Genomic DNA, 57,671 nt, shown 5'->3' on the forward strand with positions numbered 1-57,671 from the left:
GCAGGGTGAGGAAGGAGAGCACGTTGTCGTCGGCCGGGTCGAGCAGATAGCCCTTGCGGCGGCTGACCTCGCGGACCGCGACCGCCCGCTGCACCCACTCCTGGCCCGCCGGGCCGGCCGCGGCCACCACCCAGTCCTCGCCGTGGACGGGCTCGTAGACGGGACGCAGCACGGCGGCGACGACCGCGCGCAGCCGCTGCTCGACGAGGTTCAGCCAGATGTAGGCCCGGCCGGCCCGCTGGGCCCGGGTGCGGACCTCGCGCCAGGCGTCGGCGCCCCAGTCCAGCTCCGGGCCGATCGAGCCCGCCGCGTCCATCGGCCGGGCCAGGGACACGGCACCGGGCGGGACGTCTGCGGAGCTCCCCTCGTGACCCGCGTCACCAGGGGGCAGCTCCAGCCCTCCCGAGCCCACCCGCGCACCGCCTTCCGCTCCCCCGAGCTCTGCCGAGGGGCCCGGCGTCGCACGTCCCGGAGCCCCACCCAACGATCAAGGAAGGGTACTCCGGGAGCGGTCGGCGGTGCAGCCGGATGGGCGGCATCTTTCTCAACTGCGCGGCTGCCAGTGCCCGTTCTGCCAGTCGAGCTCGGCCGGGGTGAGCGGGTTCATCGCGGTGACGTCGCGCGGGGCGATGGAGAATCCCTGCCAGTGCACCGGCATGGGCTGCTGGTCCTCGTCCCGGGCTATGTGGTGGAAACCGATGTTCGTCCAGACCACCGGGTGGGTGAGGGTCTGCCCGTCGACCCACTTGTCGACGGACTTTCCGGCGCCGGCACCGCAGTTGCCGGGGTTGTGGCTGGCGAACAGTTCGCACTTGTTGTACTGGGTGACGTACACGTCGTGCTTGGTGTAGGCGCGGCCCGGGTATCTGGTGGACGGCCCCGGGACGATCTCGTAGGAGCGCGCGTGTCCGTCCTTGTTCTTGCCGGCCGCGCTGACCACGCGCCACCACCGGTAGTTCTTGCTGTCTCCGGCGAGTTCCTTGGTGACCTTGGTGCGGGTGGTCTTCGTGGTGGGGGCGCGCTGTCCCCGGGTGGGCGCGGTGACCGTGGAGTCGTACTGCTCGACGGTGTTCTTCGTGGAGCCGTCGAGGGCGAAGTCCAGCCGCCAGAACGCGTTGTGGCTGTGGCTGGTGGCCTTGGCCCTCGCGCCCTTGCCGATGGGCCAGCCGCGGCCGTCGCCGGCGTCGTAGTCGTCGTAGGACAGGCTGCCGGTGGCGCCGACGTTCATGGTGATCGTGCCGTCGTCCTGGAAGCGCCACTCGGACATGTACTCGTACCAGCCGACCTGGTTCACCGTGTAGACGAGGAGGTCCTTGCCCGCGGTCTGGAAGACCTTGTTCGCCGTGTCGCCCTGCATGCGGTAGGCGTGGCCGCGGGAGCGGGTGGTGGTGCACAGGCCCTTGACGTTCGGGTCCTCGTTCCAGGAGTCGGGGACCTTGACCGTCTTGATCGTGCCGCCCGGGCACTCGCCGGGGGCCAGGTTCATCAGCCCCTGGGCGAAGTCGAAGCCGGTCAGGTCGTCGTACTCGACCTTGCCGTCGTCGTAGGGGACGTGGATCTGGCCGAGCCGGGCGCTGTTCAGGACTTTGATCGGTTTGGCCTCCCCCTTGGGCTGGTACGTGATGTTCTCCAGGACGAGGCCGGCCTTGCCGTCGTAGCGCCAGCACATCCGCCAGGTGGTGCCGGTGGAGAGCTTCTGCTCGATGCGGTAGGCCGCGCTGCAGTCGGCGGCCGGTGCGGGGGCGGCCTGCGGGCGGGCGGCGGCCGGTCCGGCGCCGGTGGTGACACCGGCCGCCAGGGCGGCCACGGTCAGGCCCGCGGCCACGCGGGTACGGGCCGTGCTGGTGCTGTTCACACGCATGACGAGATGACTCCCTGCCAGGGAAGCGAGGTGGACGGGTGAGCGGAGGGAGCGGCTCAGTGGTCGAGCCGGGCGACCTTGCGGGCGCTCAGGTCGATCACGAGCGACCGGGCGTCGACCCACGGCCCGTTCTTGATCTTCGGGAACAGCCGGACGCAGCGGTGCTCGCCGCAGCGGTCCAGCGCGGCCGGCTGGGCGCCCGGCGCGGCCCGGTAGACGGCGCCGCTGAGCCGGAGCTGGTCGGCCGAGGTCAGCGGCCGTCCGGTGGCGTCCTTGTAGTCGGCCTTGAGATCCGCCCCGAGCGGGTCGGCGATGAGGAGGGCGGCGGCCTCGGCCTTCTCGGCGAGGCTGAGCGGCGGCTGCACTCCGTGCTGGGTGCCGGTCCGCACCACCTTGCCGGTGCCCAGTTCGACGGTCCGGGTGACGAGGGTGTCGTCCCGGTAGTCGTAGAACGTCACGTCGGCGCGCCGCGGCGCCGCCGGGTCGCCCACCTCGTCCGCCTCGGGCTCGGCGAGGTCGACGCCGAGCAGCTGCGGTCCCCGTTCGCCGTCCACGCCCTCACCGCTGCGGAACAGCTGCCGGCTGAGGGCGATCTTCGCGACCCGTTGCGTCTCGTCGTCGGTCAGCGGGTCCCGGCCCGTGCCCTTCTCCCCTTCGGCCGGCGCCTGCTCGACGACCCCCGGCGCCACCGCCCGGCCCGCCCCGTCCGCGCCGGATTCCTGTGGGACGGACCGCCCCGCCCCGGGCCGCGTCTCGTCCGCCCCCGCCGTGCCCGGGAGCGTGATCCCGATCATCACGGCGGTGCCGGCCACCGCGACGGCCGTCCCGGCCACCACCTTGCCCAGATGGCGGTGCACTCTGCTGCGCACGTATGTCCCCCTACTCCCCCAACCGCTCCGGGAGTATGTGATTGCCCCAACGTTTCGGCATACCGCGTATGCACTGGTCACACGGTAAGAGGGAGATAAGTCACAGGAGGTTCCCTCACTTTCGGGGAGACTCGGGACCTAGGCGTCCCCACCGGCGCCGCACACCTGAAAGAGTCGTAAGCATGCAGGTCTGGCCTGGAGAGGCGTATCCACTCGGTGCCACGTACGACGGCGCCGGTACCAATTTCGCGGTCTTCACCGAAGCCGCGGACCGAGTAGAGCTGTGTCTGCTGCACGACGACGGCTCGGAGACGGCGATCGAGCTCCGCGAGAGCGACGCGTTCGTCCGGCACGCGTACGTGCCCGGGATCATGCCGGGACAGCGGTACGGGTTCCGTGTGCACGGACCGTACGCGCCGGAGCACGGACTGCGCTGCAACTCCGCGAAGCTGCTGCTCGACCCGTACGCGCGCGCGATCAGCGGTTCCATCGACTGGGGCGAGGAGGTCTACGGCTACCACTTCGACGATCCCGACCGGCGCAACGATCTGGACTCGGCGCCGCACACCATGACGTCGGTCGTGGTCAACCCCTACTTCGACTGGGGCGACGACCGGCGCCCGCGCACCGAGTACCACCACACGGTGCTCTACGAGGCCCACGTCAAGGGCCTCACCATGCGCCACCCCGGCCTCCCGGAGGAGCTGCGCGGCACCTACGCGGCCCTGGCGCACCCGGCGATCATCGAGCACCTCACCGAGCTCGGGGTCACCGCCCTGGAGCTGATGCCCGTCCACCAGTTCGTGAACGACCACCGCCTGGTCGACATGGGCCTGAACAACTACTGGGGCTACAACACCATCGGCTTCTTCGCCCCGCACAACGCCTACGCGTCCTGGGGCGACCGGGGCCAGCAGGTGCTGGAGTTCAAGTCGGCCGTGAAGGCCCTGCACGAGGCCGGCATCGAGGTGATCCTCGACGTGGTCTACAACCACACCGCCGAGGGCAACCACCTGGGCCCGACCCTGTCCTTCAAGGGCCTGGACAACCCGCGCTACTACCGGCTGACCGACGACCCCCGCTATTACATGGACACCACGGGCACGGGGAACTCCCTGCTCATGCGGTCCCCGCACGTCCTCCAGCTGATCATGGACTCGCTGCGGTACTGGGTCACGGACATGCACGTCGACGGGTTCCGCTTCGACCTGGCGGCGACGCTCGCCCGGCAGTTCCACGAGGTGGACCGGCTGTCGTCGTTCTTCGACCTGGTGCAGCAGGACCCGGTGGTCTCCCAGGTGAAGCTGATCGCCGAGCCGTGGGACGTCGGCGAGGGCGGCTACCAGGTGGGGAACTTCCCGCCGCTGTGGACCGAGTGGAACGGCAAGTACCGGGACACCGTGCGCGACCTGTGGCGGGGCGAGCAGCGCACCCTCGCGGAGTTCGCCTCGCGGCTGACCGGCTCCTCGGACCTGTACCAGGACGACGGCCGCCGTCCGCTGGCCTCGATCAACTTCGTGACCTGCCACGACGGCTTCACCCTGCACGACCTGGTCGCCTACAACGACAAGCACAACGAGGCCAACGGCGAGGACAACCGGGACGGCGAGAGCCACAACCGGTCCTGGAACTGCGGCGCCGAGGGCGAGACCGACGATCCGGACGTGCTGGCGCTGCGGGCGCGGCAGATGCGCAACTTCATCGCGACGCTGATGCTGTCCCAGGGCGTGCCCATGATCAGCCACGGCGACGAGTTCGCCCGCACCCAGGGGGGCAACAACAACGCCTACTGCCAGGACAACGAGCTGTCCTGGGTGCAGTGGCCGGAGGAGGGCGAGGAGGGCGCCGGGGACGGCCGGAGCACCGAGATGCTGGCCTTCACGCGCGCGATGGTGTGGCTGCGCCGCAACCACCCCGTCTTCCGCAGGCGGCGCTTCTTCCACGGGCGGCCCGTGGAGGGCACCCACGACGACCTGTCCGACATCGCCTGGTTCACGCCCGAGGGTGGGGAGATGACGCAGGAGGACTGGGACTCGGCCCAGGTGTCGGCGCTGACCGTGTTCCTCAACGGCAACGCCATCTCGGAACCGGACGCGCGCGGTGAGCGCATCAGCGACGACTCGTTCCTGCTGATGTTCAACGCCTCGCCCGAGCCGCTGGAGTTCGAGATCCCGGTCAATCACGGGCGGCAGTGGGAGGTCGTGATCGACACGGCCCGCCCGCGGGGCGCGCCCGCCGACACCGGCTTGAAGGTGCAGGCCGGGGACCGGCTGACCCTGACCGACCGGAGCATGACGGTGCTGCGCCGGCCCGTCTAGCCCCGCCGCGGCCCACGGGCCGCTCCGCCGCCGCGTCGTCCGGACGAAGCCACTCGTCCGGGCGACGCGCGGCGCACCCGGCGGCGCGGGAGGCACGAACCCCGGCGGTGCGGGTACGTAGGTCTGCATGACACCTGAGCGACCTGACCCGGTGGTGCCCACGGCCACCTACCGGCTGCAGTTGCAGCCCGATTTCCCGTTCGGAGCAGCCGAGGCCGCCGTGCCGTACCTGGCCTCGCTCGGCGTCTCGCACCTGCACCTGTCCCCCGTCCTGGAGGCGGTGCCGGGCTCGACGCACGGCTATGACGTGGTCGACCACGCGCGCGTGCGCGAGGAGCTGGGCGGCGAGGACGGGCTGCGGGCGCTGGCGCGCACCGCCAGGAGCCACGGGCTCGGCCTGGTGGTGGACATCGTCCCCAACCACATGGCCATGTCCCCGCGCCACAACCGCGCCCTGTGGGAGGTGCTGCGCGAGGGCCCGAAGTCCCCCTACGCGCGCTGGTTCGACATCGACTGGGAGGCCCAGGGCGGGCAGCTGCTGGTGCCGGTGCTCGGCGGGCCGCTGGGCGAGGTGCTCGACGAGCTGCGTGTCGACGGGGACGTCCTGCGCTACCACGACCACGTCTTCCCGCTGCGCGAGGGCACCGAGGACCTGGCGCTGCCGCATCTGCTGGACGCGCAGTGGTACCGCCCGGTGTGGTGGCGGCTGGCCCGGACCGAGCTCAACTACCGGCGGTTCTTCAGCATCTCCGAGCTGATCGGCGTCCGGGTGGAGGACCCGGAGGTCTTCGAGGCCACCCACGACAAGATCCTCGAGCTGCTGCACGAGGGCGTGTTCGACGGGCTGCGCATCGACCACCCCGACGGGCTGGCCGACCCCGACGGCTACCTCACCCGGCTGCACGAGGCGACGGGCGGCCGCTGGACGGTCGTGGAGAAGATCCTCGCCGACGGCGAGCGGCTGCCGCCCTCCTGGCCCGTCGCGGGCACCACCGGCTACGACGCCCTGCGGCACATGGACGCGGTGTTCGCCGACCCGGCCGGCTGCGGGGACCTGCTCGGGCAGTACCGGCGCTTCGCGGCCCCGCAGACCGACCGGGGCGGCCAGTGGGAGGCGACCGTGCGGCGGGCCGCGTACAAGGTCCTCACGCACGAGCTCGCGACCGAGACGGACCGGCTGACGCGGACGGCGACCCGGCTGTGCGCCGCGTCGCCGGAACCGGCGCTGCGCGACCGCGCGCCCTGGGCGCTGCGCACCGCGCTGCAGGAGCTGCTGGTGCGCATGGAGGTCTACCGGCCCTACGAGTCCACCGGCGCCGCGTCCGTGGTCACCGAGGAGGCGGCCGCCGAGGCCCGGCACGCCTTCGCCGTGCCCGAGGAGGCCGGGGCGGTGGACGTCGTGCGCGACCTGCTGCTGGGGCGGTACGGCGACGGGCCCGCGCACGTGGAGTTCCGCACCCGGTTCGCGCAGACCTCCTCGGCGCTGCGGGCCAAGTCCGTGGAGGACACGGCGTTCTACCGGTACGTGCCGCTGCTGTCGGCGACCGAGGTGGGCGGCCACCCCGGCCGCCCCGCCCTGACGCCGGAGGAGTTCCACGCGTACTGCGCGCGCGTGCAGCGCGACTGGCCGCTGACCGGGACGGTGACCTCCACGCACGACACCAAGCGCAGCGCCGACGTCCGGGCGGCGCTGAACGTGCTCACCGAGTGCCCCGAGCGCTGGGCCGACGTCCTCACGGAGGTCACCCGCGACGGTGCGGGCGTGCCGGACGCGCAGCTGGCCTGGGCGGCCTGGCAGACGGTGTTCGGCCTGGGGCCCGCGGAGCCGGAGCGGGTGCAGGGCGCGCTGCTGAAGCACGTGCGCGAGGCGGGCCTGTTCACCAGCTGGACCGAGCAGGAGCCGCCGTACGAGGAGGCCGTGGAGCGGTTCGTCGCGGCCGGGCCGTGCGGGGTGCCGGGCGAGCGGGTCGCCGCGTTCCGCGCGTCCCTGGAGGAGCACATCCGGGCCAACGTGCTGGGCACGGCCCTGGTCCACCTGACGATGCCGGGTGTTCCGGACGTCTACCAGGGCACGGAGGCCGAGTCCCGGGCCCTGGTCGACCCCGACAACCGGCGGGCGGTGGACTATCCGCCCCGTGAGCAGGGCGGCACGTCCGCGGACAAGGCGGCGCTCACCCGCGCCGCGCTGGCGGTGCGGGCCCGCCGCCCGGAGGCCTTCGGCGACACGGCGACCTACCAGCCGCTGCCGGCCCAGGGCCCGGCGGCCGGGCACTGCCTGGCGTTCGCACGCTCGGGGCAGGTGGTGACGGCCGTGACCCGGCTGTCGCTGCGGCTGGCGGAGGCGGGCGGCTGGCGGGACACGGCGCTGACGCTGCCCCCGGGCCGCTGGTCGGACGCCCTGCGGCCGGGACGGGAGTTCACCGGTCACGTGCCTGCGGCGGAGCTGTTCACCGACCTGCCCGTGGCCCTGCTGGAGCGGGCGGGCGACTGAGGCCGGGCGGCGTGCCGGGTCACCGTCCGGGTGGCCCGGCACGCCGTCCCCCGGCAGGGTCGGCCGGTGCCTCCGGGCGCCCCCGGGAGCCTCCCCCGACGCGCCCTTGACTTCGCACCATGGCCGTGGGGTACTGCGAAGGCGAACTCGGGCGGATGTGACGGGGGTGAGTGTCCTGCCGGAGCTGCGCTACCCGACGGTGACCGAACTGGTGTCGGCCGCCCGGGCGTTGACCGCCCAGCGCCCGGGCGTGTGCACCCTGCGGCAGGTGGGTGCCTCGCGCGCGGGGCGGCCCCTGCACCTGCTGTCCGTGGGCCGTGCGCCCCGCGCCGTCCTGGTGGTGGCCGGCGCCCACGCCAACGAGCCGACCGGCTCCTGCACCCTCCTCGCGGTCGCCCGCCGGGTGCTGGAGCAGCGGGAGCTGCGCGACGGCATCTCCTGGCACTTCCTGCTGTGCGCGGACCCCGACGGGGCCAGCCTGCACGTCACGCCCGCGCCGCGCAGCCTGCACGACTACCACCTCGGCTTCTTCCGGCCCGCGGGACCCGAGCAGCCGGAGTGGGCCCCGTCCCTGCTGCCGCCGGACCGGCTGCCGCCCGAGACCCGGGCCCTGACCGGCGTCATCGACGAGCTGCGCCCCTACCTCCAGGTGACGCTGCACGGCACGGACCTGGGGGGCAGCTGGGTGCAGCTGACGCGGGACGTGCCGGGGCTGGCCGAGCCGTTCGCCAAGTCCGCGGCGGAGTTGCACATCCCGGTGGAGACCGGCGCCTCGGACGCCGCGGGCTGGCCCGCCTCCGGGCCCGGCGTGCACGTCATGCCCGCCCCCGACATCGGCCCGGCGTACCCGAGCCTGCCGGACGACGCGCGGCTCAGCACCTGGTACCACGCCCACCGCTACGGCGGGCTCACCGCGGTGGTGGAGGTGCCGATGTGGGCCAGCGACCTGGTCGACGACCCGGCTCCGCACCCGTCACCGGCGGCTGCCATCGGCCGGCTGGCCCGGCGCCTGCAGGCCGACGCGCTGGAGGTGACGCGCGTGCTCGACGGCGCGCTGCCCCGGCTCGCCGGGGTCGACGGGCCGCTGCTGCGGGCGGCCCGGTGGGGTCTGGAGCTGGTGCCGGGCCTGGCCTCGGACCTGCTCCACACGCCGCCCCCCGACCTCACCCGGGCCTACGTCGGCAGCGTCGACGCCTTCGTGCGCCGGGTGCCGCTGCGGGCGGCGGCGATGCTGCTGCGGGTGCTGCGCGGCACCGACGAGCGGGCGGCGGCGCAGCTGGAGACGCTGGTGGCCACGTGGAGCGATGCGTTCGCCGAGCGTTTCCGGGCCCGCTGGGTACCGCTGGAGAACCAGGTCGAGCACCAGGCCCGTACGGTCGTCACGGCGGCGCTGCACGCGCGTGAGGAGACGCAGTAGCCGCTCCCGGCTCGCTCCCCGGACCCGCGGCCGGGGTCGCCCGGCGGGCCCGGCGAGCGGCCAGTTCGAACGCCGAGAGCACCACGCGCGCCTGGTACTCGGCCTGCCGGGCGACCGGGACCCAGCGCGCCCGGCAGCCGTCACGGTAGTCGGCGCACCAGGTGTCGATCAGCCGGTCCAGCTCGGGCAGCACGTCTGCCGTGTCGCGTCCGGTGGCCCGTACGAGCTGGTGCAGCAGGCCCGCCGTGCGCAGGGCCAGCCGGCGGCCGGAGATGCGCAGGGCGGCCAGGTGGGCGGAGGTCAGGGGCGGCATGCGGTGCGGCCCGCCGCCGGTGTCGGGGTCCCAGGCGTCGGCGAGGCCGGGGCACACCAGCAGGTAGTCGCCGACCGGGGCGAGCAGCCGGGCCGCGTCCGGCACACCGGCAAGCTGCGGACGGATCCTGGCCAGCAGCAGGCGCAGCAGATGCGTGTCGTGGCGCAGGGTGCGGCTGACCTCCCGCAGCACGGCGTCCCGCGCCGGGGGCGGGGAGCCGTCCGACACGGCCGCCACGCCCCACATGGGGGCCTCGACGACCGCGGTCACGGTGCCGTGGCGGTGCGGGTGGTACCAGGTCGACTCGACCGCGGCCTCCGTGATGGCGGCGGCGAGCCCGGCCCGTCGCGGCGGCGGTATGCGGTAGACGGCGGGCTCCAGACCGGGCCAGTACAGCGCGTCGTAGGCGCCGAGTTCGCGGGGGATGCCGAGCCGCGCGGCGGTGTGTGCCAGGCGCCGACCGAGGCCGGGCAGGTCGTGGGTGAGCTCGACGAAGCCCCCGCCCACGTCGACGCCGTGCAGGGAGCACTGCAGCACGGGCCGCAGCTCGTCCTGGACGTCGAGCAGCGCCCGGGTCTCGGGCAGGGCGGCGGCGTCCGCGCCGTCGGGCAGCCACTCGGGCTGCTCCAGGAACCCGGGCCGGAAGAAGTGGCGGAAGTACTGGCCGAGGGTGTACGGGCCGGTCAGCCAGCCCTCGTTGCGGCGCAGCCCGTCCGGGTCGAGGCACAGCAGCAGGTTCCAGGTGGCGTCGGCGCCCTCGGTGAGCCGCGGGTCGGCCAGGGTCCGCTCGGCCAGGCGCAGCACGGTGGCCCCGCCCACGGGCTCGTTGGCATGGGGTCCGGCGACGACGAGGGCGTGGCGCTCGCCGTGACCGACGGACAGCAGCCACAGCGGGGTCCCGGCCCGGGAGGTGCCGACCCGGCGCAGCCGGGCGTCCCTGGGGTGACGGGCGACGAGGGCGGCGGCCCGGGCGCCGAGTTCGTCGACGGTGGGATAACGAGGCAGGGGCGGCAGGGCACACCTCCCCGATGCGGCGCCGTGGCTTCACCCCATGTGCAGGGCGTACGCACAGTCAGTCACGAGTTCGAGGGCGCGTCAACACCGTGGACAGCACCGGTATTTGAGCCAGCTCCGGTCGATCGACAACCGGTACATCCCAGGCCAGAGCTGAGTGGTGGGGCGGTTTCCGGTCAATGGGTCGGCGAGGCCGGGCGCGCGCAGCGGTGCTGGACGCCGGACTGTCGTGCCGCCGGGGGTGGGGGTGGTGGAGGTGTGTGATGCGGGAGTCGGGGAGGTTGGCGGGCACGGGGTGTGGGGCCGCCGGGCGTGGGGCCGGCGAGGGCGGGGCGCGGGGCCGCCGGGCCGTCAGGCTGCCGGGACACCGAACGACCGGGCCGTCAGGCCTCCGGGACACCGAGCCGCCGGGCCGTCACGCCGTCACGCCGTCAGGCCGTCAGGCCGTCAGGCCGTCGACAGCCGGAACATCATGCGGCCGAAGCCCACCTGGTCGCCCTCGCGGACGACGGCCGCGCCGACGACCCGCCGCCCGTTCACGGTGGTGCCGTTGGTGGAGCCCAGGTCGCGCAGGACCCACAGGCCGCCCTGGTGCCGCAGCTCGGCATGCACCCGGGAGACCGTCTCGTGGCTGAGCCGCAGCCCGCTGGCGGGATCGCGCCCTATCCGCAGCGGATGGCCGAGCTGCGGATGCGGCAGCAGCAGCTTCGGCAGTCGCTCGGCCTGCCACGCCCGGCGCAACCGCACGGTGAACCCGGAGACCGCCTCGACGCTGCCGAACACCAGCCGGGAGAAACGGCTCTCTGTGGGCAGGTCGGCGGTGAGCACGGCCAGTTCGTCGGGGCGGCGGGCGGCGAGCGCCAGTTCCATGCGGCGGACGAACGTGTCGTGGGACAGGCGGCCCATGGCGGCGCCGTCCCGGAGCACCTTCAGCGCCCTGTCGCGCTCCGCGTCGGACAACCGCGCGGGGTACGTGTTGAACTCGAAGGACGACGTCACCCGGTGATTGTCGGGCAGCGCGGGCGGGCTGTCCAGGAAACGGGAGGACCGCCGCCCGGCACCCGGTACCGGCGAGACCCGCCGCAAATGGGTGGATGGGCCAGCGGATTGATCGAGTTTGACGCACCATGGACGGGCTACATCACGGTGAGCAGACGAAGGGGAACCGTCCGTGCAGTTCGAGGTGTGGGCACCGCAGGCCGACTGGGTGACGCTGGAGTGCGACGGCGTCACGCAGGCGTTGGAGCGCGATCCGGAGCGGCCGGGGTGGTGGTGGGGCGAGGCGGACGCGCGCGAGGGGTCACGGTACGGCTTCGCACTGGACGACGGCCCGGTGCTGCCGGACCCGCGCTCGCGGCGGCAGCCGGACGGTCCGGACGGACTGAGCGCCGTCGTCGACCACGAGCGGCACGCGTGGCGCGCGCAGTGGCGGGGACGCCCGCTGGCCGGTGCGGTGCTGTACGAGCTCCACGTGGGCACGTACACGCCCGAGGGCACGCTGGACGCGGCCGCGGAACGGCTGGAGCATCTCGCCGAACTCGGCATCACGCACGTGGAGTTGATGCCGCTCACCCCCTTCCCCGGCACGCATGGCTGGGGCTACGAGGGTGTCTCGCTGTGGGCGGTGCACGAGCCGTACGGCGGTCCCGAGGCACTGAAGCGCTTCGTCGACCGGGCCCACGAACTGGGCCTCGGGGTGGTGCTCGACGTGGTGCACAACCACTTCGGCCCCTCCGGCAACTACCTGCCGGTCTTCGGGCCGTACCTCACCGACACCCACCACACCCCGTGGGGCGCCGCGGTCAACCTGGACGCGCCCGGCTCGGACGAGGTGCGCGACTTCCTGATCGGCAGCGCGCTGGCGTGGTTGCGGGACTACCGACTCGACGGGCTGCGGCTGGACGCGGTGCACGCGCTGGTCGACACGCGTGCGCTGCACTTCCTGGAGGAGCTGTCGACGGCCGTGGACACCCTGGCCGCCGAGGTCGGCCGGCCGCTGTTCCTGGTCGCGGAGTCGGACCTCAACGACCCGCGGCTGATCACCCCGCGCTCCGAAGGCGGGCTCGGGCTGCACGCGCAGTGGAACGACGACTTCCACCACGCCCTGCACACCACGCTGACCGGCGAGGCGCAAGGCTACTACGCGGACTTCGCGCGCGCCTCGCTCGGCGGTCTCGCCAAGACCCTCACCGGCGGCTACTTCCACGACGGGACGTACTCGAGCTTCCGTGGGCGGCACCACGGGCGGCCGCTGGACCGCGCCCGGGTGGCGGGGCACCGGCTGCTCGGCTACGGCCAGACGCACGACCAGATCGGCAACCGGGCGCAGGGCGACCGGCTCTCGGCTCTGCTCTCCCCCGGCCTGCTGGCGTGCGCGGCCACGCTGATCCTGACCGCCCCGTTCACGCCGATGCTGTTCATGGGCGAGGAGTGGGCGGCGGGCACGCCCTGGCAGTTCTTCACCGACCACACCGACCCGGAGCTCGCGGAGGCCGTACGGCAGGGCAGGCGGCGGGAGTTCGCGGCGCACGGCTGGAAGGAGGAGGACGTTCCCGACCCGCAGGACCATGCCACGCGGGACCGTTCCTGCCTCGACTGGTCGGAACCGGAACGCGAGCCGCACGCGCGCATGCTCGCCTGGTACCGGCAGCTCCTGGCTCTGCGCCACGCGCAGCCGGACCTGACCGACCCCGACCTCGCCGACACCAAGGTCGCCTTCGACGAGGAGCGGCGCTGGATCGCGTTCCGGCGGGGGGACGTCCTCGTGGCCGTGAACCTGGCCGCCGAACCGGCCGACCTGCCGCTCGGCGTACCGCACGCGCGCGTGCTGGCCGCGTGGGAGCCGGTGGACCCACCCGGGGAGGACGGGGTGGTGCGGGTCCCGGGCGAGTCGGGCGTGGTGCTGCTGCAGGCGTGACGGCCGGCGGCCCCGTGATGCCTTGCCTCGCCACGGCCACCATTCCGTCAGAGGTGCGGCAGAAACAGCTCCGGTAACGACGCGGCCCTCATCGGCCAGAGGGCAGGGGCATGACGGTCACCATGTGCGTGGTGAAGACTGGGTGGATGCGACCTCATGCTCCAGGCGGACTCCTGTTCGTAGCGCTCGGTCTCATCCTTGTCGCCGCCGGCTACATCTGGAGAGGACGTGTCCTGCGTCCCCTCTCGGCGAAACGTGCCCAGGCAGCCGTGATGCGGGATCGTTCCAGAAACCTGCTGCGCTCCGCGGACATGGCAATCGCCGGAGCACGTCGACGGGCCGCACACGGCGAACCGGCCATCGTCACGGTCGCAGACGTGACCAGGGTGGCGCGCCGGCACTACGGGTACCTCTCTGTGGAGCGCGAAGAAGCAGCTGCCGCCCTCCGCCGGCGCTTCGAGGCTGCCGACTGCCGGGTGGACTGCATGACCGACGCTTTCAACTGACTAGCCGAGCATCGGAGTTGGCACCTGACGGGTGATCACGCCGTGGGTGCCCATTGCCTTCTGCCGGAGATGGTGAGAGCCCCCATCCTTCGAGCAGCCACCACCCGTCACCCTCTGAGGCGCTCCGAAACGGGAGCCGCTGCCGGAGGAAGCATCGTTCGCTGCGATGCTTCCGGCTACTTGCGCTTACGGACCTGTGTCACACCGAAGATGATGAAAGCCACGATCACGAGTCCGAACGAGAGCCAGACAGGAACGCCATCAAGCCCCTTGTAGGCGAGGGACGTCGAAGCGATGTGTGAGTGCACGGTATCTCCTCCATACGAGCACTTACCGAGGGTTCCGACTGCGGGTCAGGTAGGTGCAGCCAGCTGTGAAAGCGAAACCCACCCCTCAGCCGACGACGCCGGCAGCATGGAGGATGCCGAACACAGCCAGGGCGATCCCGGCCACGGTGAAGACAGTCCGGTTCCAGACCTGCATCGGCTTCCCGCCGGTCGTCCCGAACATCTCTCTGGAACTGGCAGCAGTCGCCCGTGTGAGGCGAGGCGCAAAGACGGCGAATGACAAACCGAACACGGCCATGAAGATCCCCACAGCAATATGCATCAATCCCCCTATTGTCTAGAAAACGTCCTGCCCACGCCCAGCACTTCCTGTGGCTCGAGGCCGTGGCAGCAGATACAGATCGGGTGAACCGATCAGCCTCGGCGGCCGCGGTCCCGGCGCGCCCTGCCGTAGACGATCATGGCCTTCAGGGCGGCAGCGGCAATGCCGAGGATCACCACGCCGGCAGCGCCGTCGGGCATGACGCGGCCCTCATTGGCCAGAAGGCATATGCCCGTCGATTTCGCTGGCTCCCCTACTCAATTTCCCCGCACGACCGCGATGGTGACTCCCCGTCCTTCTGCGGAGCAGAGGCATTGACATAAGGGAGGACAGGTAATCAAGAGGGGTGGCCGAGCGAAATAGATCACGTCTGCAAAGAAGGTTGCAGATACTTTTCGATGTTAGCCGGAAGAGCCCTTTTCACTGATCTCCTCCTGAGGACCCGCGACGCTTGTTCTTCATCCCGTAGTAGATAAAGATCCCCAGGACCACCGCAAGCGCCACTACGAAGAGAACCAGCCCGAAGGGGCCGTCAGGGTACCATCCGCGAGCCAGATTCATGAGATCCCCTCTGAATATCTTGGTCCACTCAACGCGTTTGACCCTTAGGCCGGAAAGCGATCCATGCGATGAATACCAGAGCGTCAATTATCACCGCTACAGCCAGGAGCGGGAGAGCCGCATCCCAACCACCTTTCATGCCCAGGATCAAAGCAAGCAGGTAAAGGAGCGCAGACGATGCCGCGAAAATATAGAAATTTCTCTTTGACGTACCCTCGCCGTAGGTCCGCTCGAAAACTTTCGCCATACCTCTCTCCTTCGCCGATGGGGTGGCCGCTGTCAACGGCCACCCCAAATCCTTCACTTCATCGCTCGATCAGTTTTTCAGCGAATCTTCGACTTTTCCACCCACGTATTCTCCGGCTGCTGATGCGACAACTGTGCAGCCTGTCCCGAGAGCGAACGCTGCGGCTCCTCCTGTCGGCACTGCGGTGACTCCGGCAACGAAGGCGCAGGCGGATTCGATTGCGATCCCGGTGGCAAGTCCGGCAACCTGCCCCCACAAGGCATCGGTATCGCCCTGAAGACCGTTCGAAACCGCTTCAGTGACATCACCCGCACCTTCAGCAACGGCGCTTACCCAACTCAGTCCGTTGGGATCGATCCGGTTGACCGGGTCGCCTTCGGCGTAGAGGTAGGGATTCTTCTCCTGGCCGGAGGGGTCGGGCTGGGTGAAGCGGCCGATGTTGGCGTCGTAGTAGCGGGCCTGGAAGTGGTACAGGCCGGTGGGGTCCTGGTAGCCGCCGGCGAAGCGGTAGGGCTGGGCGACCGGTTCGGACGACTGGGACAGGATGCGCACGCCGCGGGGGCTGTAGGCGTAGGTGTTGACCTTGTTGCCGTCACCGTCCGCCAGGGCGACCACGCTGCCGATGGCGTCCGTGAGGTAGTAGTACGTCTTCCCCCCGGTCGTCATGGAGTTCAACGTGCCCCCGGGTTCGCGGTTGAAGCCCATGTCCGCACCGGCAGTTGTCTTCGCGGACAGACCCAGCGGGCCGTTGTGGAAGTAGGTGTCGCCGAGCTTGATGCGCTCGCTCTGGTCGGTCGAGCCGTACTGGCCGGCGTAGGCCTTCCCACCCACGGTGATCGACTTCAGCTGCGAGTGGTCCGTGTACGACTCCCCCGTGCGGGCGTACTCGTCGGTGGAGGCGCCGGCGGTCTCGTTGCCGATCGCGTCGTAGGACCAGGGGCCGCTCGTGGCGGACTTGGCCGTGAGCTGCTGGGCGTCGTTGTAGGTGTAGGTCGTGCCGCGCGGGCAGCCCTGGTCGGCTCCCTGCGAAGTGAGGTTGCCGGCCAGGTCGTAGCAGTACTGCCAGGAGTCCGTCACCGCCCCGGACTTCTCCTCCTTGGCGTAGGAGAAGCGGCCCGCGCCGTCGTAGGAGTACGTGCGCTTGGTGCCGCGGACGTTGTCCGTCGAGGTGCGGATCTTGGAGCCGTCGGTGCCGGCGTTCGTGCCGTAGCCGTAGGTGTACGCGAGGTCGACCAGGGTGCCCTGCGGGGAGGTCGCCTTGATGGTCTTGGGACGGCTGGAGTTGTCGACGTCGACCTTGTGCACCGTGCCGCCGGGGTAGGTGGTCGTGGTGCGGACGTCGTTGTTGTTGTACTTGTACGTCGTCACACGACCCTGCGGATCCTTCAGCTCGGTCAGCTTGTTGACGTCGTTCCAGGTGTAGTCGGTCGTGCCGGCCGGGTCCCGGTAGTAGTCGACGTTGCCGGCCGGGGTGTAGGCGAGCAGGGTCTGGGAGCCGTCCTGCAGGTGGCGGACCGTCTCGCGCTGCAGCGGGTCGAACTCGTACTTCACCGTCCCCGTGCTGTCCGAGCGCTGCACGAGGTTGCCGTCGCCGTCGTACCAGTAGCGCACGGTGTCGTTGGTGGTGGACACCGTCGTGACGCGGTCCAACTCGTCGTAGACGAACACCTTCTTGATGCCGCGTGCGTCGGTGACCGTCTCGGTGCGGCCCAGCGCGTCGTAGGTGAACGTCGTCTCCCCCAGCGGCGCGGGGGCCTTGACGGACTTCAGGTTGCCCTTGGTGTCGTACTGGAAGTCGGTGGTGACCGTCTTGGTAGAGGTCATCTTCGTCTTCGCCTTGCAGCGCTGGCCCTCGAAGCCGCCGCAGGTCGGTGTGGCGGGGTTGTACTCGAAGGAGACGTTGCCGCCGCCGGTGCCGGTCTGCGCCACCGAGGTGGTGTTGCCGACCGTGTCGTAGGTGAAGCTGGTCTTCTCGCCGTCGGCGTTGGTGGAGTCCTTGGGCACGTCGCCGCCGGCGATGGTCTGCCAGCTGTTGACCGTCTTGCCGCCGGTGGGCAGGGTGACGGTCTCGAGGTTGTTGCGGGTGTTGAAGCCGTAGTCGGTGACGTTGCCCGGGGTGGTGCCCGAGCCCATCGCGTCCGTGCTGGTGTCGATGTTGTTGTTGGCGTCGAACTTCGTCGACCGCTTGCGCTCCAGCGCGTCGAACACCTCGGTGACCCGGCCGTCACCGTCGTGGACGTACTTGGTGCCGTGCAGCTCCGGGTCCTTGGCCGTGGTCGTCCCGGCGGCCGTCGGGGAGGCGGCGCTGTAGCTGTAGGTCCAGGTCGGGCCGGTGTGGCCGTCGCTGTTGAGGGCGGTGCCGCGCAGCATGGAGGTGACGCGGTTGGTGTCGTCGTAGGTGAAGACGGTGACGCGGCCCTCGGCGGTGGTGATCTTGTCGATGCGGCCGGAGGAGTCGTGGCGGAAGGTGACCGTCTTGCCCTCGGTGTCGGTGGTGGTGGCCAGGTTGCCGTCGGCGTCGAGGTTGTAGACGGCCGTGCGGCCGGTGTTGTCCTTGGCCTGCCACTGCGAGGGGTAGGTCTTCACCAGGTCGATGAAGCGGCCGGAGCGGGTCTCGGTGAGCTTGAAGCCCTTGTTCTCACCGTTGTCGTCGTGCTGGGTGACGGTGATCGTGCCCTTGTTGCGGTCGGTGATCTTCGTCAGGGTCCCGTACTGGTTGTAGGTCTCCTTCGCACCCGACTTCCACTTGGTCAGCGTGTAGGTGCCGTCCGCGTTCTTCTTCAGGTCCTGCGAGTAGCCCTTGGGCGTGGTGAAGGAGCCGTCGCTGTTCTTGGTGAAGCGGACCGTCGCGCCGGAGGCGTCGTAGAAGATCACTTCCGAGGAGCCGATGGACAGATAGCGCTCGTACTGCTGCCACCAGCGCTGCGAGACCCGGCCCCAGGGTGCGTCCAGGGAGTTGTAGGTGCGCGCCAGTTGCAGGCGCTGGCCGACGCCGGCGATGTCGAAGTCCGTCGCCGTCAGCATCAGGTTGCCGGTCGAGTAGTCGATCTTCGCGGTGAGCGCGTCCGTGATCGCGAAGCTGGTGGAGCGGTGCCAGGGCACATTGCCCTGGCCCTCGGGGACGAGGCTCTGCGTGGAAGCGCCGTCGGCCGCGGACCGGGACGACGGCGCCTGCTTGCCGCCGCCCGCCTTGCCCGCGGGGCCCTTGACGCGTTCGCGCTGCTCGCGCTGCCAGGGCAGCAACGCCTCGTCCGTCGGGTTCTCGGAGCGCTCGGACGCCACCGGCCGGTTCGCGCCGACCTTCACCGGCGGCATCTCGAAGTCCGGGCTGTCCTTGCCCCAGGCCGACACAGGCTTGTCGTCGGCCGCCGCCACGCCCGCGCCGGGCAGGACGGAGACGGCCAGGGCGATCGAGGCGATCGCCGCCAGGGAGACACCCGTTGCGGATCTCTTGCGGGCACGCCGGAACGGCATGCCGAAGGCACGCTCATGCATGGACTTCCCCCCACAGGAAGACGAGCACCGGCGACCCCAGCGGCCACCGGGCGCACACAAGTTGTCACAGGAGTCGCACAAACTTCCGGGCTGTTCCCGGCAATTCACCTGTCATACGGGCAGGAATCGGCCCCTCCCTTTTCGATCATGGAGGCTGAGAAATGCGGCGAACCGGGCAACCCGAACGCGCTTCGACGCGGGAGGAGTGGGGTGGGGGTTCCGGCGCATCAGGCCGAAAATCGCCGTACGGCGAGGGCCGTTACGGGACGTCCTCGGGGGCTCCCAGGTCCGTCACCCGTTCCAGCAGGATCGGTTCCCAGGCGTGGCGCAGGCGGGTGCGCAATGCGGTGATGCCCTCGGTGGAGAGGTCCTCGGTGGAGAGGTCCTCGGTGGAGAGGGCCTTTGCGGTGAGGGCTTTTCCGGTGAGGGCTTTTCCGGTGAGGGCCTCGGCGAGGTGGACGACGGTGTCGCAGCGGGCGAGCCACAGGCCCCGCAGGCAGGGGCGGGCACCGTAGCCGGCGAGGGTGGCGGCGCGTACGGCGGCCGGTGAGCCGACGGCGGCGGCGAGCCCGGCGATGTCCTCTGCCGGGTCCCCGACGACCGCCCCGCCCCAGCCGAGCACGCCGCGCACCCGCCCGTCGGCGCTCACCACCAGGTGAGCCGCGGTGAGGGCGTGGTGCGTGAGGACGGCCGAGCCGGGCTGGGCGGCGAGCTGGGCCGCGGCGGGCGCCGTGAGCCGGTCGAGCCCGGCGGCGTCGAACTCGTCGGACTCGGCGAGTCGTTGCGCCGCCCGGGCGGCCGCCCGCCGCAGGGCCTCCAGGGAGCGCGGCGCGGCGCGCGGCACTCCCAGGGTCTCGGCCTGCCGGACGGGCACCTCGCGCAGGCCGGTGAGCAGCGCCGCGAGGTCCGCCTCGCCGACGGCGGACACGTCGTGCCGCTCTGCGGAGCCGCCGGGCACCTTGGTGTCGAGGGTGTAGTGCAGCCCCGGCGCCCACTCCCCGGTCGCCACGCTGACCGGAACCGTCATCGGCAGGTGCGGGCGGACCAGGTCGCGCAGCCGCAGCTCGCGGCGCTGGCGGAGGGTGGCCTCGCGGTCGGGCGCCAGGCGCAGCACGTGGCGGGAGCCGACCCACCAGGTGGCGGCCGACACCCCCTCACCGGCGGGCCCTGCGTCCGGGCCGGCCGGTCTGACATCGGGGCCGGCGGGCCGTACGTCCGGGTCGGCGCCCCGCACGGTCGCCGCACCACCCCGGCCCTCCTCGCCGCGCGACTTCTTGCCGCCCCCGCCGTCCTTGAGCAGGGAGCGGACCAGCCGGCGAACGGTGTCCGCGGAGGGGGTGGGTGCCTGGGTCATGGTCGCGCCGTTGCCGTTCGGGAGGCTTCGTGGGGACATAGGGGGCGTCATTCCACTATGACCAGCTCGCGAGTGGTGGTGTTCAGGCGCCGCCCGCCGTCCTCGGTGACGGTCACGATGTCCTCGATGCGCACGCCGAAGCGGCCGGGCAGGTAGATGCCGGGTTCCACGGAGAAGCACATGCCCGGCACCAGGGGCTGCTCCTCGCCCTCGATCATGTACGGCGGCTCATGGGTGGTGACGCCGATACCGTGCCCGGTGCGGTGGATGAAGTACTCGCCGTACCCCGCGTCCGCGATGACCGCCCGGGCCGCCCGGTCCACGTCCTGGCAGGCGGCGCCCGGCCGCACCGCGCGGAAGCCGGCCTCCTGGGCCGCGCGCACGACGTCGTGGACGCGGCGCTCCTCGTCGGTGGGTTCGCCCACGTGCACCGTGCGGGAGGTGTCGGAGCCGTAGCCGTGGCGCAGGCCGCCGAAGTCGAGCACGACCGTGTCGCCGCGTTCGATGACCCGGTCGCCGGCCTCGTGATGCGGGTTCGCGCCGTTCGGGCCCGAGGCGACGATGGTGAAGTCCACCTGCTCGTGGCCGTGCCGGCGCAGCAGCCGGTCGAGGTCGGCGGCCACCTCCGCCTCTCGGCGCCCGGCGAAGGGGACGGTGCGGATCTCCTCGAAGGCGGCGTCGGCGGCGGCTCCCGCGGCCGCCATGAGCTCCAGCTCGGCCGCGTCCTTGACGGCCCGCAGCATCGGCAGGGCCTCGGTGAGCGAGACGTAGGCGCTGCCGGGCACCGCCCGCTGGAGGGCCAGCAGGTGCAGCGCCCAGGCGTTGTCGCTGACGCCGAACCGGCCCGCCGGGGCGAGCAGCGCGGCCGTGGCGGCGTAGGGGTCCTTGCCGTCGGTCCAGTCGCTCAGCTCAAGGGCCGAGGCGCCGGCCGCCTTGCGCGCGTCCGGGGCCTCCAGGGCGGGGACGACGAGGACGGGGTCCCGGTCCCCGGCGAGGACCAGCAGGGTGAGCCGTTCGGTGACGGCGGGGGGTGTGTATCCGGTCAGCCACGTCAGGTCCGGCCCGGGGGCGACCAGCAGACCGGCGAGTCCGGCCTCGGCGGCCGACCGCGCTGCACGCTCCATGCGGGCCCGGTAGTCGTCGGCGGTGAAGGACGCGGCCGTGCTTCCGGTCATCCGGGCCTCCCAGGACGGACGAAGGGGTACGGGCAGCATCCTGCCCGGCGGACGGGGGCCGCGCGAGCCGTCTGCGGGCTTTCCCCCGGCCCCGGCCGTACGGAAGGGCTCGAAGCGCGCACGGGGCGGGCCGCCGGCCGCTCGCACGCCCCCGATGTCCACTCGCACGCCCCCGATGTCCACTCGCACGCCCCCGATACCCGCACGGGCACCCCCGGTACCCGCACGCGACCGCGGTGCCCCTCCGGTGCGGGGGGTGCGGCCTGCCCGGCGGGCGAGGCGGCGGTCACCGGTGGCGGATCGCCGAGCAGTCGGGCCGGGGGGCGCCGCACAAGGCGCTGCCCTGCGGCCGCTCGCCCACCGGACCGAAAGGTCACGCGGGGATGCTGTCCGGGCCCTGACCCGTGCTCCCGGCGGCGGATCATCCCGCACCGGAGCAGGACAACCCACAAGGCCCTTCCCTGCCGCCGGTCGCCGACCGGGCCGAGGCACCACGGCGAGAGCCCGTCCCACGGTCGGTCACCCCGGGCAGCCGAAGAGGCCCGCTGTAGCGCCCGGCGGCAGATCGTCCCGGCCCGGGGGACGGCTCCGCCGTGTGAGTCCTCCGCCGCGGAGCACGCTCACGCGGCGACCGCCGGTACGGCCGTGAGCTGCTCGTAGCCGCCGCTGCGGTGCCGCACGGTCAGTGTCACCTCGCGGCCGGGGCGCACCCGCGCGACGGCCCGTACGAGGTCGGCCGCCGTGTCGATCCGGGTCCGGTCGAGGGTCAGCAGTACGTCGCCCCGGATCAGCCCGGCTCGCTGCGCCGGACCGGGGACGTGGAGCCCGACCACCACGGCCCCCGGCCCGCGGGCGTCCATGACCTGCACGCCGAGGGTCGCCGCCGCGGGCGGCGGGACCGCGGGTGACGAGGCCTCGGGCGACGGTGAGGGGGCCGGGGAGGCCGGTGCGTGCGGCCCGCGCTGGCCGAGGAAGGCGCCGTGAGCGGCCACCGTGGAGCCCATCGCCCCGAGCCCGACACCGGACAGCACCAGGACCGCACCGGCGAAGCCGCCGAACAGCACGTTCAGCAGCCGGCGCCCGCGCCGCCGGGCGGCGTGCGGGCGGGGCCGGGAGGGGCCGCCTTCCTTCCGCGGTGGCGCCCCGCCGGGGTCCTGGCCCGGCATGGGCTTGGGTCGCAGCGCGGTCTGTTCCATGGCTCGCCTCCGGGTGGTGCCGATCGCCTCCGGCGGACGCGGGACGATCACGGCAGATGCTCTACCCAACGGTTCTGCGGCCGACGAGCCACGAACGAGTGAGACTGAGCGGCCCCTGCGCGGGACAGGGAGGGGGCGGAGAGCCGGAGGGCGGACGCGGTTCGCCCCGCACCCGTGGGCGAGTGCGGGGCGAGCCGGCAGGACGGCGGGCCCGGGCCGGGCGGGCCGGGCCGGGCCGCTCAGTGGAAGGCCGGTACCGGCACGGCCGGCGGCCGGTCGGGCAGGAAGCCGTGGGCGCGCCGGGACAGCCAGGCCTCCTTGTAACGGTCGACCTGCTGATGCCAGTTGAGGATGCCGGACATCCAGTTGCGCAGGTCGTCCACGTACGTCCCCATCGCGGCCCGCGCCTCGTCCGACAGCTGGAAGTCGTCGTACAGCACGGGCAGTTCGTGCTCGACCACGTGCTCGAACTGGCGCATGCGCTGGCTCATCAGGTCGTGCACGATGCCGAGCCCCGTCGGGTAGTCGCAGCCGAAGAACGACTGCACGACGAGGATCGCGTTGTGGATCTCGCCCTCGAACTCGATCTCCTTCTGGTACGAGAAGACGTCGTTGAGCAGGCACGCGAAGTCCATCGCGGCGTTCTCCAGGGAGCGGACCGGGCCGCTGCGGTACACCTCGGGAGGGACCGCCGGGCCGTGGCCCATCCGGCACAGGCTCAGCGTCAGGTCGGAGCCGAACGTCGACCGGCGCATCTCGAGGTAGTCGACCGGGTCGGGGACGCGGTTCTGGAGGTGGTTCGACAGCTCCCACACCCAGCTCTCGGTCATCGAGTCGATCGCGTTCTTGAGTGTGCGCCGCTGGTCGGGCGTCATCGTGGCGGTGGTGCGCAACCACAGGTCGATCAGGCTGCGTTCCATGGCGTTGACCGGTGCCGGTGGCGTGCTGCCGTCGACCGGCATGCAGTCGGACAGCCGGGCCGTGGTGATCCGGGCCGCGGCCAGGTCGCGGCGGTGGCCGTACACCAGGGGGTAGTAGTCGTCGCCGTAGGTGCCCCAGGCCAGCCACTGCGAGCTGAGGTCGAGGGCCTCCTCGGTGGCGTCCGGGTCGAGGCCGGCGGCGCACAGGGGCAGGTCGTAGGCGCGGAGCTTGTCCTCGTCCCAGACGCCCTCGGAGAGGATGCCCATCCGGGTCACCCAGGCGTGCAGGGTGGCGCGGGAGTGGTCCAGGTGCGGGCTGAGCTGCAGGGGGAACGGCATCCGGATGTCGGGGATCCGCGACGGCCCGACCCTCTGGTAGGGCACGTGCGTGTAGGAGCGCGTCCGGTCGGCTCCGGCCGAGGCGAGCAGGGCGCGCACGTCGGCGGCGGAGGTGCCGAGGCCGGTGCAGCCCGGCCAGGGGCTGCCGCCGCGCACGGCGTTCTCGTTCATGTAGCGGCTGGAGCGCAGGTGCCACTCGTGGCCGCCGGACTGCCAGTCCTGCAACCCCTTGGTGTAGGCCGCCACGGCCGCGACCTCGTCCGGCCGCAGTCCCTTCTCCAGGGCCAGGGCGGGCACTTCGGTGAACGCCGTGTGCTCGAACTGGTGCAGCCGGGAGGTGAGCACGTCGTTGACGGTGTCGGCGGCTTCCTGGGTGGTGCACCCGAAGAAGGTCTCCAGCACGAGGACGCCGTTGCTGTTCTCCCCCTCGTCCTCGACCTCGCGCTGGTAGGAGAAGAGGTCGTTGCGCAGGTGCACGGCGTCGGAGAACGTCTCCATGAGCACCCGCAGCGGCCTGGCCCCGGCGACGGAGGCGGGCACCTCGGCGGTGGCGTACTCCACGAGCCCCGCCGACCAGGGGGCGCCGCCCACCTTGCGGCGCATCTCGATGTATTCGACGGGGTTGGCGATGCGCCCCTCGTTGATGTTGGACAGCTCCCACATCGACTCGTTGAGCAGGTGCTCGGTGGCCACGGCGAAGCGGCGGCGCCAGTCCTCCGACATCGCGGGCACCGTGCGCGCCCAGAGGTCGGCGAGACCGGCCTCGACCGGGTTCTCCGGTTCGGGCACGGGCGCCGACAGGTCCAGCGGCATGAACAGGGGCAGCCGGTCCAGGTGTGCCTTGCCGGCGGCCCGGTCCTGACTGCGCTTGTACTTCTCCAGGAAGTGGTCGTCGAAGAAGAAGACCCATACGTACCAGTCGGTGACGAGGGACAGCGCCGGCCCGTCGCAGTCGGGGTGGGTGTAGGCGCAGAGCAGGCCGTAGTCGTGCGCGTCGAGGTCGGCCTGCTCCCACACGCCGGATCCCTCCAGCATGCCCATCTCGCGCGCCCACTCGGTCGAGTGGGCGCGGGCCTGGTCGAGATGGGGATTGAGCCGCGCGGGGTGCGGCATGTAGAAGTGCGGGAGCTCGAACGGCTGCGTCATGGCCGGGAGCTACCCGCGGTCCGCGGGCGGCATCCGCGGCCGCGGACATGATCACACCATCGCGTGAATCGGGAGTGATCCGGCAACTTCCGTCCCGCACTGCTGCGTTCCCGCGCCGGTCGCGGCCGGTGGGCGGTTCGCTAGCCGGGGATGCGCACCTGGATCAGGGCGTGGGTGCCGCCGGTGCGCCAGCGTGCGCCCTCCGTCGCGTCCAGCCGGGCCTCGGTGTCCGCGTCGAGGCCGGTGATCACGTCGGACTTCAGGGTGCGCAGTGCGGCGACCGGCCCGGGGAACCAGGCGGTGACGTCCGTGAAGGGCGTGGTCGCGGGCCAGAGCCGGTCGCCCACCAGGCGACGGTAGTTGAGGTCGCCCTTGAACACCGTCAGCGTGGCGGAGGCGAATTCGGCGCGCAGGTCGCCGGGCATCTCCTCGTAGGGCAGCGGCGCGCAGGAGAACGGGTGGGCGCGCAGGACGAGCCGTCCGTCGGCGCGGGCGGACCACAGCTGCCGTCCGTACCGGGCGGCGGCTCCCCCGGCGCCGGTCAGGCGGCGCAGGGCGTCGACCACGTCGGCGGTGGTGGCGTCGGAGACGTAGTACGGGTGGGGCTTGACGTGCAGGACGGCCCGGTCGATGCCGCCGGTGGCCAGCAGGTGGGCCAGGAGCAGCAGGTCGGGGACGAGTTCGCGGCCGGCGTTGTCGGCGACCAGGCACAGGGTGCGCGGGCCCGGGGCGCCGGGGGCGTCGAGCAGCGACCGCAGCAGGTCGCCGTCGTCGGCGACGAGACCGGGTACGGCGTCCGTCTGCCGGGCGCCCTCCGCCGACATGCGGAAGCCGAGGTCGGCGCGGTTGCCCCAGAGGGAGCCGTGCAGCAGGGCGCGCCAGCGCTCGTCGGCGGGGCGGGCGTCGAGGGTGTCGAGTGCGGACAGTTCCTCGTCGGTCTCGGCGGAGTCGAGTTCGGCCTGCTTGAAGGGCCGGAAGGGGTCGATGCCCTGCCAGGGCCCGGGGCCGAAGTAGCCGACCGCCTGGAGCAGGCGGCGGTAGAACCAGCTCTCCGACCACAGCCACGGCACCTCGAACCACGACCGTCCGGCGTACGCGCGCAGTCCCCAGTCCTCCCAGAGGGCGCGGTCGTGCGCGTCGGCGGGGAGTGCCTCGATACGGCCCTCGGTGCAGCCGGCGAGCAGCTCGTCGAGCGCGCGGTGCTGCTCCGGTCCGTACGGGAAGGCCTCGCGGACCTGCCGGATGATGGCGGGGTGCCGCTCGGCCAGCACGCTGTGCGGGAAGGAGCCCGGCCGGTCGCCGAGGAGCACGGGTGGGCGTGGGGTGTCGGGCATGGGGCTCACCGTAACGCGCACCAGGGGTGCGCCGGGCCGGTCACACGGGTGCGATCTCCCGCTCCAAGCGGGCGGCGAGGCTCAGGTAGCGGGCGCGGCGGGTGACCGGGACCAGGCCGCGGATGAGTATGGTCCACATCTCGGCCGTGCGGCGGGGCTGGCGGGCGACGGGTTCCCGGGAGCGTCCCACTACGCGCGTGCCGACGAAGAAGCAGACGAGCGAGTGGGCGACGACGTCGATGTCGATGTCCGGGTGGACGTCGGACTCCTTGACCGCGCCGACGAGCCGGGCCGTGACGATGTCCAGCCACTCGGTGAACGGGTGGCTCAGCGGTGGGCGGGGGCGGATGCCTCCGGTGGCGAGCCTCAGTCCGGCGCGCAGCACGGGGTCGTCGACGGACTGGCGCGTGATGCCGAAGGTGAGGCGCATCAGTGCCTCCAGCGACGTGTGGCCGCGGTTCTCGGTCTCCGTCGCCAGGCGCCGGGCGGTGAGCGACTGGCGTTCGAGGATCGCCTGGGCGAGGTCCTCCTTCGCCGCGAAGTGGAAGTACAGGGCGCCCTTGGTGACGCGGGCGTGCTCCACGATGTCGCTGAGGGAGGTCGATTCGTAGCCGCGGCGGTCGAACAGGTCAGCGGCGGCCGTGATGATCGTCGAACGGGTCTGCTCGGCTCGCAACTGCCTCGCCATCGGCTGAACTCTCCCGGGACGGAAATGAACGGGTCATGCCGTTTGTTTTTACCCCCCGCACACGATAACTCACCCTCAGACGGCGCTCATCGGGCAGGGGGGCTTGTTTTCGGGGGCACTTCCGGCATAGCACGCCCGGCCGCCGACAGGAAACAGCGCATCCGGTTTCCAAGGAGCGGGTGTCCGCGGGCAGACATGAAGGCGGGCCGGCCGGTGCCCCATCCGCACCGGCCGGCCCGCCCGCTCGTGGCCCCGCCCTGTTGTGAGTTCCCGTCAGGGAAGGATCGAAGGATCGAAGGACCGAATAGTCGACGAGTCGACGAGTCGATCGAAGGATCAGAAGAGAACAGCAGGGATCAGAAGGTCAGTTTCCAGCCGTTCAGCGTGCCCGTGTCCTGCGCCGCGGTGTCCTGGACGCGCAGCTTCCAGGTGCCGTTGGCGACCTCGCTGGAGGCGTTCACGGTGTAGGTGGTGTTCACGTTGTCCGCGGAGTCCGACGCGGCGGACTTCAGGCGGTACGCCGTGCCGTCCGGGGCCACCAGGTCGATGACGAGGTCACCGCGGTAGGTGTGCGTGATGTCGACGCCGACCTGGAGGGCCGACGGGGCGTTGCCGCTGCGGCCGGTGACGCTGATCGGGGACTCGATCGCGCCCCCGTTGTCCGGGATGGCGACGGCGGTGGTGCTGGAGAAGGTGGTGCCGGTGGAGGTGCCGCCCTTGACGGCCTGGACCGTCTTCGCGGCGTCCGCGAGGCCGGCGCCGCAGCCGCCGGAGCAGGTGCCCGGCAGCGGACGGGCGTTGGCCTTGACGGCCGACTCGATCTGCGCCGGGGTGAGGGCGGAGTTGGCCGACTTCATCAGCGCGACGAGGCCCGCGATGTGCGGGGTGGCCATGCTGGTGCCCTGGTAGTAGGCGTAGTTCTCGGTCGACGGCGTCTTCGTACCCGAGTTCAGCGTGGACAGGATGCCGTTGGCGGTGGTCGTCCGGGTCTCGCCGCCGGGGGCGGAGATGTCGACGATCGAGCCGTAGTTGGAGTACGAGGCCCTGCTGCCGGCGCGGTTGGTCGCGGCGACGGTGATGACGCCCGAGCAGTTCGCGGGGGAGGCGGTGGAGGCGTTCGTGTTCTCGTTGCCGGCGGCGACGACGACCGTGGTGCCGCGGCCGACCGCGCCGTTGATGGCGCTCTGGGTGGCGCTGGAGCAGGCGCCGCTCCCGCCGAGGCTCATGTTGATGACCTTGGCGACGTTGGTGTTGGCGGGGACGCCGGACACCGAACCGCCGGACGCCCAGGTGATGGCGTCGATGATGTCGGAGTCGTAGCCGCCGCACTTGCCGAGGACGCGGAGCGGGGAGATCTTCGCCCCGTACGCGATGCCGGCGACGCCCTTGGAGTTGTTGGTGGCGGCGGCGATGGTGCCGGCCACGTGCGTGCCGTGCCAGGAGGAGGTGGAGGCCGGGACGCCGGCGCCGCACTCGCCCGCGTTGTACCAGTCGCCCGGGTCGGCCGGGTTGCTGTCGCGGCCGTTGCCGTCGACGGAGACGGCGGTGTCGGATATGAAGTCGTAGCCGCCGACGATGTTCGCGGCCAGGTCGGAGTGCGTGACGTAGCCGGTGTCGATGACGGCGACGGTGACGCCGCTGCCGGTCGTGGTGTCCCAGGCGCCCGGGACGTTCATGCCCGCGGTGGACTCGAAGAGGTCCCACTGCTTGCCGTACTCGGTGTCGTTGGGGGTGACGGCCGTCGGCTTGTTCAGCCGGTCCGGCACCACGTAGGCGACCTGCGGGTCGGCCCGGTAGGCGGCCACGACGTCGGCGACGGACGACGTGGAGGGGGCGGCGCCCAGGTCGACGAGGGCGGCACCGGTGCCGAGGCGGCGGCGGAAGTCGACGTCCTCGCCGGTCTTCTCGGCCTTGGCGGCGGCGTCGGCGGCGGCCGCCTTGTCGGACGCGGCCTCACCGGCGCCGGCCTTGTAGCCGACGATGAGGCGCTCGGCGGGAGTGCCCGGGGCGGCCTCCGTCTGGGCCGCGGGGACGGCGGCGGGGCGCGGGGCGGGCTCCTGGGCGACGGCGACCGAGGCGGGGGCGGCGGTCAGCAGGGCGACGGAGACGACGGCGACGGACATCAGCTTCCGTCTGAGCTCTGGGGAGGTACGCACGGTCGTTGCCTTTCGTGGCCGGACTCCGGCGCGGCGGAGCGGCGGTGGGGTCGCTTCGTCCTCGAAGCGGAGGGGGGGTGGTTCGAAAAGCGGAGAGCGACGCGATGGCCGGCCAGGCGCGGGTGGGGGGCGGACCCGTTCGGGGTTACCTGTGGGTCAGCTGTGGTCGAACATTAGGCAACGGGCCGGTCACCGGGATACGGGGGAAACCCTCGATCCGATCGCGAACCGACCCTCGGTGAAAGGCGATCGAGCGGGAATGGCCCGATTCGAACGGGTCGTGGCGAAGTGAACGCGGCGGCCCGGTTTCCCGTACTGCATGACCGACCCTCCGGCCCGCCGAGGAGAGATCCGGACATGCTCGCTACGACCGTCCAGCGCACGGCGCTCGCCGCCGCCCTGACCACCCCGCTGCTGCTGCCGCTGTGGACGGCGGCGCCGGCCGCGGCGCACGGTGCGCCGACGGATCCGGTGAGCCGGGTGGTGGCCTGCTCCCCCGAGGGCGGTGAGCGGGCCGCCACGCCGGCCTGCCGGGCGGCCGTCGCCGCGAACGGCGGGCCGTTCACGGCCTGGGACAACCTGCGCGTGGCGAACGTGGCCGGACGGGACCGTGCGGTCGTCCCGGACGGGAAGCTGTGCAGCGGCGGCCTGCCCGCCTACCGGGGTCTGGACCTCCCCCGCGCCGACTGGCCGTCGACCCGGGTGGCGCCCGGCGCGCGGCTCGGCCTGCGGTACGCGTCGACGATCCCGCACGCCGGCACGTTCCGGATGTACCTGACGAAACCCGGATTCGACCCGGGGCGCCCGCTCACCTGGTCCGACCTGCCGGAGAAGCCCTTCGCGCAGGTGACCGACCCCGCGCTGGCGGACGGCGCCTACCGTTTCAGGGCGACCCTGCCGTCCGACCGGGTGGGACGGCACGTGCTGTACACGGTGTGGCAGAACAGCAGCACGCCGGACACCTACTACTCCTGCTCCGACGTGGTGTTCCCGGCGCGGCGGGCGAAGGCGCGCACGGGCGACGAGCAGAGCGGTGGGGGCGAGGCGTCCGGGGCGGGGGGCAAGGCACGCGAGGAAAGAGGCAAGGGGACGACCGCCCCGGCCGCCCCGGCCACCGGGGCTTCCGAGCCGGGCGGAAGCGCCGCCGAGGGGGCCGCCGGCGGCGCCGCGGCTCCGCGCTCGCGGCCGCAGGATGCCCGGACCCCGTCGGCCTCGGCGGCCGCGGCCGGCTCGGGGCCGTCCTCGGGCACGCTCGCGGGCGGCGCCGCCGCGGTGCTGGTGCTCACCGGCGGCGCCGCCCTGGCCCTGCGCCTGCGCAGGCGCTGAACGGGGCCTCGTGCGCGATCAGTTGACGGTGACGGCGGAGCCTCCCGTGGTCACCGGGGCGTACTTCGCGGTGAAGAAGGCGTTGGCGAAGCACAGGGACGAGCCGGACGCCTTCGTGAACTGCTGGTTGGTGAACGAGATGCTGTGGTCGGCGTTGCTCGCCGTGCCGGTCAGGGCGGGCGCCCGGTAGACGCAGGTGACGGTGCCGAGCAGGGTGCGCAGTTTGACGGTGGACTGGAGCGTGGAGCCCGCCGCCGGCGTCACGGTGAGGGTGCCGTCGGACGACACGCTCGCCGTGTAGGGCAGGTTGTCGACGGTGATGCCGCTGACGCCGAGCACGCCGACGACGTTGGCCGAACAGCCGCTGGTGGCGAAGCTGTGCGAGTTCAGCGACTCGGTGGCGGTGCCGGGCGCGGCCGGGTTGTCGGTGACGGTCGCGGAGAACGCCGACGAGGTGCACGAGATGCCGTTGGTGCCGGTCGCGCTGGAGCGGAAGGTCGCGGCGGTGCCCTCGGCCAGGGACGCGTCGAGGACGGCGCCGACCTCGACGGCGGCGCCGTCGGCGGTGGTCAGCACCGGGGTGTCGGCCGCCGAGGCGGGGGCGGCCAGGCCCAGGGCGGCGACGGCGGCGGTGAGGGTGACGAGGGTGCGTGTGCGCATGCGGGTGTACCTCTTTCGCTGGCGTGGGGTGGAGGGGGGCGGGGAGACCGGCACGTCCGCCGCCGGCCCGTCACGCCTTCTCCGTACGTGACGGACCGGCGGCGGCCGGCCGCGGGCGCCGGGGGGCGCGCACGGGTCGGCCCTCCGGCCGGGCCGGGCCGGGCAGGGGGGTGGCTGGTGTCACGGTCCGGGCGATACGGCCGTGCCGTACGAGGGGAACGCGGGCGTGGAAAGCCCGTTCGGACGCGCCGGGCGACGAGCTGCGGTGCGGTGGCAGCGGAGTCCGGAACGCGCGGACGGCGCCGCGCGGTGGATCCGGCGCCACGGATCCGGTGGGACGAGGGAAGTTGTAGACCTGGCGCCGAGCCAACGTCAAGGCGGTGTAAGGGAGTTGTGCGCCGGGTGAGTCTTTCGGAACACGGCGGACTCACCTTCGGGACACCGTCCTCACTCGGTGTCCACACCTCCCTTGACCCTCCATGTAACCGCCGGTAACTTCCTGGTCGGCTACTGCGGCGTAACGGGAAAGCCCTTGCGACGGCCGGACGTCGCGAGGAGACGTGCGCACGCGGTCGGTGTCCGCGCCAGGACAGCGCGCCAACGACGTCCGATCCGCACCGACATGCACCTGGAGCTGACATGACCACCTCCTCCACCGAGCACCTCCCCGAGAGACCGGACGGCTCCGCCGCCCCGGGCGACGCCCCCGCGCGGCGCGGAAGGGTCCGGGCGCGCCGGGCCGCGGTCATGGCGGTGCCGGCCACCCTGGCCGCCGCGACCCTCGCCGTCCTCACCGCGCAGGGTGCGCTGGGTGTGCAGTTCGCCATCTCCGGCATGCCGTTCACCGTCACCGCGACCGAACTGAACGGCACCGGCTTCGCGCAGTTCGGCGGCCTGGACGAGATGGCCGAGGACAGCCCGAACGCGGGCGACACCGGCGGCCAGGTCCTGGTCATCACCTCGGTGATCAAGAACGCGACACTCACCAAGCTGTGCCAGAGCGTCGACCTCGGCGGCACCAACCTGGTCATCCGGGCCGGCGGCGGCGCCCAGAAGGTCACCGCGAGCGATCTGACGACCGACTCGACGGAGCTGTCGGGCGACGCGGCCTTCAACAACATCGAGATCGGCAACGACGCCAGCACCCTGGACAAGGCGGGGCCGCAGGGCCGCGGCCCCAAGGGCGTGTTCAGCCAGCAGTCCGACACCGTGCACATCGCGAACCTGCGCCAGACCAACTACGCCACCACGGCAGGGGTGTTCAAACTCCCCGGTCTGAAGCTGGGCTTCAGCGGGTCGGGCTGCTGATGCCGGGCGCCCCGCGCGACGGGCTCCGGCCCGCCTTCCGCCGGTGGCGGGCCGGCCGCCCGTTCTGGGGCGGGCTGCTGCTCGCCCTCGGCGGGGCCGAGATCCTGCTCACCCTCAAGGCGTCGCTGGACGTCGTCCTGCACGTCGGCATGCAGGGGCTGGCCGGCTACCTGCTGCCGGTGGTGATGCTGCTGTGCGGTGTGCTCGTGCTCGCCAACCCCGCCCAGCGGCTGTTCTACTCGGTCATCGGCGTGCTGGTCTCGCTGGGCAGCTGGGTGACGTCCAACCTGGGCGGCTTCTTCGTCGGGCTGCTGCTGGGCGTCGTCGGCAGCTGCCTCACCTTCGGCTGGCTCCCCGACCAGGAGCCCCGGATCAGCCGCCGCAGGCGCCGGAGGGAGGCCAGGGCCGCGAAGTCCGCCGTGACCGGCACGATCCCCGCGCAGCGGGCCTGACCTGCTACGGGCACCGGCCCGCCCTGGGGGGTACCGGCCCGCCCTGGGGGGTACGGGCCTCCTGCCCTGGGGGCACCGGCCCCACCACCCCGGCCCGGACGACACGGGCCGGGGCCGCGGCATGCCCGCGCGCGCCCCGCGGCCGGCACCGCTGTTCGGCCGGTCGGACAGATCATCACGATGCGGCAGCATCAACTCACGGCTCGTGGCTGCTCACTTGACGACCAGTGGTCACACAGGGTTGGCTCCGGCCAGCGAGAGTCGTCCGGCCGGTGTCCACCCCGCGGCCCCCGTGCGCACTCTCCACCTGCTCTTGCTCGGCCGCACAGCGAGGTCCGCCCCTCATGAACACTCCTCCCCCGCCGCACACCCCGGCCGGACACGTCCGGGCCGCGGCCCTGGCGTCCGTCGTCTGCCTGCTGCTGTCCGCCTGTTCGGCCCTGGGCGACGACGGGAACGGTGCGGACCCGGCGGGCTCCGGGGGCGGGATGCGGGTGGCCCTGGTCACGCACGGCGGGGAGGGCGACGCCTTCTGGGACCTGGTGCGCAAGGGCGCCGAGGCGGCGGCCGCCAAGGACGGCATCGACCTCACCTACGCCGGGGACGCCGACCCGGCCGCCCAGGCCGAACTGGTGCACGACGCCGTCCGCGACAAGGTCGACGGCATCGCCGTCACCCTGGCCAAACCCGCGGCGATGCGCGGCCCGGTCGCCCGGGCGAAGGCCGCCGGCATCCCCGTCGTCGGGCTCAACTCCGGTATCGACGCCTGGCGTCCGGCGGGGCTCCTGGAGTACTTCGGCCAGGACGAGTCGGTCGCCGGCCGGGCCGTGGGCGACAAGCTGGACGGCCTCGACGCCGAACACGCCCTGTGCGTGGTGCACGAGCGGGGCAACGTCGCGCTGGAGGCCCGCTGCGCCGGTGTGAAGAAGACGTTCGGCGGCGAGACCGACAACCTGTACGTGGACGGCACCGACCGGGACGCCGTGACCGCCGCCATCGCCGCCCGGCTGCGGCAGGACCCCGGCATCGACCAGGTCGTCACCAACGGCGCCCAGTACGCGCTCGGCGCGGTCGAGGCCACGCGGCAGGCGCGCAGCAGGGCGAAGGTGGCCACCTTCGACCTCGACAAGGACCTCGTCAAGGCCGTCCGCGGCGGCGAGGTGCAGTTCGCCGTCGACCAGCAGCCGTATCTTCAGGGCTATCTCGCGGTGGACGCCCTGTGGCTGTACCGCACCAACGGCAACGTCAGCGGCGGCGGCACCGCTCCGGTCCTCACCGGCCCGGCCTTCGTGACGAAGTCCAACGTCTCGGCCGTGGCACGGTTCGCCGCCGCGGGGACCCGGTGACCGGACGCCTCCGTGACGCCCGAGTTCCGCCCGTGCGGGGCCCGCGCGTCCGCCCGGGCGGATAGCATCCTGCGCATCCCGCGTGCGGTGCCCGGACCCCCACCGCGCCCCGCCCCCGCCCTCCCCGACCGCTCCCCCGCCCAGCCCCCCGCCTCCCGCTGATCGCCCTAGGACGACGATGTCTCGACGGACAGGTGCCCGGCGCCACCTCGGCTCCATACGCATCTCCCTGGTGCTCCTGGCCCTGGTGCCGAGCGTCACCCTCGCCGCGATGTGGGGCGTGACGACCATCCAGATGTTCTCGGAGGGGCGCACGCTGCGCGAGCAGACCGAGCTGAGCCGGTCGACCGGCGCGATGGGCACCCACGCGACCCTGGCACTGCAGCGGGAGCGCAGCATGTCGGCCGCCTGGCTGGCGTCGCCCAAGGGCTCCCGGGCCGCCCTGGAGGCACAGCGCGAGGAGACCGACGAGGCGGTCGGCCGGCTGGTCGCGCAGGCGGACGCCATCGGCGAGGCGCCCGCCCGCATCTCCGAGCGGCTGTACTCGGTGCTGGGCTCGGTCGGCAGTCTGGAGTACTACCGGGACCAGGTGGACGACCCCACCGACATCACCCCCCAGCAGGCGCTGGACCAGTACTCCTCGATCGTCGACGACCAGATCCACGCCTTCCAGGCGCTGTCCCAGGTGGACGACGGCGACCTCACCTCGCAGGCCGGGCCGCTGGTGGGGTTGGAGCACGCGGCGGAGCTGGTGTCGCGGGAGGACGCGCAGCTCACCCTGGCGTGGCCGTCCGGGCACATGGACGACGAGGCGTGGTCCCGGTTCACCGAGCTGGTCCACACCCGGCGCTGGCTGGTGCAGGACCAGGTGCTGCCGCAGCTGACCGGCAGCGCCAAGGCGCAGACCGAGCGGATCATGGCGGGGCCGCACTGGCGGGCCCTGGAGTCGGTCGAGGACCGCGTGCTGGCGGCCCGCAACTCCTCCGCCGCGCGCGACCGGATCGCGCTGCCCGACGAGCGGCAGCGGTGGGACGCCGCCATGGACCGGCTGTCCGAGCAGTACGCGTCCCTCATCGAGCAGCAGACGACGGGCCTGCTCCAGCGCAGCGCCGACCGGGCGGACGCGCTGCTGCTCAAGGCCGCGCTGCTCAGTGCCGGCGGGCTGATCGCCATGCTGCTGTGCGTCGGCATGTCCTGGCGAATCACCCGCTCGCTGTCGCGGCGGCTGCGCGGCCTGCGCCGGGCCGCCGTCAGCCTCGCGCAGGAACGGCTGCCCGACGTGGTCGCCCGGCTGGAGCGGGGCGAGACGGTGGACGTGGAGTCGGCGACGCCTGCGCTGGACTACGGCCACGACGAACTCGGCCAGGTGGCGCGGGCGTTCCACACCGCCCAGCGCACGGCCGTGCACACGGCGGTCGAACTGGCCGACACCCGGCGGGGCTTCCAGAAGGTCATCCTGGGCATCGCCCGGCAGAGCCAGAACCTGGTCAACCTCCAGCTGAGCAAGCTCGACACCCTGGAACGCCGGCACACCGACCCCGAGATCCTCCAGGGCCTGTACGAACTGGACTCCACCGCGAGCCAGTTGCGCCGCTACGAGGAGAACCTCGTCATCGTCAGCGGTGAACGGCCGGGCCGCAGCTGGACCGAGCCCGTGGCGCTGATCGACATCCTGCGCAGCGCGATCGGCGAGGTCGCCGAGTACCAGCGGGTGGAGGTGCACACCGAGGAGGAGGTGTGCGTGGCGCCGCCCGCGGTGGCCGACGTCATCCATCTGCTGGCCGAGCTCATCGACAACGCGACCGCCTACTCCCCCGCCCCGAGCCCGGTCACGGTCCGGGCCGCCATGGTGGCCAAGGGACTGGCCGTGGAGGTCGAGGACCGCGGGCTCGGCATGTCGGAGGAGGACTACGCCTCCTTCAACGAACAGCTGGCGGTGCCGCCGCAGTTCGACGTCGTCGCGCTCGCCGACGACCTGCGCCTGGGCATGTTCGTCATCGCCCAGCTGGCCCACCGGCACGGCATCACCGTCACCCTGCGCTCCTCTCCGTACGGCGGGACCACGGGCATCGTGCTGGTCCCGCACGAGATCGTGGTGCGCGGGACGGACGACGACGCGCCCGTGGCCGGGCCGGCCGGGAGCGCGGCCGGTGCGCAGGGCCCGGCGGAGCGGCCCGGCGCCGACGGCGCGGGTGACGCCCCCGCGGACGACGGGGCCCCCGCGGCCGGCGGCGGGACGGACGCGGAGCGGCCCGCGGCGGCACGGCAGGCCGACCGCTCCGCCGGTCCCGCACGGGCGCGGGAGCCCCGGCCCCTCGTCGCGGCCCGCACGGCGCCGTCCGTGGCGTCCGCCGCCCGCGAGGTCGTCCCCCGCACCGACGGTCTCGCACCGCTGCCCCGCCGCGTGCCCCAGACCAGCCTGGTGGAGGAGCTGCGCGAGGACGCCGCGCCCGCCCCCGGGGACGACTCCCCCGACGACTTCACCGCCGAGGCGGCCGCCTCCTCCCTGGCCGGCTTCCAGCGCGGCACCCTCCGCGCCCGGGACGGCGGCGACGAGCCGTCGTCCGCCGGGGAGGAGGCCGCACCACCCCGGCAGGCCGCCCCCGGCCCCGTTCCCTCGACTCCGCCCGCCGACCGCTGACGAAGGACACCGCAATGACACGCCCCATCCCCGCCACGCACACCCAGCTCGACCAGCTGCTGACCGGACTCGTGGAGCGGGTCGCCGACGTGAACCAGGCCGTGGTGCTCTCCGAGGACGGCCTGGTGGTCAGCAAGTCCACCGGTTTCTTGCGCGACGACGCCGAACGGCTCGCGGCGACCGCGTCGGGGCTGATGAGCCTCAGCAAGGGCGTCAGCATGGACTTCCGGGGCGGCCCGGTGCGCCAGGCGCTGATCGAGATGGCCAACAGCTACCTGATCCTGACCTCCGCCGGGCCCGGCGCCCACCTGGTGGTCCTGACGGGCCCCGGCGCCGACGTGGGTGTGGTGGCCTACCAGATGAACATGCTGGTGAAGAAGATCGGCGAGCACCTCAGTGCGGCACCGCGCGGCACCGCCGGGCCCGCGACCGATCCCGGCGTGTGAGGTGGGCGAGGGCGATCCGGCGGGCCGGCTGGTCAGACCGTTCACCCTGACCGGTGGCCGGACGCGGCCCAGCCGCGGCGACTTCACGCTCATCTCGACGGTCACCGCGGTCGATCCCCCGCCTGCCGCGGCGGTCCGCTGCCAGCCCGAGCACCTGCGGATCCTCCGGCTGTGCGCCGAGCCGGTCGCCGTGGCCGAGGTCGCGGCCCGGCTGGACCTGCCGGTGAGCGTGGTCGTGATCCTGCTCTGCGACCTGCTGGAGGCGGGCCGGATCACCGTCCGCCCGCCGCGGCTCGTCACCCGCACCACACCGGACCTGGACCTGCTGCAGAAAGTGAGGGACGGCCTTGGCCGGCTCTGACGTCGTCACCGACGCCTCCGCACCCGACACGGTCAAGATCCTCATCGCCGGGGGCTTCGGCGTCGGCAAGACGACCCTGGTCGGATCGGTCAGCGAGATCGCCCCGCTGCGCACCGAGGAACCCCTGACCATGGCCGGTCTCGGGGTCGACGACCTGGACGGCATCGAGGAGAAGCGGGCCACCACGGTGGCCCTGGACTTCGGCCGCATCACCATCAGCCGGGACCTGGTGCTGTACCTGTTCGGCACGCCGGGCCAGCAGCGCTTCTGGTTCATGTGGAACGACCTGGCCCTCGGCGCGCTCGGCGCCGTGGTGCTGGTCGACGTCCGCCGCCCGGAGTCGAGTTTCGCCGCGATCGACTTCTTCGAGCGCCGGGGCATCCCGTTCGTCGTCGCCGTCAACGGCTTCTTCGGCGAACATCCCTATCCGCCCGAGGACATCCGGGAGGCCCTCGCGCTGCCGGAGCACGTGCAGGTGCTGCTGTGCGACGCGCGGGACAGGGAGTCGTGCCGGGACGTGCTGATCGCCCTGATCGACCAGCTGATCGCGTCGGCGGTGCGGGCGTAGGGCTGCTCGCCGCCGGTGGTGGGCACCCCGGGCGGTCCGCGCCGCCCGGGTGCTCACGTCCGGTCCGTCAGCTCAGCCCCGCCGACTTCAGCCACGCCTTCGCGACGTCGAGCGGGTCCTTCTTCTCCAGCTGGACCTGGGCGTCGAGGTCCCGGAGCGTCTCGGTGTCCAGCTTCGCGGAGACCGCGTCGAGCACGTCGGCGCCCTCCTTCGGCAGTCCGCTCCGGTTGACCAGCGGCGTCACGTTCGCGAAGCCGAAGAGGTTCTCCGGGTCCTTCAGGACGACGAACTTCTCCTTCACGATGGCCGGGTCCGTGGTGAAGACGTCGGCCGCCTGCACGGTGTTGCGGGTCAGTGCCGCCTGGGTGAGCGGTCCGCCCGCGTCGAGCGCCTTGAAGGACTTGAACTCCAGCCCGTACGCGGACTTCAGGCCCTTCAGGCCCTGGTGCCGGGTCTGGAACTCGGGCGAGCCGCCGATCACCAGGTCGGGGGCCGCGTCCTTGAGGTCGGCGAGGGTGGAGGAGGAGGTCAGCTGGTACTTCTTCGCCGTCTCTGCGTTGACGGTGACCGAGTCCTTGTCCTCGGCCGGCGAGGACTTCAGCAGCGTCAGCTTCTTGTCCAGCTTGGCCTTGACGGCCTCGTTCACGGCGTCCGCCGACTTCTGCTCGGCCTTGGGGTCGAGGTAGGCGAGCAGCGAGCCGTTGTACTCGGGGAGCACGGTGACGGAGCCGTTCTTCATCAGCCCGTAGGTGGTCTCGCGGCTGCCGATGTTGTGCTTGTACTCGACCTTGATGCCCTTGGCCTTGAGCGCCTCGCCGTAGAGGTCGGCGAGCAGGGTGGACTCGGCGAAGTTGTTGGAGCCGACGACGACGGTGCCCTTCTCGGCCTTCTCGCCCGCCAGCGGGTCGTCGGAGGTGTCACCGGACGAACAGCCGGCGAGCAGTGCCGCCGCGGCGAGCGCGACGGCCGCCGCACCGGTGTTCCTCGTCCTGGACCTGCTGTTGCGCACGGTGGAAGTCATCCGTCGATCCAATCCAGCGGCCTCACGATCAGTCAAGGTCGCCCTCGTCACGGTTTTCCTACGAAATCGGTGGGGAATTCAGCGCCTGCGCACACCGGGCGACACGGCCAGGCGGCCCGCCGCCCAGAAGAGCGCCAGCGTGACGAGGGCCAGGACGGCGACCAGTGTGGCGCCGCCGACCACCTTCTCGTAGTCGCGCTGGTAGAGCCCGTCGACGATGTACCGGCCGAGGCCGCCGAGGCTGACGTACGCGGCGATGGTGGCGGTGGAGACGATCTGGATGGCCGCGGAGCGCAGGCCGCTCAGGATCAGCGGCAGGGCGACGGGCAGTTCGACCTGGAACAGGATCCGCGACTCCCGCATGCCCATCCCGCGGGCGGCGTCCACGGGGGACGGGTCGACGGTGCGCACCGCCTCGTAGGTGGTCACCAGGATCGGCGGGACGGCCAGCACGACCAGCGGGATCATCACCGGCAGCAGACCGAAGCCCATCACGATGACGATGAGCACCAGCAGGCCGAAGCTGGGCAGCGCGCGGGCCGCGGTGGCGATGAGGGCCAGGGCGTTGCCGCCGCGTCCGGTGTGCCCGGTCAGCAGTCCGACGGGCAGGCCGATGGCGGCGGCGAGGGCGAGGGCGAGCAGCGAGTACTGGACGTGTTCGAGCAGGCGCTGGGGGATGCCGTCGTAGCCGTGCCAGTGGGCGCTGTCGCCGAAGAAGGCCTGGACGAAGGTGAGGACGTTCACCGGGCGGCCTCCTGTGCGGCCGGGACGGCCGCCCCGCGGGTGCCGGCCACACGGCGGTCGCGCCGGGCGTTCGGCATCCAGGGGGTGAGCAGGACGCGCAGCAGGACCAGCAGCGCGTCGCACAGGATGGCCAGGACGGCCGTGGTGAGCACGGAGTTGACGGCCAGCTCGGGGCGGTCGTACTTCTGCGCGTCGGCGAGCAGGTTGCCGAGGGCGCCCTGGTTGCCGATGAGGGTGCCCACGCTGACCAGGGAGATGCTGGAGACGGTGGCGACCCGGAGCCCGGCGATGATGGCGGGCACGGCGATCGGCAACTGCACCTGCGCGTAGCGGCGTACGGGACCGAAGCCCATGGCGGTGGCGGCGGCCAGGGTCTCCTGCGGGACCGAGCGGACCCCGTCGACGATGGCCGGGACGAGCACCACGAGGCTGTAGACGGCCAGCGGGATCATCACGGTCAGTTCGGTCTGGCCGGTGTAGTCGATGAGGACGACGAAGAAGGCCAGGGACGGCACCGCGTAGAGGACGGTGGTGACGCCGAGGACGGGCGGGTACAGCCAGCGGAAGCGGACGCAGAGCTGGGCGAGCGGCAGGGCCAGCAGCAGGCCGGCGAGGACCGGCAGCAGGGCCTCGCGCAGGTGCAGCCCGACCAGGCCGAGCCAGCTGTGCTGGAGGTCGCTGGGGATGTCGAAGAAGCCGTTCACGAGGCGACCTCGGCCACCTCGGCGGCGTGGGCGCTGCGGATGGCCTCGCCGATGGTCTGCTGCGAGACCACCCCGGTCACGCGCCCGGTGCCGTCCACGGCGACGGCGTGGCCGGCCGGGGAGAGCACCGCGCAGTCGAGGGCGACGCGCAGCGAGTCGGTGCCGGGCAGGAACGGCCGCCCGGGCGGGAGGAGCCGGTCGGCCCGGATGTCACCGGCTGTCAGATCGCGCCGCTCGCCCCAGCCGAGGGGGCGGCCGTCGGCGTCGGTGACCAGGAGCCAGGGGGCGTCGGGGGCGGTGATCTGCGCGGCGGTGGCGTCGAGCGGGATCACCGGGCCGGTGCTCAGCGCGAGGTGCGCGGAGGGGAAGAACGACAGGCGCCGGATGCCGCGGTCGGCGCCGAGGAAGTCCTCGACGAAGGCGTCGGCGGGGTTCGACAGCAGCTCGGCGGGCGGTGCGTACTGGGCGAGGCGGCCGCCCTCGCGCAGCACGGCGACCGTCGTGCCGAGTTTGATCGCCTCGTCGATGTCATGGGTGACGAAGACGATGGTCTTGCCCAACTCGTCCTGGATGCGGAGCAGTTCGTCCTGGAGTCCCTTGCGGACCACCGGGTCGACGGCCGAGAACGGCTCGTCCATCAGCAGGACGGGCGGGTCGGCGGCCAGCGCCCGGGCCACGCCCACGCGCTGCTGCTGACCGCCGGAGAGCTGGTACGGGTAGCGCCCGGCGAGGGCGGGGTCGAGCCCCACGCGCTCCATGAGTTCACCGGCCCGCGCCCGGGCCTTCTGCTTGCCCCAGCCGAGCATGCGCGGCACGGTCGCGATGTTGTCGGCGATCGTGCGGTGCTGGAAGAGGCCGGCGTTCTGGATGACGTACCCCATGGACCGGCGCAGGGCGGTGACGGGGCGGCGCTGGATGTCCTCGCCATCGAGGAGGATCGTTCCCTCGCTCGGTTCGACCATCCTGTTGATCATGCGCAGGGTGGTGGTCTTGCCGCAGCCGGACGGACCGACGAGGACGGTGATCGAGCGGTCGGGTATCTCCAGGGACAGGCGGTCGACGGCCACCGTGCCGTCGGGGTACCGCTTGGTGACTGATTCCATCCGTATCAAGACGCCGGGGCCCTTCGGGTTGGCGGACGCTGCTGGCCGTGGTCGTGCGGGCTGTTGTCCGGTGCGAGTCTAGAGGGCGCACGTCACGGGGTTGCGGGGGCCGCTTCCCGCACCGGCAGGCGGACGGTGAACACCGTCGTCCCGGGCTCGCTCGTGACCTCGATCCGGCCGCCGTGGGCGCGCACCAGGGAGCGGGCGACCGCGAGGCCGAGGCCGCTGCCGCCGCGGTCGCGGCTGCGGGCCTTGTCGACGCGGTAGAAGCGGTCGAAGACCCGGGCCCGGTCCTCCGGCGGGATGCCCGGGCCGGTGTCGGCGACCCGTACCTCGGCCGCGCCGGGCACGAGGCGCACCTCCACCGACACCCGCGTCCCCGCCGGGGTGTGCACGGCGGCGTTGGCCAGCAGGTTGTCCAGCACCTGGCGGATGCGCAGCGGGTCCATCCGCAGCCGTACCGGGCCCGGCCCGGCCGACACGGTCAGGGGGTGCCCGGGGCGGCCGGCGCGGAAGGCCTCGGCGGCCTGGCCCACCAGGTCGGTCAGGTCGGCGTCCTCCAGGCGCAGGGGCGTGTCCACCTCGGCCGCGTCCAGCCGGGCGAGCAGCAGCAGGTCGTCGAGCAGGACGCCCATGCGGGCCGCCTCGGCGCGCAGCCGGGCCAGGTGCCGGTCGCGTTCGGCGGGGGCGTTGGCGGCCGCGTACTGGAAGAGGTCGGCGTAGCCGCGCACCGACATCAGCGGGGTGCGCAGTTCGTGCGAGGCGTCGGCGACGAACCGGCGCAGCCGCTGCTCGGCCTCGGCGCGCACGGCGAGGGAGTCGTCGATGTGCTCCAGCATCGTGTTGAAGGCGGTGCGCAGTTCGTCCACCTCCGGCCCGCCGTCGCGGCCGTCGGCGCGCAGCGGCAGCCGGGCCGCCGACTCGGTCAGGTCGTGCGAGGCGATGCCGTGCGCGGTGGTCGCCATGTCGCTGAGCGGCTTCAGGCCCCGGCGCAGCATGCGGCGGCCGAGGACGACCAGGGCGAGCAGCGCGAGGGCGAAGGTGACGACCTGGATGGTGATCAACTGCCCGACGGTGTCCTGGATCTCGTCCATGGGGGCGGCGCTGACCAGGACGACGCCGGGCTCGACCTCGCAGGCGCGCAGCCGGTAGGTGCCGGCGCCCTTCAGGTGCTCGGTGCGCAGCAGTTCGGTGTGGGCGGCGGTCTGCGCCGAGGCCAGGGCGGTGAAGTCGTCGACGTCCTGCGGCAGGTCGACCGGGTCCTCGGGCCGCCGCAGCGCGGGCCTGCCGTCCGACACGTCGTACACGGCGTAGAACCAGCTGTAGTACTTCTTGCCGGTAAGGGTGCCGTGGTCGGCGATGCTCTTGGACTGGGCGATCTGCGCCTGGGCGAGCTGGGTGTCGAGCTGGGCCGACAGGTAGTCGCGCATGTACGTGGTCAAGGCGGTGCCGACGACGGCGAAGACGACCAGGGACAGGGCGCCCAGGCCCAGGGCGAGCCGGGTGCCCAGGCGCATCCTGCGGTAGGTCCGCCTGAGCCGTGCGCTCACTCGGCGGCCTGCCGCAGCACGTAGCCGAAGCCGCGCACGGTGTGGATCAGCGGGGCGGCGCCGTCGCCGGACTCGTCGAGCTTGCGGCGCAGCCGGCTGACGACCAGTTCGACGACGTTGGAGCGGCCGCCGAAGCCGTACTCCCAGACGTGGTCGAGGATCTGCGCCTTGGTGAGCACGGTCGGGGACTTGCGCAGCAGGTAGCGCAGCACCTCGTACTCGGTCGGGGTCAGCGACAGCAGCCTCGCGCCGCGCCGCACCTGGCGGGTGTCCTCGTCCATCGTCAGGTCGCCGACCCGCAGCACGGACCGCTGGAAGGACGGCCCGGCACTGCGCCGCAGCACGGTCCGCAGCCGGGCCATCAGCTCCTCCACCGCGAACGGCTTGACGAGGTAGTCGTCGCCGCCGCGGGTCAGGCCCGCGACCCGGTCGGCGACGCCGTCGCGGGCGGTGAGGAACACCACCGGCACCATCGTGCCGGAGGCCCGCAGCCGGTCCAGGACGCCGAAGCCGTCCACGCCGGGCAGCATCAGGTCGAGCACCACGATGTCGGGGTGGAACTCGGCGGCCCGCCGCAGCGCGTCCTCGCCGGTGTACGCGGCGACCGCCTCCCAGCCCTCGTAGCGGGCGACGGTCGCGACGAGGTCGGCGATCGGCGGGTCGTCGTCGACGACGAGAAGTCGTACTTTCTCCACGCCCCCATACTGCGGCACGGTTCCCGGACCGCCACAGCCGCCCGGCGCCCGCCCCCGGGATCGATAACCACTTGAAAGACGGGCGACAGCTTCCCGACAGCTCCCCCGCGCCAAGCTCGGTGTACCCAGGACCCGATCAAGGAGCTGCCGACGGTGACCACCCTCCGACAACCCCCCGTGGCGGCCCGGCCGGTGATCCGCCCCCGCGTGGTGGGACGCGCCGGCCTGTACGCGGTGCTGCTGGCCAACGCCGTCGTGGTGGCGGTGTTCTTCGTCCAGGCCGGATTCGCCTCGAACGCGCTGCTCGTGCTGGGCCGGCTGACCGGCCTGTACGCGTCCCTGCTCATGGCGTTCCAGCTGCTGCTGGTGGCCCGGCTGCCCTGGTTCGACCGGCGGATCGGCATGGACCGGCTGACGTCCTGGCACCGCTGGACGGGCTTCACGGTGCTGTGGCTGCTGCTCGCGCACGCGGTGTTCGTCGTCCTCGGCTACGCCGCGTCCTCGTCCCTGGACCCGGTGAACCAGCTCGTGGACCTCGCCGAGACGGTCGAGGGCGTCCTGCGGGCGATCGTCGCGCTGGCGCTGCTCCTGGTGGTCGGCGCGGTCTCGGCCCGGTACGCCCGGCGCCGGCTGGCCTACGAGACCTGGCACTTCGTCCACCTGTACACCTACGTCGCGGTGGTGCTGGCGTTCACCCACCAGGTCGCGGCGGGGACGACGTTCGCCTCGTCCCCGGCGGCCACGGCGTACTGGTACGCCCTGTGGGGCGCGGCTCTGGCCTCGGTGGGTGCGGGCCGCTTGGTGCTGCCGGTGTGGCGCAACCTGCGGCACCGGCTGCGCGTGACGGCCGTCGTCCCCGAGAACGACGACGTGGTGTCGGTCTACGTCACCGGCCGTGATCTGGACCGGCTGCCCGCGCGGGCCGGGCAGTTCTTCCTGTGGCGGTTCCTGACCCGGGACCGCTGGTGGCAGGCGAACCCGTTCTCCCTGTCCGCCGCGCCGGACGGCCGCACGCTCCGGCTGACCGTGAAGCGGGCCGGCCGGGGCAGCGCGGCCCTGCGGCACCTCCGGCCGGGCACACGCGTCTTCGCCGAGGGCCCCTACGGCGCGTTCACCACCCTGCACCGCACCCGCCCGGACGCGGTGCTGATCGCCGGGGGCGTGGGGGTGACGCCGATCCGGGCCCTGCTGGAGGAGCTGGACGGGCACGCGGTGGTGATCTACCGGGTCGCCACGGACCGGGACGCGGTCCTGCGCGGCGAACTGAGCGAGCTGGCGCGGGCCCGGGGCGCCGAGCTGCACGTGGTGACCGGCCCGCCGGTGCCCGACCGGCTGGCGCCCGGCGAACTGGCCCGGCTGGCACCCGACATCGCCGACCGGGACGTCTACCTGTGCGGCCCGCCCCCGATGACGAGCGCGGTGCTCGGCTCCCTGCGCGCGCTGGGCGTGCCCCGGCCGCAGATCCACTTCGAACGCTTCAGCCTGGCCGGATGACGAGGAGACCGTCGTGAAACGAGCCGTGCCCGTCCTCGTCCTCAGCGTCGCGGGCCTGGTCCCCGTCTGGCGCTACACCCCGTCGCCGGGCACCGGTTCGCCGCCGGCCGCCGCCCAGGCCCCGGCGTCCACGCCCTCGGTGTCCTCATCGGGCGGCGGGTCCACGGTCGTCGCCGGTCCCACGGTGGACACCGAGAAGGGGCCGGTGCAGGTGGAGGTGACCTTCGAGGGCGACGCGATCGCCTCGGTGCGGATGCTGCGGCAGCCGGACCACCCGCAGACCACGGCCGCGGTGCCGCGGCTGATCGAGGAGACGCTGCGGGAGCAGAGCGCCGACGTCGACACGGTGTCCGGGGCGACGGTCACCAGCGACGGCTACCGGGAGTCCCTCCAGGCCGCCCTCGACGCGAGGGGCTGACCCGTGCGGCGCGTGGAGCACGTCATGGGGTTCCCGGTGTCGGTCCGCGTCGACGACCCGGGGTTCCCCGCGGGCCCGGTGGAGGAGCTGTTCGCGTGGCTGCGCGAGACGGACGCGCGGTTCAGCCCGTTCCGGCCGGACAGTGAGGTGTCCCGGCTGGACCGGGGCGAACTCCGCGTGGTCAGCCCGGAGTTGCGGGAGGTGCTGGACCTGTGCGAGGAGTACCGGCTGGCCACCGGGGGCGCCTTCGACGCCCGGCCGCCGGGGCGGGGTCTCGACCCGTGCGCCGTGGTGAAGGGCTGGTCGGTGCAGCGCGGAGCGGAGGTGCTGCGCGCCGCCGGCGCCCGCCGCTTCTGCCTCAACGCGGGCGGTGACGTCGTCGTCGCCGGCGGTCCCTGGCGCGTCGGCGTGCGCCATCCCGAGGACGCCGGCCTGCTGTGCGCGGTCGTGGACCTCACCGACGGCGCGGTCGCGACCTCCGCGCGCTACGAACGCGGGGACCACATCCTCGACGGGCGCACCGGCCGTCCGGCGACCGGGCTGCTCGCCGTGACCGTCGCGGCCCCGACCCTGACCGAGGCCGACGCGGTGGCGACGGCGGCGTTCGCGCTCGGGGCCGAGGGCGCCCGGTGGGCGGCGTCCCGGGAGCACTGCGAGGTGTTCGCGGTCGAGGAGGGCGGACGGGTGCTGCGCAGCCCGGGCTTCCCGGTGGCGGACGCCGGGGTGCCGGTCCGACGGTCCGCGCGGCGGGCGCGGCACGCCCGGGAAGCGGAGTCGGTCCGTCACCCACTCGCACCCCATCCGCAGCGGTTAACCTCGTAACTCACCGAAGGTGAACGGGGGTTGCCCATGGTGAACAGCGACCGCACGCCGCCGGTCTGTCCGGGAGGGCACGACGGGACGCCGGACACCGGTGCCGGCGTCCACCTCCAGAACCAGCTCGAGATCCTCATCCAGGACTTCCGCACGAGCACCGAGCCGCCCATGCCGGTCTTCGTCGTCCACGCGCAGGACGCCGCCGACGACGAGGCGGTGGCCGCGCTGGTGCGGCAGCTGCACACGGGCCAGGGGGCGCACGGCACGCGCTGCGCGGTCGCGCAGGACGCCTACGAGGGCGGCACGGAGGTGCGCCGGGCCGCGGCCATGGTGCGCGCGCTGAGCGACCCGAAGAAGTGGGGCGGCCCGAAGTCGGTCTACCGGCGCTACGCCTTCCCGCGGCTGCGGCTGGTGCACGCCGTCGAGGACGCGGTCACCGCGCTCGGCGACCAGTGGCCGGCGCCCGCCCCGGACAGCCCGGGGGCCGGCCAGGACCAGCGGCAGCTGCTGCTCGACCAGCTGGCCGAGCAGCGCTGGCGGCCGCGGAACACCGCGCGCTGGCGCTCGGGCCTGCCGCTGGTCGACATGGCGCACATCTTCCCGGCCAGCCTGGTCACCGTGCTCGCCGCGCTCCTGGCGCGCAGCGAGTGGTACGTCGCCGTCGGTGCCGGTCTGGTGTTCCTGCTGCTGCTGACGGTCCTCAACTACGTGCTGCCCGGCCGGGCGCCGATCTTCCTGTGGCTGCGCCGGGAGAGCCGCTGGTTCATGACGACGACCTTCCTCAGGGCGGCGGACCAGGACCAGCCCACCGAGGCCTCGCTGCTGCGGCCGGTGCGCTCCTGGAAGGCGATCGCCGCCCGGGCCCACGGTGTGGCCGAGGCGCTGAAGTCGGGCGGCGACTTCCACCTCCAGCTGTGCGTGCTGGCGCTGCGGGAGGACCTGCGCGACAACCACCGCAGGTGGAGCTGGGACCTGCGCGGCTTCAAACGGCCGCGTCCGCCGGTGCTGTTCCTGCCGCGGGCGGACGACCGCAACGGCGGCATCGAGCTGATCCGCGCGATCAGCGACGTGCGCAGCCGGCGCAGTGAACTGGACCCGCTGCTCGTGGTCGCCGCCGTGCGCGCGGACGACGTGCCCCGGCTGGAGCGCAGTGTGGTCCGCACGCCGCCCGCGCCGGCCGCCGAGCCGCCCAAGTTCGGCGACCGGCTGCGCACCTGGTACCGGGAGTGGGCGCACAATCTGCGGGCCGAGCAGTCGCCCAGCCGGGAGCGGTCCGTGCTGCCCTGGGTGATGAAGATCCCGCTGCCGCACGACCAGCTCGGCCCCGTCGAGGAGGGCCGCCCCCACCGGCGGGCCTCGGCCCGGCCGACGTTCGCCCGGCTGGTGTGGGCGCTGCACACCCTGGTCCTGGTGGTCGCCCTGCTGACCGCGGGCACCGTGATGCGGGCCGACGCCCTGCACGACCGGTACTGCTCGGCGTCGGTGCTGACCGCCAACCGGGACACCAGACGGGCCCAGACCCCCGGCGGGTCCACGGAGTGCATCGGCATCGCCACAGGTGACGTCCGCTTCGCCGACTGGCTGCCCGCCCCCGTCTCCGGGGACGACGACGCCGCCCTCACCGCCGGCGGCGGCCGCCCGTGGACGGTGGCCGAACTGGAGGACCGCATAGCCCGGCAGAACGCCGGTGTGCTGGCCCGCCACGGCGGCGCGTACGTCACCGTCGTCTACGCCGGGCCGCTCAGCGCCGACACCGACTCCGGGTCCTCCCTCGTGAAGGGCGCCGAGGAACTGGCCGGGGTGTACCTGGCGCAGGCGGTGGTGAACGAGAACTCCAGCGTCAAGCTGCGGGTGCTGATCGCCAACGGCGGGCTGGACCTGGGCCACCAGGAGGAGATGGCCGAGGCGATCGCCGCGTACGCCGCGCACGACCCCACCGTGGTGGGGGTGGTGGGCACCGGCCGGGACCTGAAGTCCAGCCGGGCGACGACACAGACCCTGATGCGGGCCGGGCTTCCGGTGGTCTCCGGCACCAACTCCGCGACGTATCTGCCGCGCGAGTTCGCCAACTGGTTCAGCCTGGCCGCCACCGACGAGTGGCAGACCCGGCAACTCGGCCTGATAGCCGCACAGTTGCGCACTCCGGACCGGCGGCAGTACGCCCTGGTCCTCGCCCGGGACACGACCCGCACCGACGACCTGTACACCGACGAGCAGGCCCGCTACGGCCGGCGCATGCTCCAGCGGCAGGGCTTCACCCTGCACCCCGAGCGCCGCTACAACCTCAGCGGCGGCAAGCCGGAACTGCGCTCGCACGCGCAGGAGATCTGCCGGAGCGGCCGGGTGCCGTCGGTCATCTACTTCGCGGGCCGGGTGGAGGACGTCGACCCGCTGATGACGCAGCTGGGCACCGAACCGGGCTGTGCGGGCAAGCCGCTGGCGATCCTGACCGGCGACGACCTGTCCAAGGCGGACTTCGCGGGCGGCGGCCAGTCCGTCGCGCCGGACGTCACGCTGTACCACGCGGCCCTGGCCGAACTGGAGCAGGCCGCCACCAGGACGGCCTTCTACCTGGACGCGGCCGAGCACCTGCCCGGCCTGCGGGGCCACCGGCTGCGCCACGACAGTCCCGCCCTGGCCAGCGGCCAGACCGCCCTCGCCCACGACGCGACCCGCGCCCTGTTCTGGGCGGCCACCCGGGGCGACCGGCCGCAGAGCCGCGCCTCGACCTGGGTGAACCTGCGCAGCGTCAAGATCGAGGGCATGGCGACCGGCACCATCGACTTCACCGGCGCCGCGCTGTACGGCGACCGCACCGGGCACAGCATCGTCCTCAAGGCGGTGCGCCGCGCGGACGACGGCACCACCGACACCGTCGTGCTGTGCCGGCGCACCGCCGGGGACACCCGGCGCCTCACCGAGCGGGAGTGCCGACTGCGGTGAGGCGCCCGGGCTCAGCCCTCCTGAGGCTCCAGCCGCAGCGCGATGCTGTTGATGCAGTACCGCTGGTCGGTGGGCGTGGGGTACCCCTCGCCCTCGAAGACGTGCCCGAGGTGCGAGCCACAGCGCGCGCACCGCACCTCGGTGCGCACCATGCCGTGCGAGCGGTCCGCGATCAGCTCCACGGCGTCGGTGTCCTTCGGGTCGAAGAAGGACGGCCAGCCGCAGTGCGACTCGAACTTGGTGTCCGAGGTGAACAGCTCCGCACCGCAGGCGCGGCAGGAGTAGACGCCCCGGGTCTTGGTGTCGGTGTACTCACCGGTGAAGGCGGGCTCGGTGGCCGCCTGCCGCAGTACCGCGTACTCGCCCGGGGACAGTTCCGCGCGCCACTGCTCGTCCGGCTTCTGAACGTCGTACGGCATGAGCCTCCAGCCCCTCGGTTCTACAGACGGTCCAGGATCAGCGGGCCGAGGTCGGTGACGTCGCCCGCTCCCATGGTGAGAACGAGATCACCGGGCTTCGCCATTCCCGCGACGACCGACGGGACGTCGGCCTTGTCGTGCAGCGGCGTCACGTCGGCGCCCGCCGCCCGGGCCGCCTCGATGATCAGCTCGCTGGTCACCCCGGGGATCGGGTCCTCGCGGGCCGGGTAGATGTCCAGCACCACGGAGGCGTCCGCGAGGGCCAGCGACTGCCCCATCTCCTTGCCGAGCTCCTGGGTGCGGGAGAACAGGTGGGGCTGGAAGACGACCAGGATCCGGGCGTCGCCCGCCGCGGCGCGCATCGCCTCCAGGTCGGCCGTCATCTCGGTGGGGTGGTGCGCGTAGGAGTCGATCACCTGCACGCCCCCGGCCTCGCCCTTGAGCTGCAAGCGGCGCTTGACCCCCGTGTACGCACCGATCGCCCCGGCCAGCCCGGCGGCCGGGATGCCCAGCGCCACGCCCGCGGCCAGGGCCGCGACCGCGTTGTGCGCGTAGTGCCGCCCGGGGACGGAGACGGTGAAGGTCAGCCGCTCGCCGTCCAGGTCGACGGTGACCTCGCTCTTCAGGCCCTGCGGCACGACGGACAGGATCCGCACCGCGGCGTCCTCGGACTCGCCGTAGGTCACCACCCGCACACCGCGGCCGGCGACCCGCCGGGTCAGCTCGCGGGCGCCCTCGTGGTCGGCGGCGATCACCAGGGTGCCGCCCTCGGTGATCCGGTCCACGAACGTCTCGAAGGAGGCGTAGATCTCGTCCATCGACGCGTAGTTGGCGTGGTGGTCGAGCTCGACGTTGAGGACGATCGCCACCTCGGGCGCGTACTTGTGGAAGCTGCGGTCCGACTCGTCGGCCTCGGCGACGAAGATCTCGCCCTCGCCGTGCAGGGCGTTGGAGCCGGGCGCGTCCAGGTCGCCGCCGATCGCGTACGAGGGCCTCAGGCCCAGCTCGCTCAGCGACACGGCCAGCATCGAGGTGGTGGTGGTCTTGCCGTGCGTGCCCGCGACGGCGATCGGCCGCAGCCCGTCCATCAGCGCGGCGAGCGCGTCGGAGCGGTGCACGACGGGAATGCCCAGCTCGGCGGCGCGGGCCAGCTCGGGGTTGTCCGGCCGGATCGCCGAGGACACGACCACGCAGCTGGCGTCGTCGGCCAGGTGCGCGGCGGCGTGCCCGATGTGCACGGTCACGCCCAGCGCCCGCAGCGCCTCGGCCGTGGCCGACTCCTTGGCGTCGCTGCCCGCGACGACGGCCCCGCGCTGGGCGAGGATCTTCGCGATCCCCGACATGCCCGCACCACCGATGCCGATGAAGTGCGGTCGGTCCATGGCGGTGGGAAGGCCGGGTGCCATGCGGTTCTCCAAGTGCGGCGCGACGGTGTGGGCGGCCCCCACCCTATTTCAGCGGCGCCCGGGGCCGCGCCAACCCCGGACCCGGTGCCTTCGGGGCTACGCCTTGCTGTGCGAGAACAGCTTGAGCACGGGCACGCCGACCTTGTGCCGGGCGCGCGAGGCCCAGTCCCGGTGGAAGAACTCCTCCACGTAGTGCGGATCGGTGAGCACGATCACCTCGTCCGCCCCGACCTCGGCGACCAGGGACTTCAGGGCGTCCAACGGATGGTCCTCGATCAGCCGGCCCTGGGCCCGGCTCCCGGAGGCGCGCAGCGCGGCGAGGGACACCTCCAGCGCCCGCTGCCCCACGCTCAGCGCCTCCTCGCCCTCCGGGGTCTCGCCCTCGCGCACGGCCTCGTCCAGTTCGCCGAGCGCCACGTCGTCGATGGCCCGCAGCAGCCGGTCCGCCTGCTCGCCGCGCGGCTGGAGGAGCACCTGGAAGGACACCTCCTCCTCGCCGTGCAAGGTCGTGACGAACTCCACGTCGGCGGACGTCAGGGCCTTCTCGATCATCAAAACGCTTGTGAACACCAGGCGCCCCTTCTGCTCCGGGGGCCTCGGGGCCCCACCTCCTGCGTGGGCCGCGGCGGGCCCTGCGGAAACCATCCTGCCCCGTGATCGCACGGGTACTGCCGGATTCAGTGTGCCCTGCGGAAACCGAACAGAACGGAACATTCCGCTCACACCCGGTCCGGCGGCGGCCCTCTGCGCCGCCCGCGGCCGGACCGGCGGCCGACTCCCGGCCGCCGGCACCTTCTACCCCGGCTTCGGCGGTTCAGTGCGCCGGGAGCCTGCCGTACCGCGTGAAGAGGAAACCGTCCTCCTCCAGCATCGACAGCAGCGCGAAGCGGTGCGGGACCGTGACGGCCGGCCCGCCGGCGATGCGCTGCGCGTCGCCCGCGGTGAGCATCGGCGAGAGGGTCAGGCACAGTTCGTCGAGCACCCCCGCCGCCACCAGCTGGCCCAGCAGTCGCGGACCGCCCTCGGTGAGCAGCCGGGTGTGGCCGAGAGCGGCCAGCGCCCGCACGGCCCGGGCGGGGTCGACACCGATGCCCTCCCCGGCGGTGACCACCCGGGCACCCGCCTTCTCCGCGGCGGCCACGCGGTCCTGCGGGGCCGCGGCACCGGTGAGGACGAGTGTGGGCACCAGCGGGGAGGTGAACAGCGGCAGGGAGAAGTCGAGGTCGAGCCCGGCGGTGACGACCGCGATGGCCGGTGCCGGGCCCTGGCCGGCCGCCTCCCGGGCGGCGGCGAAGTCGGCACGCGCGCGTGCGGGCCGGTACCCCTCCTGGCGCACCGTCTCCGCCCCGACGACCACGACGTCGGCCAGCGCCCGCAGCGTGCCGAAGATCCGCATGTCGGTCGCGCCGGAGATGGGCTGGGAGCGCCCGTCGTGCTGGGCGGCCCCGTCCAGCGTGGACACCATGTTGGCCCGCAGGTACGGCGCCGGCCCCTCGGGGCCCGGCTCGGGGTAGGCGTAGGCGGCGGCCAGTTCGGCCAGGCTCCACTCCCGTCCGCTTCCCCCGCCGGACGCGCCGCCGGGCGCCGGAGCTGCTGTTTCATCGGTCACAGGGAACAGACGTCGCATGCCGTGCAGTGTTCCACGCGCCGTAGCATGGTGAACCGTGTCCTCTTCCCCCGCCGCATCCGGAACCGGCCCCGTGACCGACCCGGCCCCGCTGTCGCTGTGCGCCCGTGAGCCGCACGTACCCGCGGACCGCCTGGTCGCCGAGATGGTGCCGCCGCCCCGGTTCGACTCCGTGCGCTTCAGCACCTACATCCCGGACCCGAACCAGCCCAGCCAGACCGAGGCCGTCGAGGTCCTGGAGCGTTTCGCGGCCGGGCTCGGCGGCGGCTCCGCCCCGGGCAGGCGGCGCCTGTTCGGTTTCGGCAGGGCGGCCAGGCAGGCCCCCTCGGGCCCGCGCGGCGTCTACCTCGACGGCGGCTACGGCGTGGGCAAGACCCACCTGCTCGCCTCCCTGTGGCACGCCACCCCCGCGGAACCCTCGCTGAAGGCGTTCGGCACGTTCGTGGAGCTGACCAACCTGGTCGGCGCGCTCGGCTTCCAGCAGACGGTGCGGACCCTGTCCGGCCACCGCCTGCTGTGCATCGACGAGTTCGAGCTCGACGACCCGGGCGACACGGTGCTGGTGTCCACCCTGCTCGGCAAGCTCGTCGAGGCGGGAGTCGCGCTCGCGGCCACGTCCAACACGCTGCCCGGCAAGCTCGGCGAGGGCCGGTTCGCCGCCGCCGACTTCCTGCGAGAGATCCAGGGCCTGTCGGCGCACTTCCGCGCCCTGCGCATCGACGGCGAGGACTACCGCCACCGCGGGCTGCCCGAGGCACCGCCGCCGTTCTCCGACGAGCAGGTGACCGCCACGGCGCACGCCACCGAGGGCGCCTCCCTCGACGCGTTCCCCGCCCTCCTGGAGCACCTGGCCCGTGTCCACCCCAGCCGTTACGGCGCCCTGACCGACGGGGTGAGGGCGGTCTGCCTCACCGGGGTGCAGCCCGTGCCGGACCAGTCGACGGCGCTCCGGCTCGTCGTCCTCGCGGACCGCCTCTACGACCGCGAGGTGCCCGTGCTGGCGTCGGGGCTGCCGTTCGACCGGCTCTTCAGCGAGGAGATGCTGAAGGGCGGCTACCGCAAGAAGTACTTCAGGGCCATATCCCGGCTCACCGCCCTCGCCCGTGACGCGGGCACCTTGGCCGACTCCGGGTGACCGTCGCCCCAACCGTGCAGCGAAAACCGTGAGGTGGGCGCCGCTTCAGGCCACCCACCCACGATTTTCAGGCTCTCTTCAGCCGGAAACTTTAAGTTAACCCTGCAAACAACTTTGCAGGGTTAATGTTGTTTCTTGACCAGCCGTTGACCAACTGCTGGTGCGTGCCGGGCGTGTGACGCGGTGAAGGGGGGCGCATGTTCCGAGCTACGACGTTTTGGACCATGGTGTCGGTCCTCGCCGCCGCCGCGCTGGCCCTCGTGCTGTTCGCACCCACGGCTTCGTTCGCATCCGCGCACACTCTCGGCGAAGCCCAGGCCAAGGCCGCCCCCGGAGCCACCCCTCCGCACACCTTCCCGGGCCCCGGAAGCACCCCCGCCGGACAGGCCCTGCGGGACGAGACGACCTCGTGCCGCGCAGCACACCCCGGGGACCCGACCGGTCCCCTGCGCACCCGTGCCCGGTCCCACCCCGCCGACCGCGCACCCGCGGCGTCCGGCCGGCCGCTGCCGCCGCACGTCACACCGGCGCCGGCCGAACCGGCCCTCAGCGGCACCGCGCACGCCTCCAGACCCCTCGTGCCGCGCACCCCGGCAGCGCTGCAGGTCTTCCGCTGCTGAGCCGCACAGCGCTCCCCCCACCCTTCGTCATGCCCGTCCGACGCGCCCCCACTGCGCGCCAGGAGGATTCATCACGCCATGCAGCCCCTCATCGACAACGCCCGTACGTTCGGACAGCGCCCTGAGGAGTTCGCCCGCCTCGCCGAGGGCCAGTCCCCCGACGTCCTGTTCATCACCTGCTCCGACTCCAGGGTCGTGCCGGCCCTGATCACGGGCGCCCGTCCCGGCGAGCTCTTCGAGCTGCGCACCGCGGGCAACGTCGTCCCCCCACACACCCTCGGCCACCCCACCGCGGAGGCCGCCACCATCGAGTACGCCGTCGACGTGCTCGGCGTCTCGGACATCGTCGTCTGCGGCCACTCGCACTGCGGCGCCGTGGGCGCCGTGGTGCGCGGCGACGACCTCGACGCGGTCCCGGCGGTGCGCGCCTGGCTCGCGCACTCCACCGGCCGGCCCGACTGCGCCGACCCGGCCGACCCGACGGTCGCCGAGGCCGTGCAGAACCACGTCCTCACCCAGGTGCTGCGGCTGCGCTCCTACCCGTGCGTCGAACGGGGGCTGGCCGAGGGCCGGCTCCGGCTGCACGGCTGGTACTACGAGGTCCACACCGGCGTGGTGCGGGAGCACCGCGCGGATTACGACACGTTCGAGACGCTCTGAGGAGGCCGGTGACCATGATGTCCGTCATGTCGAAGTTCCCTCATCTGAGGCAGGACTTCCTCGCCTCCATCGTCGTCTTCCTGGTCGCGGTGCCGCTCTGTGTCGGGGTGGCGGTCGCCTCCGGCGTCCCCGCCGAGCTCGGTCTCGTCACCGGCATCGTGGGCGGGATCGTCACCGGGCTGCTGCCCGGCAGCAGCCTCCAGGTGTCCGGGCCCGCCGCCGGTCTCACCGTGCTGGTCTTCCAGGCCGTCACCGAGTTCGGCGTGGCCACGCTCGGGGTGATCGTGCTGCTCGCCGGGCTGCTCCAGCTCGCCATGGGATTCCTCGGCATAGGCCGCTGGTTCCGGGCGATCTCCGTCTCGGTCGTCGAGGGCATGCTCTGCGGCATCGGACTGGTGATCATCGCCGGCCAGATCTACGCGGCGGCGGGCCTGAAGGCCCCGGAGTCCGGACTCGGCAAGATCGCAGGTCTGCCCGGGGCGTTCATCGACGTGTTCGGCAGCACCGAGGCCCTGGCCTCCCTCGCGATCGGTGCGGGCACCATCGCCGTCATCGTGCTGTGGAAGAAGGTGCCCAAGGCCGTCCGGACGGTACCCGGCGCCCTCGCCGCGGTCGTCCTGGCCACGGTCGTCACGCTCGCCTTCGGGCTGCCCGTCGCCACCGTCCGGGTGGAGGGTCTGCTCGGGGTGGTCCAGCCGCCCGGGGCGGAGGCCTTCGGCGAACTGGCGAGCCCGGCGATCTGGGGCACGATCATCGCGTTCGCGCTGATCGCCTCGGCGGAGAGCCTGTTCAGCGCGGCGGCCGTGGACCGGCTGCACAACGGTCCGCGCACCGAGTACAACAAGGAGATGGTCGCCCAGGGCGCGGGCAACACCCTGTGCGGTCTGCTCGGCGCACTGCCGATGACCGCGGTCATCGTGCGCAGCTCCGCCAACGTGAGCGCGGGCGCCCGGACCAAGGCGTCCCGGGTGCTGCACGGCGTGTGGCTGCTGCTGTTCGCCGCCGCCATGCCGTGGGCCCTGGCACTGATCCCGATCCCCGCGCTGGCCGGCATCCTCGTGCACGCCGGCTGGAAGCTGATCCCGTTCCGCCAGATCAGGGCGCTGTGGGGGGCTCACAAGGGTGAGGCGCTGATCCTGGTGATCACGGCCGTGTCGATCGTCGCGGTGAACATGTTCGAGGGGGTGCTCATCGGTCTGGCCCTGTCGGTCGTCAAGACCGCCTGGGACGCCTCGCACGTCAAGCTCGACATCATCGACAAGGGCGCCGGGCCGATCCAGGTGTACCTGTCGGGCAACGCGACATTCCTGCGGCTGCCGAAGATCCTGGACAGCCTGGAGTCCCTCCCGCAGGACCGCCCCGTCGAGCTGGACCTCTCGGGCCTGCACCACCTGGACCACGCCTGCCGCACGGCCCTGGAGAGCTGGGCCGCCCGGCACAGCACCGCGGGCACCGAGCCGGTGAAGGTCACGCAGGGCGAACCGGCCGTGTCCCCGGCGCAGGAGGTCACCCCGGCCTAGCCGGCCCCCTCCCCGGCCCGGGGTGCGCGCGGCGGCCTCCGCGCGCACCCCGGGCCGTCCCGCGTCCGGCCCCGGCCGCCGGGGCATGGCCTCGTGCCCGGTTGCGGGCATATCGTTGCAGAAAGGTACAAAAACCTGGACCTCGAACGGGAGGTCGGCATGGTCGAAGAGCTGATCGCCACCGCGGCGGCGGTGGGGGCCGGCGCCCTGGTGTACGTGGCGTCGGCGGCGCGCGTGGTCAAGCAGTACGAGCGCGGTGTGGTCTTCCGCCTCGGCCGGCTGCACGGCGACGTGCGGCGGCCCGGCTTCACCCTGGTCGTGCCGGCGGTCGACCGGATGCGCAAGGTCAACCTGCAGATCGTGACCATGCCGGTCCCCGCGCAGGAGGGCATCACCCGCGACAACGTGACCGTGCGGGTCGACGCCGTCGTGTACTTCAAGGTGGTGGACCCCGCGGCCGCGGTCGTCAACGTCGAGGACTACCGCTTCGCCGTCTCGCAGATGGCCCAGACCTCGCTGCGCTCGATCATCGGCAAGAGCGAGCTGGACGATCTGCTGTCCAACCGGGAGAAGCTCAACCAGGGTCTGGAGCTGATGATCGACAGCCCCGCCGTGGAGTGGGGCGTGACCATCGACCGCGTGGAGATCAAGGACGTCTCCCTGCCGGACACCATGAAACGCTCGATGGCCCGCCAGGCCGAGGCCGACCGCGAGCGGCGGGCCCGGCTGATCAACGCCGACGCCGAGTACCAGGCGTCCAAG

General features: G+C 72.6%; 48 protein-coding genes (2 of these 48 running past the window's edge). 22 read left to right on the forward strand and 26 right to left on the reverse strand.

The annotated features are described in order from the left end of the window. From ACH4C6_RS18695 to ACH4C6_RS18705, 3 genes are all read right to left on the reverse strand, one after another. Positions 1 to 412: the start of an SAV2148 family HEPN domain-containing protein gene (locus ACH4C6_RS18695; RefSeq protein WP_398109667.1), read on the reverse strand. 830 nt of this gene lie to the left of the window's left edge; 412 of the gene's 1,242 nt are visible here — the first part of the coding sequence; its start codon is at positions 410 to 412; the stop codon falls past the left edge of the window. Between the two features lie 132 nt (positions 413 to 544). After that, positions 545 to 1,861 carry a copper amine oxidase gene (locus ACH4C6_RS18700; protein WP_398109668.1) on the reverse strand — a complete coding sequence of 439 codons (1,317 nt, stop codon included), beginning with the start codon at positions 1,859 to 1,861 and terminating at the stop codon, positions 545 to 547. Between the two features lie 56 nt (positions 1,862 to 1,917). Further along, positions 1,918 to 2,730, reverse strand: coding sequence for a Tat pathway signal sequence domain protein (locus ACH4C6_RS18705; RefSeq protein WP_398109669.1), 813 nt, complete (start codon positions 2,728 to 2,730; stop codon positions 1,918 to 1,920). Positions 2,731 to 2,912: 182 nt separating this feature from the next. On the opposite strand from ACH4C6_RS18705, the gene glgX reads away from it, so the two are divergent. The 3 genes from glgX to ACH4C6_RS18720 all read left to right on the forward strand — a co-directional run bounded on the left by glgX (position 2,913) and on the right by ACH4C6_RS18720 (position 8,956). Next, positions 2,913 to 5,048: a glycogen debranching protein GlgX gene (glgX, locus tag ACH4C6_RS18710; protein ID WP_398109670.1), complete on the forward strand. Its 2,136-nt coding sequence runs from the start codon at positions 2,913 to 2,915 to the stop codon at positions 5,046 to 5,048. Between the two features lie 127 nt (positions 5,049 to 5,175). Further along, on the forward strand, positions 5,176 to 7,539 hold the full coding sequence (gene treY / locus ACH4C6_RS18715; protein ID WP_398109671.1) for a malto-oligosyltrehalose synthase: 2,364 nt from the start codon (positions 5,176 to 5,178) through the stop codon (positions 7,537 to 7,539). 166 nt (positions 7,540 to 7,705) lie between these two features. Then, positions 7,706 to 8,956, forward strand: a complete 1,251-nt coding sequence (locus ACH4C6_RS18720; RefSeq protein WP_398109672.1) for a M14 family zinc carboxypeptidase — start codon at positions 7,706 to 7,708, stop codon at positions 8,954 to 8,956. Here ACH4C6_RS18720 and ACH4C6_RS18725 read toward each other — a convergent pair. Next, positions 8,919 to 10,283: a M14 family zinc carboxypeptidase gene (locus tag ACH4C6_RS18725; protein WP_398109931.1), complete on the reverse strand. Its 1,365-nt coding sequence runs from the start codon at positions 10,281 to 10,283 to the stop codon at positions 8,919 to 8,921. The two genes, ACH4C6_RS18720 and ACH4C6_RS18725, sit on opposite strands and share 38 nt — an antisense overlap. A 447-nt stretch (positions 10,284 to 10,730) precedes the next feature. Next, positions 10,731 to 11,282, reverse strand: coding sequence for an FHA domain-containing protein (locus ACH4C6_RS18730; protein WP_398109673.1), 552 nt, complete (start codon positions 11,280 to 11,282; stop codon positions 10,731 to 10,733). 172 nt (positions 11,283 to 11,454) lie between these two features. On the opposite strand from ACH4C6_RS18730, the gene treZ reads away from it, so the two are divergent. Together treZ and ACH4C6_RS18740 are read left to right on the forward strand one after the other, a co-directional pair. Further along, positions 11,455 to 13,200, forward strand: coding sequence for a malto-oligosyltrehalose trehalohydrolase (treZ, locus tag ACH4C6_RS18735; protein ID WP_398109674.1), 1,746 nt, complete (start codon positions 11,455 to 11,457; stop codon positions 13,198 to 13,200). 110 nt (positions 13,201 to 13,310) lie between these two features. Next, the gene (locus ACH4C6_RS18740; protein WP_398109675.1) at positions 13,311 to 13,706 is read left to right on the forward strand and encodes a hypothetical protein; all 396 of its coding nucleotides are present in this window, start codon (positions 13,311 to 13,313) and stop codon (positions 13,704 to 13,706) included. A 393-nt stretch (positions 13,707 to 14,099) separates the two neighbouring features. On the opposite strand, the gene ACH4C6_RS18745 is transcribed toward ACH4C6_RS18740, so the two are convergent. From ACH4C6_RS18745 to ACH4C6_RS18790, 10 genes are all read right to left on the reverse strand, one after another. Further along, the gene (locus ACH4C6_RS18745; RefSeq protein WP_398109676.1) at positions 14,100 to 14,303 is read right to left on the reverse strand and encodes a hypothetical protein; all 204 of its coding nucleotides are present in this window, start codon (positions 14,301 to 14,303) and stop codon (positions 14,100 to 14,102) included. A 601-nt stretch (positions 14,304 to 14,904) separates the two neighbouring features. Beyond that, the gene (locus tag ACH4C6_RS18750) at positions 14,905 to 15,123 is read right to left on the reverse strand and encodes a hypothetical protein (RefSeq protein ID WP_398109677.1); all 219 of its coding nucleotides are present in this window, start codon (positions 15,121 to 15,123) and stop codon (positions 14,905 to 14,907) included. Positions 15,124 to 15,192: 69 nt separating this feature from the next. Next, entirely contained in the window at positions 15,193 to 18,618 is a 3,426-nt protein-coding gene (locus ACH4C6_RS18755; RefSeq protein WP_398109678.1) for an RHS repeat-associated core domain-containing protein, read from the reverse strand. Positions 18,619 to 18,877: 259 nt separating this feature from the next. Beyond that, a complete protein-coding gene (locus ACH4C6_RS18760; RefSeq protein ID WP_398109932.1) occupies positions 18,878 to 19,972 on the reverse strand; it encodes an aminoglycoside phosphotransferase family protein in 1,095 nt (364 codons plus the stop codon). Between the two features lie 47 nt (positions 19,973 to 20,019). Next, on the reverse strand, positions 20,020 to 21,147 hold the full coding sequence (locus ACH4C6_RS18765; RefSeq protein WP_398109679.1) for an aminopeptidase P family protein: 1,128 nt from the start codon (positions 21,145 to 21,147) through the stop codon (positions 20,020 to 20,022). A 620-nt stretch (positions 21,148 to 21,767) separates the two neighbouring features. Then, positions 21,768 to 22,343: a PDZ domain-containing protein gene (locus ACH4C6_RS18770; protein ID WP_398109680.1), complete on the reverse strand. Its 576-nt coding sequence runs from the start codon at positions 22,341 to 22,343 to the stop codon at positions 21,768 to 21,770. Positions 22,344 to 22,582: 239 nt separating this feature from the next. Beyond that, entirely contained in the window at positions 22,583 to 24,748 is a 2,166-nt protein-coding gene (gene cyc2 / locus ACH4C6_RS18775; RefSeq protein WP_398109681.1) for a germacradienol/geosmin synthase Cyc2, read from the reverse strand. A gap of 140 nt (positions 24,749 to 24,888) precedes the next feature. Beyond that, on the reverse strand, positions 24,889 to 26,082 hold the full coding sequence (locus ACH4C6_RS18780) for a damage-control phosphatase ARMT1 family protein (protein ID WP_398109682.1): 1,194 nt from the start codon (positions 26,080 to 26,082) through the stop codon (positions 24,889 to 24,891). Between the two features lie 40 nt (positions 26,083 to 26,122). Continuing rightward, complete coding sequence (locus tag ACH4C6_RS18785; RefSeq protein WP_369195256.1) at positions 26,123 to 26,770, reverse strand: ScbR family autoregulator-binding transcription factor; 648 nt, start codon at positions 26,768 to 26,770, stop codon at positions 26,123 to 26,125. A 356-nt stretch (positions 26,771 to 27,126) separates the two neighbouring features. Continuing rightward, positions 27,127 to 28,926: a S8 family peptidase gene (locus ACH4C6_RS18790; RefSeq protein ID WP_398109683.1), complete on the reverse strand. Its 1,800-nt coding sequence runs from the start codon at positions 28,924 to 28,926 to the stop codon at positions 27,127 to 27,129. Between the two features lie 357 nt (positions 28,927 to 29,283). Between ACH4C6_RS18790 and ACH4C6_RS18795 the strand changes: the two genes are divergently transcribed. Then, positions 29,284 to 30,252 carry a lytic polysaccharide monooxygenase gene (locus ACH4C6_RS18795; protein WP_398109684.1) on the forward strand — a complete coding sequence of 323 codons (969 nt, stop codon included), beginning with the start codon at positions 29,284 to 29,286 and terminating at the stop codon, positions 30,250 to 30,252. Between the two features lie 18 nt (positions 30,253 to 30,270). On the opposite strand, the gene ACH4C6_RS18800 is transcribed toward ACH4C6_RS18795, so the two are convergent. Continuing rightward, positions 30,271 to 30,912: a Tat pathway signal sequence domain protein gene (locus ACH4C6_RS18800; RefSeq protein ID WP_398109685.1), complete on the reverse strand. Its 642-nt coding sequence runs from the start codon at positions 30,910 to 30,912 to the stop codon at positions 30,271 to 30,273. Between the two features lie 639 nt (positions 30,913 to 31,551). Between ACH4C6_RS18800 and ACH4C6_RS18805 the strand changes: the two genes are divergently transcribed. From ACH4C6_RS18805 to ACH4C6_RS18835, 7 genes are all read left to right on the forward strand, one after another. Continuing rightward, entirely contained in the window at positions 31,552 to 32,220 is a 669-nt protein-coding gene (locus ACH4C6_RS18805) for a DUF6230 family protein (RefSeq protein WP_398109686.1), read from the forward strand. After that, the gene (locus tag ACH4C6_RS18810) at positions 32,220 to 32,672 is read left to right on the forward strand and encodes a DUF6114 domain-containing protein (RefSeq protein ID WP_398109687.1); all 453 of its coding nucleotides are present in this window, start codon (positions 32,220 to 32,222) and stop codon (positions 32,670 to 32,672) included. Before ACH4C6_RS18805 ends, ACH4C6_RS18810 begins: the two co-directional genes overlap by 1 nt. 344 nt (positions 32,673 to 33,016) lie before the next feature. Beyond that, the gene (locus ACH4C6_RS18815) at positions 33,017 to 34,018 is read left to right on the forward strand and encodes a substrate-binding domain-containing protein (protein ID WP_398109688.1); all 1,002 of its coding nucleotides are present in this window, start codon (positions 33,017 to 33,019) and stop codon (positions 34,016 to 34,018) included. 178 nt (positions 34,019 to 34,196) lie between these two features. After that, positions 34,197 to 36,659, forward strand: coding sequence for a nitrate- and nitrite sensing domain-containing protein (locus tag ACH4C6_RS18820; protein ID WP_398109689.1), 2,463 nt, complete (start codon positions 34,197 to 34,199; stop codon positions 36,657 to 36,659). Positions 36,660 to 36,673: 14 nt separating this feature from the next. Beyond that, entirely contained in the window at positions 36,674 to 37,105 is a 432-nt protein-coding gene (locus ACH4C6_RS18825; RefSeq protein WP_333934841.1) for a roadblock/LC7 domain-containing protein, read from the forward strand. Position 37,106: 1 nt separating this feature from the next. Next, positions 37,107 to 37,466, forward strand: a complete 360-nt coding sequence (locus tag ACH4C6_RS18830; RefSeq protein WP_398109690.1) for a DUF742 domain-containing protein — start codon at positions 37,107 to 37,109, stop codon at positions 37,464 to 37,466. Further along, the gene (locus tag ACH4C6_RS18835; RefSeq protein ID WP_398109691.1) at positions 37,453 to 38,034 is read left to right on the forward strand and encodes a GTP-binding protein; all 582 of its coding nucleotides are present in this window, start codon (positions 37,453 to 37,455) and stop codon (positions 38,032 to 38,034) included. The genes ACH4C6_RS18830 and ACH4C6_RS18835 overlap by 14 nt, the downstream gene beginning before the upstream one ends. A 67-nt stretch (positions 38,035 to 38,101) precedes the next feature. Here the strand turns inward: ACH4C6_RS18835 and ACH4C6_RS18840 are convergent, their stop codons facing one another. From ACH4C6_RS18840 to ACH4C6_RS18865, 6 genes are all read right to left on the reverse strand, one after another. Next, entirely contained in the window at positions 38,102 to 39,055 is a 954-nt protein-coding gene (locus ACH4C6_RS18840; protein WP_398109692.1) for an ABC transporter substrate-binding protein, read from the reverse strand. A gap of 78 nt (positions 39,056 to 39,133) precedes the next feature. Then, entirely contained in the window at positions 39,134 to 39,799 is a 666-nt protein-coding gene (locus tag ACH4C6_RS18845; RefSeq protein WP_398109693.1) for an ABC transporter permease, read from the reverse strand. Next, positions 39,796 to 40,503, reverse strand: a complete 708-nt coding sequence (locus ACH4C6_RS18850; RefSeq protein WP_398109694.1) for an ABC transporter permease — start codon at positions 40,501 to 40,503, stop codon at positions 39,796 to 39,798. Before ACH4C6_RS18850 ends, ACH4C6_RS18845 begins: the two co-directional genes overlap by 4 nt. Continuing rightward, the gene (locus ACH4C6_RS18855; RefSeq protein WP_398109695.1) at positions 40,500 to 41,615 is read right to left on the reverse strand and encodes an ABC transporter ATP-binding protein; all 1,116 of its coding nucleotides are present in this window, start codon (positions 41,613 to 41,615) and stop codon (positions 40,500 to 40,502) included. Before ACH4C6_RS18855 ends, ACH4C6_RS18850 begins: the two co-directional genes overlap by 4 nt. A gap of 83 nt (positions 41,616 to 41,698) precedes the next feature. After that, positions 41,699 to 43,156, reverse strand: a complete 1,458-nt coding sequence (locus ACH4C6_RS18860) for a sensor histidine kinase (protein ID WP_398109696.1) — start codon at positions 43,154 to 43,156, stop codon at positions 41,699 to 41,701. Next, on the reverse strand, positions 43,153 to 43,851 hold the full coding sequence (locus ACH4C6_RS18865; protein ID WP_398109697.1) for a response regulator transcription factor: 699 nt from the start codon (positions 43,849 to 43,851) through the stop codon (positions 43,153 to 43,155). The genes ACH4C6_RS18860 and ACH4C6_RS18865 overlap by 4 nt, the downstream gene beginning before the upstream one ends. 207 nt (positions 43,852 to 44,058) lie before the next feature. On the opposite strand from ACH4C6_RS18865, the gene ACH4C6_RS18870 reads away from it, so the two are divergent. Genes ACH4C6_RS18870 through ACH4C6_RS18885 form a run of 4 tightly spaced genes read left to right on the forward strand, consistent with a single transcriptional unit; the run spans position 44,059 to position 49,522 of the window. Further along, the gene (locus tag ACH4C6_RS18870; RefSeq protein ID WP_398109933.1) at positions 44,059 to 45,345 is read left to right on the forward strand and encodes a ferric reductase-like transmembrane domain-containing protein; all 1,287 of its coding nucleotides are present in this window, start codon (positions 44,059 to 44,061) and stop codon (positions 45,343 to 45,345) included. Positions 45,346 to 45,358: 13 nt separating this feature from the next. Next, complete coding sequence (locus ACH4C6_RS18875) at positions 45,359 to 45,763, forward strand: FMN-binding protein (RefSeq protein ID WP_398109698.1); 405 nt, start codon at positions 45,359 to 45,361, stop codon at positions 45,761 to 45,763. Between the two features lie 3 nt (positions 45,764 to 45,766). Beyond that, positions 45,767 to 46,585 (forward strand): FAD:protein FMN transferase, encoded by an 819-nt coding sequence (locus ACH4C6_RS18880; protein ID WP_398109699.1) that lies wholly within the window; start codon positions 45,767 to 45,769, stop codon positions 46,583 to 46,585. A 27-nt stretch (positions 46,586 to 46,612) separates the two neighbouring features. Beyond that, a complete protein-coding gene (locus ACH4C6_RS18885; protein WP_398109700.1) occupies positions 46,613 to 49,522 on the forward strand; it encodes an ABC transporter substrate-binding protein in 2,910 nt (969 codons plus the stop codon). Between the two features lie 11 nt (positions 49,523 to 49,533). On the opposite strand, the gene msrB is transcribed toward ACH4C6_RS18885, so the two are convergent. The 4 genes from msrB to ACH4C6_RS18905 all read right to left on the reverse strand — a co-directional run bounded on the left by msrB (position 49,534) and on the right by ACH4C6_RS18905 (position 52,974). Then, positions 49,534 to 49,941: a peptide-methionine (R)-S-oxide reductase MsrB gene (msrB, locus tag ACH4C6_RS18890; protein WP_398109701.1), complete on the reverse strand. Its 408-nt coding sequence runs from the start codon at positions 49,939 to 49,941 to the stop codon at positions 49,534 to 49,536. Positions 49,942 to 49,961: 20 nt separating this feature from the next. Continuing rightward, complete coding sequence (gene murC / locus ACH4C6_RS18895; RefSeq protein WP_398109702.1) at positions 49,962 to 51,347, reverse strand: UDP-N-acetylmuramate--L-alanine ligase; 1,386 nt, start codon at positions 51,345 to 51,347, stop codon at positions 49,962 to 49,964. 96 nt (positions 51,348 to 51,443) lie between these two features. Continuing rightward, positions 51,444 to 51,917, reverse strand: coding sequence for an indole-3-glycerol phosphate synthase (locus ACH4C6_RS18900; RefSeq protein WP_398109703.1), 474 nt, complete (start codon positions 51,915 to 51,917; stop codon positions 51,444 to 51,446). A 244-nt stretch (positions 51,918 to 52,161) separates the two neighbouring features. Next, a complete protein-coding gene (locus ACH4C6_RS18905; protein ID WP_398109704.1) occupies positions 52,162 to 52,974 on the reverse strand; it encodes a pyrimidine reductase family protein in 813 nt (270 codons plus the stop codon). 37 nt (positions 52,975 to 53,011) lie between these two features. Between ACH4C6_RS18905 and zapE the strand changes: the two genes are divergently transcribed. The 5 genes from zapE to ACH4C6_RS18930 all read left to right on the forward strand — a co-directional run. Then, positions 53,012 to 54,109, forward strand: coding sequence for a cell division protein ZapE (gene zapE / locus ACH4C6_RS18910; protein WP_398109705.1), 1,098 nt, complete (start codon positions 53,012 to 53,014; stop codon positions 54,107 to 54,109). 197 nt (positions 54,110 to 54,306) lie between these two features. Continuing rightward, complete coding sequence (locus ACH4C6_RS18915; protein ID WP_398109706.1) at positions 54,307 to 54,729, forward strand: hypothetical protein; 423 nt, start codon at positions 54,307 to 54,309, stop codon at positions 54,727 to 54,729. A gap of 78 nt (positions 54,730 to 54,807) precedes the next feature. Continuing rightward, positions 54,808 to 55,389: a carbonic anhydrase gene (locus tag ACH4C6_RS18920; RefSeq protein ID WP_398109707.1), complete on the forward strand. Its 582-nt coding sequence runs from the start codon at positions 54,808 to 54,810 to the stop codon at positions 55,387 to 55,389. Positions 55,390 to 55,415: 26 nt separating this feature from the next. Beyond that, positions 55,416 to 56,909 (forward strand): SulP family inorganic anion transporter, encoded by a 1,494-nt coding sequence (locus ACH4C6_RS18925; protein ID WP_398109708.1) that lies wholly within the window; start codon positions 55,416 to 55,418, stop codon positions 56,907 to 56,909. A gap of 159 nt (positions 56,910 to 57,068) precedes the next feature. Beyond that, on the forward strand, positions 57,069 to 57,671 hold the 5' portion of the coding sequence (locus tag ACH4C6_RS18930; RefSeq protein ID WP_398109709.1) for a slipin family protein. The gene runs 252 nt beyond the window's last position; the window shows 603 of its 855 coding nt (coding positions 1-603); it begins with the start codon at positions 57,069 to 57,071; its stop codon lies beyond the right edge, outside the window.

Origin of the sequence: Streptomyces sp. NPDC017943 (assembly GCF_044328425.1) — a bacterium.
Taxonomy (GTDB): Bacteria; Actinomycetota; Actinomycetes; order Streptomycetales; family Streptomycetaceae; genus Streptomyces; species Streptomyces djakartensis_A.

Excerpts from the sequence above, each read along its gene's own strand:
- ACH4C6_RS18905 (WP_398109704.1), bottom strand. The coding sequence starts at position 52,974 with ATGCGACGTCTGTTCCCTGTGACCGATGAAACAGCAGCTCCGGCGCCC.
- ACH4C6_RS18770 (WP_398109680.1), bottom strand. The coding sequence starts at position 22,343 with ATGGAACAGACCGCGCTGCGACCCAAGCCCATGCCGGGCCAGGACCCC.
- ACH4C6_RS18915 (WP_398109706.1), top strand. The coding sequence starts at position 54,307 with ATGTTCCGAGCTACGACGTTTTGGACCATGGTGTCGGTCCTCGCCGCC.
- ACH4C6_RS18820 (WP_398109689.1), top strand. The coding sequence starts at position 34,197 with ATGTCTCGACGGACAGGTGCCCGGCGCCACCTCGGCTCCATACGCATC.
- glgX (WP_398109670.1), top strand. The coding sequence starts at position 2,913 with ATGCAGGTCTGGCCTGGAGAGGCGTATCCACTCGGTGCCACGTACGAC.
- ACH4C6_RS18700 (WP_398109668.1), bottom strand. The coding sequence starts at position 1,861 with ATGCGTGTGAACAGCACCAGCACGGCCCGTACCCGCGTGGCCGCGGGC.
- ACH4C6_RS18760 (WP_398109932.1), bottom strand. The coding sequence starts at position 19,972 with ATGACCCAGGCACCCACCCCCTCCGCGGACACCGTTCGCCGGCTGGTC.
- msrB (WP_398109701.1), bottom strand. The coding sequence starts at position 49,941 with ATGCCGTACGACGTTCAGAAGCCGGACGAGCAGTGGCGCGCGGAACTG.
- ACH4C6_RS18810 (WP_398109687.1), top strand. The coding sequence starts at position 32,220 with ATGCCGGGCGCCCCGCGCGACGGGCTCCGGCCCGCCTTCCGCCGGTGG.
- murC (WP_398109702.1), bottom strand. The coding sequence starts at position 51,347 with ATGGCACCCGGCCTTCCCACCGCCATGGACCGACCGCACTTCATCGGC.
- ACH4C6_RS18780 (WP_398109682.1), bottom strand. The coding sequence starts at position 26,082 with ATGCCCGACACCCCACGCCCACCCGTGCTCCTCGGCGACCGGCCGGGC.
- cyc2 (WP_398109681.1), bottom strand. The coding sequence starts at position 24,748 with ATGACGCAGCCGTTCGAGCTCCCGCACTTCTACATGCCGCACCCCGCG.
- ACH4C6_RS18765 (WP_398109679.1), bottom strand. The coding sequence starts at position 21,147 with ATGACCGGAAGCACGGCCGCGTCCTTCACCGCCGACGACTACCGGGCC.
- ACH4C6_RS18750 (WP_398109677.1), bottom strand. The coding sequence starts at position 15,123 with ATGGCGAAAGTTTTCGAGCGGACCTACGGCGAGGGTACGTCAAAGAGA.
- ACH4C6_RS18885 (WP_398109700.1), top strand. The coding sequence starts at position 46,613 with ATGGTGAACAGCGACCGCACGCCGCCGGTCTGTCCGGGAGGGCACGAC.
- ACH4C6_RS18795 (WP_398109684.1), top strand. The coding sequence starts at position 29,284 with ATGCTCGCTACGACCGTCCAGCGCACGGCGCTCGCCGCCGCCCTGACC.
- ACH4C6_RS18785 (WP_369195256.1), bottom strand. The coding sequence starts at position 26,770 with ATGGCGAGGCAGTTGCGAGCCGAGCAGACCCGTTCGACGATCATCACG.
- ACH4C6_RS18825 (WP_333934841.1), top strand. The coding sequence starts at position 36,674 with ATGACACGCCCCATCCCCGCCACGCACACCCAGCTCGACCAGCTGCTG.
- ACH4C6_RS18925 (WP_398109708.1), top strand. The coding sequence starts at position 55,416 with ATGTCGAAGTTCCCTCATCTGAGGCAGGACTTCCTCGCCTCCATCGTC.
- ACH4C6_RS18840 (WP_398109692.1), bottom strand. The coding sequence starts at position 39,055 with ATGACTTCCACCGTGCGCAACAGCAGGTCCAGGACGAGGAACACCGGT.
- ACH4C6_RS18755 (WP_398109678.1), bottom strand. The coding sequence starts at position 18,618 with ATGCATGAGCGTGCCTTCGGCATGCCGTTCCGGCGTGCCCGCAAGAGA.
- ACH4C6_RS18805 (WP_398109686.1), top strand. The coding sequence starts at position 31,552 with ATGACCACCTCCTCCACCGAGCACCTCCCCGAGAGACCGGACGGCTCC.
- ACH4C6_RS18815 (WP_398109688.1), top strand. The coding sequence starts at position 33,017 with ATGAACACTCCTCCCCCGCCGCACACCCCGGCCGGACACGTCCGGGCC.
- ACH4C6_RS18740 (WP_398109675.1), top strand. The coding sequence starts at position 13,311 with ATGACGGTCACCATGTGCGTGGTGAAGACTGGGTGGATGCGACCTCAT.
- ACH4C6_RS18920 (WP_398109707.1), top strand. The coding sequence starts at position 54,808 with ATGCAGCCCCTCATCGACAACGCCCGTACGTTCGGACAGCGCCCTGAG.
- ACH4C6_RS18800 (WP_398109685.1), bottom strand. The coding sequence starts at position 30,912 with ATGCGCACACGCACCCTCGTCACCCTCACCGCCGCCGTCGCCGCCCTG.
- treY (WP_398109671.1), top strand. The coding sequence starts at position 5,176 with ATGACACCTGAGCGACCTGACCCGGTGGTGCCCACGGCCACCTACCGG.